Origin of the sequence: Leucobacter chromiireducens (assembly GCF_003917135.1) — a bacterium.
GTDB classification, from domain to species: Bacteria; Actinomycetota; Actinomycetes; order Actinomycetales; family Microbacteriaceae; genus Leucobacter; species Leucobacter chromiireducens_A.
Genome location: NZ_RPDI01000009.1, coordinates 57,672 through 107,860, shown reverse-complemented (window position 1 = coordinate 107,860; position 50,189 = coordinate 57,672). Strand labels below are relative to the sequence as shown.

General features: G+C 72.1%; 51 protein-coding genes and 1 pseudogene (1 of these 52 only partly in view). 34 read left to right on the top strand and 18 right to left on the bottom strand.

The features are described from left to right. The 5 genes and pseudogenes from EGM46_RS06500 to paaZ form a co-directional block, all read left to right on the top strand. A partial coding sequence (locus EGM46_RS06500) for a dihydrolipoamide acetyltransferase family protein (protein WP_164512825.1) occupies positions 1-830 on the top strand: 830 nt, incomplete at its 5' end. Positions 831-1,007: 177 nt separating this feature from the next. Continuing rightward, positions 1,008-2,298 (top strand): annotated as a pseudogene (locus tag EGM46_RS06495) (thiolase family protein). Next, positions 2,295-3,062, top strand: a complete 768-nt coding sequence (locus EGM46_RS06490) for an enoyl-CoA hydratase/isomerase family protein (protein ID WP_206427518.1) — start codon at positions 2,295-2,297, stop codon at positions 3,060-3,062. Before EGM46_RS06495 ends, EGM46_RS06490 begins: the two are co-directional and overlap by 4 nt. A 2-nt stretch (positions 3,063-3,064) precedes the next feature. Further along, a complete protein-coding gene (locus tag EGM46_RS06485; RefSeq protein ID WP_125099344.1) occupies positions 3,065-3,961 on the top strand; it encodes a 3-hydroxyacyl-CoA dehydrogenase family protein in 897 nt (298 codons plus the stop codon). Between the two features lie 38 nt (positions 3,962-3,999). After that, positions 4,000-6,063 (top strand): phenylacetic acid degradation bifunctional protein PaaZ, encoded by a 2,064-nt coding sequence (gene paaZ / locus EGM46_RS06480; RefSeq protein ID WP_125099343.1) that lies wholly within the window; start codon positions 4,000-4,002, stop codon positions 6,061-6,063. Positions 6,064-6,085: 22 nt separating this feature from the next. On the opposite strand, the gene EGM46_RS06475 is transcribed toward paaZ, so the two are convergent. After that, entirely contained in the window at positions 6,086-6,973 is an 888-nt protein-coding gene (locus EGM46_RS06475; RefSeq protein WP_125099342.1) for a serine hydrolase domain-containing protein, read from the bottom strand. A gap of 58 nt (positions 6,974-7,031) precedes the next feature. Between EGM46_RS06475 and EGM46_RS06470 the strand changes: the two genes are divergently transcribed. The 4 genes from EGM46_RS06470 to EGM46_RS06455 all read left to right on the top strand — a co-directional run bounded on the left by EGM46_RS06470 (position 7,032) and on the right by EGM46_RS06455 (position 12,201). Next, on the top strand, positions 7,032-7,865 hold the full coding sequence (locus tag EGM46_RS06470) for a helix-turn-helix transcriptional regulator (protein ID WP_125099341.1): 834 nt from the start codon (positions 7,032-7,034) through the stop codon (positions 7,863-7,865). A gap of 231 nt (positions 7,866-8,096) precedes the next feature. Further along, entirely contained in the window at positions 8,097-8,939 is an 843-nt protein-coding gene (locus EGM46_RS06465) for an ABC transporter ATP-binding protein (RefSeq protein WP_125099340.1), read from the top strand. 83 nt (positions 8,940-9,022) lie between these two features. Beyond that, on the top strand, positions 9,023-10,081 hold the full coding sequence (locus EGM46_RS06460) for an iron-siderophore ABC transporter substrate-binding protein (RefSeq protein ID WP_125099339.1): 1,059 nt from the start codon (positions 9,023-9,025) through the stop codon (positions 10,079-10,081). Beyond that, positions 10,078-12,201 carry an iron ABC transporter permease gene (locus EGM46_RS06455; RefSeq protein WP_241156216.1) on the top strand — a complete coding sequence of 708 codons (2,124 nt, stop codon included), beginning with the start codon at positions 10,078-10,080 and terminating at the stop codon, positions 12,199-12,201. Before EGM46_RS06460 ends, EGM46_RS06455 begins: the two co-directional genes overlap by 4 nt. Before the next feature lie 6 nt (positions 12,202-12,207). Here EGM46_RS06455 and EGM46_RS06450 read toward each other — a convergent pair whose 3' ends face one another. After that, positions 12,208-13,452: a ferrochelatase gene (locus EGM46_RS06450; protein ID WP_125099338.1), complete on the bottom strand. Its 1,245-nt coding sequence runs from the start codon at positions 13,450-13,452 to the stop codon at positions 12,208-12,210. 152 nt (positions 13,453-13,604) lie between these two features. Here EGM46_RS06450 and EGM46_RS06445 point away from each other — a divergent pair, with 152 nt between their 5' ends. After that, the gene (locus EGM46_RS06445; protein ID WP_125099337.1) at positions 13,605-14,156 is read left to right on the top strand and encodes a MarR family winged helix-turn-helix transcriptional regulator; all 552 of its coding nucleotides are present in this window, start codon (positions 13,605-13,607) and stop codon (positions 14,154-14,156) included. Here the strand turns inward: EGM46_RS06445 and EGM46_RS06440 are convergent. From EGM46_RS06440 to paaI, 3 genes are all read right to left on the bottom strand, one after another. Continuing rightward, on the bottom strand, positions 14,153-14,779 hold the full coding sequence (locus tag EGM46_RS06440) for a TetR/AcrR family transcriptional regulator (protein WP_125099336.1): 627 nt from the start codon (positions 14,777-14,779) through the stop codon (positions 14,153-14,155). The genes EGM46_RS06445 and EGM46_RS06440 overlap by 4 nt on opposite strands. 78 nt (positions 14,780-14,857) lie before the next feature. Beyond that, a complete protein-coding gene (gene paaK, locus EGM46_RS06435; RefSeq protein WP_125099335.1) occupies positions 14,858-16,162 on the bottom strand; it encodes a phenylacetate--CoA ligase PaaK in 1,305 nt (434 codons plus the stop codon). 96 nt (positions 16,163-16,258) lie between these two features. Beyond that, the gene (paaI, locus tag EGM46_RS06430) at positions 16,259-16,756 is read right to left on the bottom strand and encodes a hydroxyphenylacetyl-CoA thioesterase PaaI (protein ID WP_125099334.1); all 498 of its coding nucleotides are present in this window, start codon (positions 16,754-16,756) and stop codon (positions 16,259-16,261) included. 202 nt (positions 16,757-16,958) lie between these two features. Between paaI and paaA the strand changes: the two genes are divergently transcribed. From paaA to EGM46_RS14695, 14 genes are all read left to right on the top strand, one after another. Further along, a complete protein-coding gene (gene paaA / locus EGM46_RS06425; protein ID WP_125099333.1) occupies positions 16,959-17,936 on the top strand; it encodes a 1,2-phenylacetyl-CoA epoxidase subunit PaaA in 978 nt (325 codons plus the stop codon). A gap of 64 nt (positions 17,937-18,000) precedes the next feature. Continuing rightward, positions 18,001-18,306: a 1,2-phenylacetyl-CoA epoxidase subunit PaaB gene (paaB, locus tag EGM46_RS06420; protein WP_025134813.1), complete on the top strand. Its 306-nt coding sequence runs from the start codon at positions 18,001-18,003 to the stop codon at positions 18,304-18,306. Beyond that, positions 18,303-19,130: a 1,2-phenylacetyl-CoA epoxidase subunit PaaC gene (paaC, locus tag EGM46_RS06415; protein ID WP_125099332.1), complete on the top strand. Its 828-nt coding sequence runs from the start codon at positions 18,303-18,305 to the stop codon at positions 19,128-19,130. Before paaB ends, paaC begins: the two co-directional genes overlap by 4 nt. Further along, complete coding sequence (paaD, locus tag EGM46_RS06410; protein ID WP_125099331.1) at positions 19,124-19,633, top strand: 1,2-phenylacetyl-CoA epoxidase subunit PaaD; 510 nt, start codon at positions 19,124-19,126, stop codon at positions 19,631-19,633. The genes paaC and paaD overlap by 7 nt, the downstream gene beginning before the upstream one ends. 57 nt (positions 19,634-19,690) lie before the next feature. Continuing rightward, complete coding sequence (gene paaE / locus EGM46_RS06405; RefSeq protein ID WP_125099330.1) at positions 19,691-20,800, top strand: 1,2-phenylacetyl-CoA epoxidase subunit PaaE; 1,110 nt, start codon at positions 19,691-19,693, stop codon at positions 20,798-20,800. 30 nt (positions 20,801-20,830) lie between these two features. Then, complete coding sequence (locus EGM46_RS06400) at positions 20,831-21,652, top strand: enoyl-CoA hydratase/isomerase family protein (RefSeq protein WP_125099329.1); 822 nt, start codon at positions 20,831-20,833, stop codon at positions 21,650-21,652. A 77-nt stretch (positions 21,653-21,729) separates the two neighbouring features. Further along, positions 21,730-22,083, top strand: a complete 354-nt coding sequence (locus EGM46_RS06395; RefSeq protein ID WP_125099349.1) for a hotdog fold thioesterase — start codon at positions 21,730-21,732, stop codon at positions 22,081-22,083. Positions 22,084-22,377: 294 nt separating this feature from the next. Further along, positions 22,378-22,896 carry an Asp23/Gls24 family envelope stress response protein gene (locus tag EGM46_RS06390; RefSeq protein ID WP_125099328.1) on the top strand — a complete coding sequence of 173 codons (519 nt, stop codon included), beginning with the start codon at positions 22,378-22,380 and terminating at the stop codon, positions 22,894-22,896. Then, complete coding sequence (locus EGM46_RS06385; RefSeq protein WP_125099327.1) at positions 22,893-23,084, top strand: DUF2273 domain-containing protein; 192 nt, start codon at positions 22,893-22,895, stop codon at positions 23,082-23,084. Before EGM46_RS06390 ends, EGM46_RS06385 begins: the two co-directional genes overlap by 4 nt. Continuing rightward, the gene (locus EGM46_RS06380) at positions 23,081-23,467 is read left to right on the top strand and encodes a hypothetical protein (RefSeq protein ID WP_125099326.1); all 387 of its coding nucleotides are present in this window, start codon (positions 23,081-23,083) and stop codon (positions 23,465-23,467) included. The genes EGM46_RS06385 and EGM46_RS06380 overlap by 4 nt, the downstream gene beginning before the upstream one ends. Then, positions 23,464-24,108: a hypothetical protein gene (locus EGM46_RS06375; protein WP_125099325.1), complete on the top strand. Its 645-nt coding sequence runs from the start codon at positions 23,464-23,466 to the stop codon at positions 24,106-24,108. Before EGM46_RS06380 ends, EGM46_RS06375 begins: the two co-directional genes overlap by 4 nt. Next, positions 24,105-24,725 (top strand): hypothetical protein, encoded by a 621-nt coding sequence (locus tag EGM46_RS06370; protein WP_125099324.1) that lies wholly within the window; start codon positions 24,105-24,107, stop codon positions 24,723-24,725. Before EGM46_RS06375 ends, EGM46_RS06370 begins: the two co-directional genes overlap by 4 nt. A 43-nt stretch (positions 24,726-24,768) precedes the next feature. Continuing rightward, a complete protein-coding gene (locus EGM46_RS06365; protein ID WP_125099323.1) occupies positions 24,769-25,311 on the top strand; it encodes an RNA polymerase sigma factor in 543 nt (180 codons plus the stop codon). Beyond that, positions 25,311-25,982, top strand: a complete 672-nt coding sequence (locus EGM46_RS14695) for an Asp23/Gls24 family envelope stress response protein (protein ID WP_206427517.1) — start codon at positions 25,311-25,313, stop codon at positions 25,980-25,982. The genes EGM46_RS06365 and EGM46_RS14695 overlap by 1 nt, the downstream gene beginning before the upstream one ends. Here the strand turns inward: EGM46_RS14695 and EGM46_RS06355 are convergent. Further along, positions 25,979-26,731, bottom strand: a complete 753-nt coding sequence (locus EGM46_RS06355; RefSeq protein WP_206427516.1) for a TetR/AcrR family transcriptional regulator — start codon at positions 26,729-26,731, stop codon at positions 25,979-25,981. The genes EGM46_RS14695 and EGM46_RS06355 overlap by 4 nt on opposite strands. A gap of 93 nt (positions 26,732-26,824) precedes the next feature. On the opposite strand from EGM46_RS06355, the gene EGM46_RS06350 reads away from it, so the two are divergent. The 8 genes from EGM46_RS06350 to EGM46_RS06315 all read left to right on the top strand — a co-directional run bounded on the left by EGM46_RS06350 (position 26,825) and on the right by EGM46_RS06315 (position 36,554). Continuing rightward, entirely contained in the window at positions 26,825-28,264 is a 1,440-nt protein-coding gene (locus tag EGM46_RS06350; protein WP_125099320.1) for an MFS transporter, read from the top strand. Positions 28,265-28,546: 282 nt separating this feature from the next. Continuing rightward, positions 28,547-30,172 (top strand): ABC-F family ATP-binding cassette domain-containing protein, encoded by a 1,626-nt coding sequence (locus EGM46_RS06345; RefSeq protein ID WP_125099319.1) that lies wholly within the window; start codon positions 28,547-28,549, stop codon positions 30,170-30,172. Positions 30,173-30,280: 108 nt separating this feature from the next. After that, entirely contained in the window at positions 30,281-30,613 is a 333-nt protein-coding gene (locus EGM46_RS06340) for a hypothetical protein (RefSeq protein ID WP_125099318.1), read from the top strand. Continuing rightward, positions 30,585-32,186, top strand: coding sequence for a sensor histidine kinase (locus EGM46_RS06335; RefSeq protein WP_206427515.1), 1,602 nt, complete (start codon positions 30,585-30,587; stop codon positions 32,184-32,186). The genes EGM46_RS06340 and EGM46_RS06335 overlap by 29 nt, the downstream gene beginning before the upstream one ends. Next, positions 32,164-32,823 (top strand): response regulator transcription factor, encoded by a 660-nt coding sequence (locus tag EGM46_RS06330; protein ID WP_125099316.1) that lies wholly within the window; start codon positions 32,164-32,166, stop codon positions 32,821-32,823. Before EGM46_RS06335 ends, EGM46_RS06330 begins: the two co-directional genes overlap by 23 nt. 146 nt (positions 32,824-32,969) lie before the next feature. After that, on the top strand, positions 32,970-34,358 hold the full coding sequence (locus EGM46_RS06325) for an SLC13 family permease (RefSeq protein WP_241156215.1): 1,389 nt from the start codon (positions 32,970-32,972) through the stop codon (positions 34,356-34,358). A gap of 89 nt (positions 34,359-34,447) precedes the next feature. Next, on the top strand, positions 34,448-35,665 hold the full coding sequence (locus EGM46_RS06320; protein WP_125099314.1) for a glycerate kinase family protein: 1,218 nt from the start codon (positions 34,448-34,450) through the stop codon (positions 35,663-35,665). A 76-nt stretch (positions 35,666-35,741) separates the two neighbouring features. Further along, positions 35,742-36,554 carry a TerC family protein gene (locus tag EGM46_RS06315; RefSeq protein ID WP_125099313.1) on the top strand — a complete coding sequence of 271 codons (813 nt, stop codon included), beginning with the start codon at positions 35,742-35,744 and terminating at the stop codon, positions 36,552-36,554. A gap of 19 nt (positions 36,555-36,573) precedes the next feature. Here the strand turns inward: EGM46_RS06315 and EGM46_RS06310 are convergent, their stop codons facing one another. Beyond that, a complete protein-coding gene (locus EGM46_RS06310; protein ID WP_125099312.1) occupies positions 36,574-37,407 on the bottom strand; it encodes an oxidoreductase in 834 nt (277 codons plus the stop codon). A 112-nt stretch (positions 37,408-37,519) separates the two neighbouring features. On the opposite strand from EGM46_RS06310, the gene EGM46_RS06305 reads away from it, so the two are divergent. Beyond that, complete coding sequence (locus EGM46_RS06305) at positions 37,520-38,083, top strand: TetR/AcrR family transcriptional regulator (RefSeq protein WP_125099311.1); 564 nt, start codon at positions 37,520-37,522, stop codon at positions 38,081-38,083. Between the two features lie 165 nt (positions 38,084-38,248). Here EGM46_RS06305 and EGM46_RS06300 read toward each other — a convergent pair whose 3' ends face one another. The 10 genes from EGM46_RS06300 to EGM46_RS06255 form a co-directional block, all read right to left on the bottom strand. After that, positions 38,249-39,142, bottom strand: a complete 894-nt coding sequence (locus EGM46_RS06300; RefSeq protein ID WP_125099310.1) for a siderophore-interacting protein — start codon at positions 39,140-39,142, stop codon at positions 38,249-38,251. Next, positions 39,139-40,923 carry an ABC transporter ATP-binding protein gene (locus tag EGM46_RS06295; RefSeq protein WP_125099309.1) on the bottom strand — a complete coding sequence of 595 codons (1,785 nt, stop codon included), beginning with the start codon at positions 40,921-40,923 and terminating at the stop codon, positions 39,139-39,141. The genes EGM46_RS06300 and EGM46_RS06295 overlap by 4 nt, the downstream gene beginning before the upstream one ends. After that, positions 40,920-42,551: an ABC transporter transmembrane domain-containing protein gene (locus tag EGM46_RS06290; RefSeq protein WP_125099308.1), complete on the bottom strand. Its 1,632-nt coding sequence runs from the start codon at positions 42,549-42,551 to the stop codon at positions 40,920-40,922. The genes EGM46_RS06295 and EGM46_RS06290 overlap by 4 nt, the downstream gene beginning before the upstream one ends. Continuing rightward, a complete protein-coding gene (locus EGM46_RS06285; protein WP_125099307.1) occupies positions 42,548-43,336 on the bottom strand; it encodes an ABC transporter ATP-binding protein in 789 nt (262 codons plus the stop codon). Before EGM46_RS06285 ends, EGM46_RS06290 begins: the two co-directional genes overlap by 4 nt. An 11-nt stretch (positions 43,337-43,347) precedes the next feature. Then, complete coding sequence (locus EGM46_RS06280) at positions 43,348-44,406, bottom strand: FecCD family ABC transporter permease (protein ID WP_241156214.1); 1,059 nt, start codon at positions 44,404-44,406, stop codon at positions 43,348-43,350. Further along, positions 44,403-45,398, bottom strand: coding sequence for a FecCD family ABC transporter permease (locus EGM46_RS06275; protein WP_125099306.1), 996 nt, complete (start codon positions 45,396-45,398; stop codon positions 44,403-44,405). The genes EGM46_RS06280 and EGM46_RS06275 overlap by 4 nt, the downstream gene beginning before the upstream one ends. Then, positions 45,395-46,462 carry an ABC transporter substrate-binding protein gene (locus tag EGM46_RS06270; RefSeq protein ID WP_125099305.1) on the bottom strand — a complete coding sequence of 356 codons (1,068 nt, stop codon included), beginning with the start codon at positions 46,460-46,462 and terminating at the stop codon, positions 45,395-45,397. Before EGM46_RS06270 ends, EGM46_RS06275 begins: the two co-directional genes overlap by 4 nt. A gap of 163 nt (positions 46,463-46,625) precedes the next feature. Further along, positions 46,626-47,471, bottom strand: a complete 846-nt coding sequence (locus tag EGM46_RS06265; protein ID WP_125099304.1) for a helix-turn-helix transcriptional regulator — start codon at positions 47,469-47,471, stop codon at positions 46,626-46,628. Between the two features lie 23 nt (positions 47,472-47,494). Next, the gene (locus tag EGM46_RS06260; RefSeq protein ID WP_125099303.1) at positions 47,495-48,142 is read right to left on the bottom strand and encodes a response regulator transcription factor; all 648 of its coding nucleotides are present in this window, start codon (positions 48,140-48,142) and stop codon (positions 47,495-47,497) included. Further along, entirely contained in the window at positions 48,139-49,383 is a 1,245-nt protein-coding gene (locus tag EGM46_RS06255) for a sensor histidine kinase (protein ID WP_125099302.1), read from the bottom strand. The genes EGM46_RS06260 and EGM46_RS06255 overlap by 4 nt, the downstream gene beginning before the upstream one ends. Positions 49,384-49,554: 171 nt before the next feature. Between EGM46_RS06255 and EGM46_RS06250 the strand changes: the two genes are divergently transcribed. Continuing rightward, complete coding sequence (locus EGM46_RS06250) at positions 49,555-50,028, top strand: small multi-drug export protein (protein ID WP_125099301.1); 474 nt, start codon at positions 49,555-49,557, stop codon at positions 50,026-50,028. 21 nt (positions 50,029-50,049) lie between these two features. Here the strand turns inward: EGM46_RS06250 and EGM46_RS06245 are convergent, their stop codons facing one another. Beyond that, positions 50,050-50,189, bottom strand: partial view of an Ig-like domain-containing protein gene (locus EGM46_RS06245; RefSeq protein WP_125099300.1) — the 3' portion only. It continues 1,519 nt past the right edge of the window; only the last 140 of its 1,659 coding nucleotides appear in the window; the start codon falls outside the window, past its right edge — the gene reads right to left on this strand; it ends in the stop codon at positions 50,050-50,052.

The following is a 50,189-nucleotide window of genomic DNA, read 5'->3' as shown; positions in this document are numbered from 1 at the left end:
CCCCGACGGGCGCCGACGGCGCCGTGACGCGGCGCGACGTGCTGCGGGCGGCCGAACGCGCCACCGCCGGCGCGGCCCAGCCCCAGGCCGACGCCCCGAACCCGAGCGACGCCGCGGTCGCCCAGCCCGGCCAGCTGCGCGTCGTGCGGACCGAGCAGTTCAGCCAGCTCAGGAAGGCCGTGAGCGCGACGCTCAGCCGCAGCCGCAGCGAGATCCCCGAGGCCACCGTGTGGGTCGACGTCGATGTGACCGAGCTGTGGCGACTCCGCCCGGGGATGGCGAGCGCAGACGCGAAGGCTCCATCGTTCACCGCCCTCTTCGCGCGCTACGTGCTGCTGGTGCTCGAGCGCTTCCCGCTGCTCGCCGGCCGGCTCACCGAGGGAGGCGACGCGCTCGAACTGTTCGACGGCGTCAACCTCGGCGTCGCGGTGAACACCGAACGCGGACTCATGGTGCCCGTGATCCCGCGCGCCGACGCGCTCGACCTCGGCCGCCTCGACGGGGCGCTGCGCGAGCTCGCGCAGACCGCGCGCGATGGGCGCACGCCGCCGGAGCAGATGCGCGATTCCACGTTCACGGTGAACAACTACGGCGCGTTCGGCGTCGACGGCTCGGCCGCGATCATCAACACGCCGAACGTCGCGATCCTCGGCATCGGCCGCGTGATCGAGCGGCCGTGGGTGGTGGCCGGCGAGATCGTGCCGCGGCGCATCGCGCAGCTGTCGCTCGTGTTCGATCACCGCGTGTGCGACGGCGGCTACGCCGCGGGCTTCCTGCGGGCGGTGGTCGATCTGCTGGAGCAGCCGCTCGCGGCGTACCCGCGCGTGTAGCGCCGCGGAGGCCGGTGGCCGGGGGGCCGCACGGACCAGTGCGTGCACGGTTCCCTGTGTGCACGGACCAGTGTTTGCACGGAACCGCGCGGCCCCCTATTGTTGAATTCATTACCGACCGATCAGTCACTAATTCAGGGGACGGACGCTCGGGGCAAGACGAGGAGGTCATCGCCCATGCCAGAGGCATATCTCGTAGGAGGGGTCCGCACCCCGGTCGGTCGCTACGGCGGCGCGCTCGCAGGGGTTCGCCCGGACGACCTCGCGGCCACCGTGCTGCGCGCGGCGGTGGAGCGCTCCGGGCTGAGCGCCGAGGCCATTACCGGCGGCGCGATCGACGAGGTGATCTTCGGCGCGGCCAACCAGGCCGGTGAGGACAACCGCAACGTCGCGCGCATGGCGGTGCTCCTCGCCGGGCTCCCCGACGAGCTGCCCGGCTACACGGTGAACCGGCTCTGCGCCTCAGGCATGACCGCCGTGGCGAACGCCTCGCAGGCGATCCGCGCCGGCGACGCCGAGCTCATCATCGCCGGCGGCGTCGAGTCGATGACGCGGGCCCCCTGGGTGCAGGAGAAGCCGGGCCGCGCCTGGGCGAAGCCCGGGGCCCAGTTCGACACATCGATCGGCTGGCGCTTCACGAACCCCGAGCTCGCCGCGCGCGAGAAGGCCACCTTCACGATGCCGGAGACCGCAGAAGAGGTGGCGCGCGTCGACGGCATCAGCCGCGCCGACGCCGACGCGTTCGCGGTGGAGAGCCACCGCAGGGCCGTCGCGGCCATCGCTGCCGGCCACTTCCGCGACGAGATCGTGCCGGTCGAGGCCCCGCACGGCCGCGCGACGCGCCTCGTCGATACCGACGAGGGCCCCCGCCCCGACACGACCGCCGAGGTGCTCGCTGGGCTCCGCCCCGTNGCGCCTCGTCGATACCGACGAGGGCCCCCGCCCCGACACGACCGCCGAGGTGCTCGCTGGGCTCCGCCCCGTGGTGCGCGGCGGCGAGGTGGTGACCGCTGGCAACGCGTCCTCGCTCAACGACGGCGCCTCGGCGCTGCTCGTCGCGAGCGGCGAGGCCGTTGAGCGCTACGGGCTCACCCCGCGCGCACGCATCGTGACGAGCGTGTCGGCAGCCCTCGCGCCCGAGGTCATGGGCCTCGGCCCCGTCCCGGCGACCGAGAAGGCGCTCGCGCGCGCCGGCCTCACCGCAGCGGACCTCGGCTCCGTCGAGCTGAACGAGGCGTTCGCGTCGCAGTCGCTCGCCTGCATCCGGCGGCTCGGCCTCGATCCCGAACGCGTCAACGCCGACGGCGGCGCGATCGCGCTCGGCCACCCGCTCGGCTCCTCCGGCTCGCGCCTCCTCGTCACGCTGCTCGGGCGCATGGAGCGCGAGGGCTCGCGCTACGGCCTCGCCACCATGTGCGTCGGCGTCGGCCAGGGCACCGCGACCATCATCGAACGGATCGACGCGTGAGCGCGGCGGGGGCCCCGAGCGGCGCGGCCGGCGCGCTGCGCATCGAGGATCGCGGCAGCCACGTGCTCGCCACCCTCGACCGCCCGGAGAAGCGGAACGCCATCGATCAGGATCTCATCGACGCGCTGCACGCGCTCTGCGCCGAGCTCGAGCAGGATCCGCGCACCCTCGTGCTGCACGGCGCAGGCGGCAGCTTCGCCGCAGGCGCGGACATCGCGCAGCTGCGTGAGCGCCGGGCGGCTGACGCGCGCGCCGGCATCAACACCCGCGCGTTCATGCGCATCGCCGCGCTCCCCATGCCCGTCATCGCCGCACTCGACGGCTACACCCTCGGCGGCGGGGCCGAGCTCGCATACGCGGCGGACATCCGCCTCGGCACCCCGGCGCTCCGCATCGGCAACCCGGAGACCGGGCTCGGGATCCTCGCGGCGGCCGGCGCCAGCTGGCGGCTGCGCGAGCTCGTCGGCGAGCCGCTCGCGGCCGAGATCCTGCTCGCGGGGCGCGTGCTCACGGGCGCCGAGGCGCTCACGGCCGGCCTCGTCACGCACCTCCACGACACCGGGGAGGAGGCGCTCGCCGCAGCCGAGCAGATCGCAGCACGCATCGCGAAGCTCGACCCCGAGGCCACCCGCGCCACGAAGCGCGTGCTCCGCGCACCGCGCGAAGCGCACCCGGCCATCGATCTCGCCGAGCAGGCCACCCTGTTCGAGAGCCCAGAGAAGATGCGCCGCATGACCGAGTTCCTCGAGCGGAAGAAGAAGTGACGATGACCGCGCAGCACGATTTGCAGGCCGCCGACGCCAGCACAGACACCGTCCCGGCGCGCGTCGGCGTGCTCGGCGGCGGACGCATGGGCGGCGGCATCGCACACGCCTTCCTCCTCGCCGGCGCAGCGGTGACGGTCGTTGAGCGCGACGCGCAGGCGGCCGACGCCGCGCGCGAGCGCATCGAGCGCAGCATCGACGCCTCCATCGCGCGCGGCTTCGCCGGCGATGCTGAGCAACTCCGCGCGGCGCTCACCGTCGCGAGCTCGGCTGCGGCGTTCGACGGCGCGGAGCTCGTCGTCGAGGCTGTGCCCGAGACCCTCGAGCTGAAGCTCTCGGCGCTCAGCGGCATCGAAGCGCAGCTCGACACCGACGCGGTGATCGCGTCGAACACGTCCTCGATCCCGCTCGCGCAGCTCGCCGGGGCGCTCACGCACCCCGGCCGCTTCATCGGCATGCACTTCTTCAACCCGGTGCCGGCCTCCTCGCTCATCGAGATCGTGGTCTGCGACACCACCGACGACGCGCTGCCCGAGCGCGCGCGCTCCTGGGTGCGCGCCCTCGGGAAGACCCCAATCACCGTCGCGGACGCGCCCGGCTTCGCGTCGAGCAGGCTCGGCGTCGCCCTCGCGCTCGAAGCGATCCGAATGGTGGAGCAGGGCGTCGCCTCCGCCGCCGACATCGACCTCGCCATGGAGCTCGGCTACCGCCACCCCACCGGGCCGCTGCGCACCACCGACATCGTCGGCCTCGACGTGCGGCTCGGCATCGCCGAGCAGCTCGAGCGGGATCTCGGCCCGAACTTCACCCCGCCGCAGCTGCTCCGCGACATGGTCGCGGCCGGCAAGCTCGGCCGCAAGAGCGGCAGCGGCTTCTACGACTGGCCCGACACGAACTGATCGCCAAGGCCCACCCACACACACGAACGGAGCACCCCATGACCCGCACGCTTGAGAGCTACGTCCAGGGCGCCTGGTGGCAGCCCACCGCCGCCGACCTCGACACCACCCCCGCCGCCGAGGTGCGCGACGCGGTCACCGGCGACACCGTCGCGCTCGTGTCGAGCGCGGGGCTCGACCTCGCCGGCGCCATGCACTACGCGCGCACCACCGGACAGGAGCACCTCGGCGCGCTCACCTTCCACCAGCGCGCCGTGATCCTCAAGCAGCTCGCGCTCGTGCTCACCGAGCGCAAGGCCGAGCTGTACGAGCTCTCGACGCGCACGGGCGCGACGAAGACCGACTCGTGGGTGGACATCGACGGCGGCATCGGCGTGCTGTTCACCTACTCGGGCAAGGGCCGCCGCGAACTGCCGAACGCCCGCGTGCAGCTTGACGGGCCCGTTGAGCAGCTCTCGAAGGACGGCTCGTTCATCGGCCGCCACATCCGCACCACGCTGCCCGGGGTCGCCGTGCAGATCAACGCGTTCAACTTCCCGGTGTGGGGCGCGCTCGAGAAGCTCGCGCCAGCGTTCCTCGCCGGCATGCCCACCATCATCAAGCCGGCAACGCCCGGCGCGTACCTGACCGAGCAGATGGTGCGCATCATGGTGGAGTCCGGCCTCCTCCCCGAGGGCGCGGTGCAGCTCGTCACCGGCTCGATCCGCGACGTGTTCGAGCACGCGCAGCTCGGCGACGTGGTGTCGTTCACCGGCTCGGCCTCGACCGCGGAGAGCCTGCGGCTGCACCCGGCCGTGCAGACGGGCGGCGTCATCTTCGGCGCGGAGACCGACTCCATCAACGCCTCGGTGCTCGGGCCAGACGCGGGGGCAGGCACCCCGGAGTTCGACGGTTACGTGCGCCAGCTCGTCGCCGAGATGACCACGAAGGCCGGGCAGAAGTGCACCGCGATCCGCCGCGCCATCGTGCCGGCCGAGCTCGCCGACGCGGTTCAGACCGCGGTTGCCGAGCGCATCGCAGCGAAGGTCGTCGTCGGCGACCCGCGCAGCGAGGGCGTGACGATGGGCGCGCTCGCGTCCGCCGAGCAGCGCGCCGAGGTGCTCCGCCAGGTGGGCGCGCTCGTCGACGGCGGCGGCCGCATTGTGCTGGGCGCCGGCCAGGAGGACGCCGACGGCGGCGCGGGCGGCGCGTTCCTCGACCCGATCCTGCTCCGCTTCGACGACGCGAGCGCCGCGCGCGTGCACGACACCGAGGCGTTCGGCCCGGTGTCCTCGATCATCACGTACGGCACGCCCGCCGAGGCGGCCGAGCTGGTGGCACGCGGCGGGGGCTCGCTCGTGACGAGCGTCGCGTCGGCGGATCCCGCGTTCGTCGCGCAGCTGACGCGCCGCATCGCCTCGGGCAACGGCCGCGTGCTCACGCTCGACCGCACGAGCGCGCGCGCCTCGACCGGTCACGGCTCCCCGCTCCCCGCGCTCGTGCACGGCGGGCCAGGCCGAGCCGGTGGCGGCGAGGAGCTCGGCGGCGTCCGCTCCGTGTTCCACTACATGCAGCGCACCGCGATCCAGGGCAGCCCGGAGATGCTCACCGCGATCACCGGGGTGTGGCACGCCGGTGCCGCGACGCGCGATGACCAGCACCCGTTCCGCAAGTCGCTGCAGGAGCTGCGCATCGGCGATCAGGTGGTCTCGGAGCCGCGCGAGGTCACGCTTGACGACATCTCGCACTTCGCAGAGTTCACCGGCGACACGTTCTACGCGCACACCGACGAGGAGGCCGCGGCCGCCAACCCGTTCTTCCCCGGCCGCGTGGCGCACGGCTACCTGCTGCTGTCGTTCGCCGCAGGGCTGTTCGTCTCCCCGGAGCCCGGCCCTGTGCTCGCGAACTACGGGCTCGAGAGCCTGCGCTTCATCACGCCGGTGTCGCCAGGCGACCGCGTCCGGGTGGCGCTCACCGCGAAGCAGATCGTGCCGCGCGAGACCGACGAGTACGGCGAGGTGCACTGGGACGCGGTGCTCACCAACCAGAACGACGAGATCGTCGCCACCTACGACGTGCTCACGCTCGTCTCGAAGACGCCGGAGCCCGCGGCGGCCGCGTAGCGCCGTGCGGATCCCGCGGTGGTCAGCCCGCCGCGGGGTCCGCGAGCCGCGCCAGGGTCGCGACGATCGCCACGGCTGCGGCGTCCGCCCCGGCGTGGTCGTGCGCGCTGACCGTCACGACCGCGTCGCCGCGGAAGATCACGAGCTGGCCGTACGCGCCGTGCAGCCGCCAGGCGTCGCCAGGCCCGTCCCAGCCCGACATCGCGTAACGCTCGTAGGCCGGGAAGTCGCCCGCGGCGCGCCAGTCGGCGTGCATGGCGTCGATCGCGGCGGCCGGCACGAGCTGCGCGCCGGCCCACGCCCCGCGATCCCGGATCAGCTGGCCGAGCCGCGCCATCTCCTCGGTGCGGAGCGCGAGCCCCTCGCCGGCGCGCACGCGCCCGTTCGGGCAGCGCGCCCAGCGCACGTCAGCGATCCCGAGCGGATCGAACAGCCGGGGCTGCACGTACTCCATGATGTCCCCGACGCGGCGCTCCAGCACCCACATCGCCGCGTAGCTGCTCGCGTTGGAGTACTGGAAGGTGCGTCCCGCCGCATCGCGGCCGAGGAACTCGCGCGCGAGGTCGGGCCAATCGCTCAGCATCGTTTCGGACCACGGCAGATCGATGCCGCTCGACATGGTGAGCAGGTGGCGCATGGTGCGGTCGGCGACCCCGGCGCCGAACGCGACCCCGGTGACGAAGCTGCCGAGCGGGGCGTCCAGATCGATGACTCCCTCCGCCTCGGCGAGCGCGGCGGCCAGCACGCAGACCGCCTTCGAGACCGAGTGGATCTCCGCGCGCTCATCGGCACTCCAGCGATGCTCGGCGACGGCGTCGCCGACACGCACGTGCAGGCCATCCGCGCCGAAGCCGGAGCGATCGATCTCTCGCACGATCTGCTCGCACACGAGCTGCGCTGAATTCTTCACCCGCCTATTGTGCACGCGCTCCCTGCGTGCACCCGAGAACGATACCTATGCTGGGGGCATGCAGGATTCAGCCGCCGCCGCTCGCGGGGCCTGGCGGCGGGAGCGCAGCACGCTCGTGCGCCGGGTCGCGAACTCACCGCAGGCGGTGCCCGAGCCGTTCGCGATCATCGTTCAGAGTCAGCACACCACCACACCGCTGGAGCTCGAGCCGCACACGCATCCGCAGCACGAGCTCGTGTGGGTACGCGGCGGTACGATGACCGTGCAGTTCGACGACCGGGTGGTGACGGTGCCCGACGGCTACGGGGTGTGGATCCCGGCCGGCACCGTGCACTCGGGGCGCACCACGACCCGCACGCGGCTCTGCGACGCGCACTTCGAGCCCAGCCGGTCTGCCGCCGGCTTCGACGCCGCGACCGTCGTCGAGGTGACGCCCGTGCTCGCCGCACTGCTCACGCACCTGGAGGGCGGGGAACTCCCCCAGCCGGCGCGGCTGCGCGCCGAGGCGGTCGTGTTCGACGTGCTCGCCGCCGCCGAGCAGCAGTTCGCGCTGCAGACGCCGCGGGTCGAGCGGGTGGATCCCATCGTCGCCGCGCTGCTCGCTGATCCGACGGACGCCCGCTCGCTCGGCGAATGGGCCGGGCTGCTCGGGATCAGCGAGCGCACGATCACGCGGGCCTTCCGCGCGCACACCGGGCTGTCGTTTCTCCAGTGGCGGCAGGTGCTGCGCGTGCACCACTCGCTCTCGCTCATCGCCGACGGTCACCCGGTGCACGAGGTGTCGCAGCTGCTCGGCTACGCGCAGCCGAGCACATTCATCGCGTCGTTCAAGCGCGTGCTGGGGGTCACTCCGGGGAGCTATCAGGCCCGCCAGCGCGAGCCAGCTCAGTAGCGGCGCGTGCGTCGCGCCCCGCGGAGCACGCAAGAGTCGCTGCCCCCGCTGCGGTGACTGTCCGAAACGCCGTATTCCCTGACCGGTTTCCTTGATTGCGGACCTCCGCGCTTCTCCCTAGGCTGGACAAGCAAGGTAACCCTAAGCATCATCAGCTCTTTGCCCGGTCGGGCAGCGGCTGGCCCGCGGCGCCCTGCATCTCCGCCCACCGAACGCAGGACACCTCACCGCATGGCAGCCCTCCTCCACCCCTCCCGCACCGCGCCGCGGCGCGCGACCCAGCTGCGCGGCACGGACCTCGTGCTGGGCTTCGGGCAGCGCACGGTGGTGGACGGGGTGTCGGTCGAGCTCCGGCCCGGCCAGGTCACCGCGCTCGTCGGCCCCAACGGATCGGGGAAGTCCACGCTGCTGCGCGCGCTCGCCCGCCTCCACCGGGTCGACGGCGGCGAGGTGTCGATCGGCACCGAGGCGCGCAGCGTCGCCGCGCTCAGCGCACGCGAGTTCGCCCAGCAGGTCACGCTATTCACGCAGTCGCACGCCGCACCGCAGGGGCTCAGCGTGCGCGAGGTCGTCGCCTGCGGACGGCACCCGTACCGGCGCCGCTTCGCGGGGCTGAGCGCCGAGGATCAGGCGCGCATCGACGCCGCGCTCGAGGCAACCGGCATCACCGACATGAGCGAGCGAGCCGCAGGCGAACTCTCCGGCGGCGAACTGCAGCGGGTCTGGCTCGCCGCGTGCTTCGCGCAGGACACCGGCGTCGTGCTGCTCGACGAGCCGACCAACCACCTCGACCTGCGCTACCAGCTCGACACGCTCGACCTCATTCAGGATCTCGCCGTGCAGCACGGGGCAGCCGTTGGCGTCGTGCTGCACGATCTCGGCCACGCCGCCAGCGTTGCCGACACGCTCCTCCTCATGCGCTCGGGTCGGGTCCTCGCAGCCGGCCCCCCGGACACGGTGCTCACGGCGGCGCACATCGCCGAGGCGTACGAGGTCGCCGTCGAGGTGCACCGAGATCCGCGAAGCGGGCGACTCCGCATCGATCCGATCCCGCGCAGCAGGCAGCGGTCCTGACGCGCCACCCGATTCCCGCCGCGCGGCCCACCGGACTGCCCGCGGCGTCTCCCATCCACCCAGGTTCCCGAAAGGACACCACCATGCCACGCGCTCTCACCACTGTCCCCCTCGCGGCCGCCGCCCTCGCGGTGCTCGCCCTCACCGGCTGCGGCACCACGAGTGTCCCGGCCGCCGAGCCGAGCGCCGACGCCGCAGCGATCTCCGAGAGCTGCGCCGCGGACACCACCGCGACCGCGACCGGCCCCGTCTCCGTGACCGACAGCCTGGGGCGCACCGTTGAGCTCGATGCGCCGGCGAAGCGCGTCGTCGTGCTCGAGTGGCAGCAGACCGAGGATCTCCTCTCGCTCTGCGTCACCCCGGTGGGGGCCGCGTCGATCGACGGCTACGAGACCTACGTCAGCGCCGAGACGCTCCCCGAGGGCGTGGCGAACGTCGGCGAGCGCGGCGAGCCCGACCTCGACGCACTCTTCGCGACGAACCCCGACCTCATCGTGATGGAGGCGAACAGCGCCGACAACGAGCTCCTGCAGAAGCTCGAGGAGCAGGATGTCCCCGTGCTCGCGACGATCGGCGCGGACAGCAGCGGTCAGATCGACAACATGAAGCAGGTGTTCACGCAGATCGCGGAGGCCACGGGCCGGAGCGAGCGGGCGACCCAGGTGCTCGCCGAGTTCGACGCGCACCTCGCCGAGGCGCAGGAGCTCGTGGCGGACGCCGAGCTGCAGACCACCGACTTCGTGTTCTTCGACGGCTGGATGGAGAGCGGCAACGTGGTCGTTCGCCCCTACGGTGAGGGCGCGCTCTTCACCGAGCTCGGCGAGGAGCTCGGGCTCACGGGCGCCTGGAGCACGGAGATCAACGAGGCGCACGGCAGCGGCGGCGTCGACCCGGCGTACGGGCTCGCGCAGACCGACATCGAGGGCCTGATCGCGGTCGGCCACGCGAACCTCATCTACGCGAACGACGGCACCGCCGACAACTACGTGACGAAGCTCGAGCAGAGCCCCATCTGGACGGCGCTGCCCGCGGTGAAGGAGGGGCGCGCGTTCGAGTTCCCGCCCGGAGTGTGGGGCGCAGGCGGCCCGCGCTCGGGCGAGCAGGCCATCGACGCGTTCGTCTCGGTCATCACCGGGAAGTGACCGGGGTCCACACGGCCACGATCCCGCGCGGCACCGCGACCGGGGACTCCGGGCCCGGGAGCAGCGGGCCCGGAGGCACCGCGACCGGCGGGATCGTGGCCATCGCCGCGCTCGCCGTCGCGGTGCTCGCGGTCGGGCTCTGGCACCTCACGCAGGGCAGCTCCGGCCTCACGCCAACGGATCTGATCCGCGGGCTCTTCGGGGCGGAGCTGCACGTCGGCGGCGTGTCGGTGCAGGATGTGTTCATCGGATCGCGCCTCCCCCGACTGTTCGCCGGAATCGCCGTCGGGTGCGCGCTGGGAGCCGCCGGCGCGCTGCTGCAGTCCGTGACGCGCAACCCGCTCGCCTCCCCCGACACCCTCGCGGTGTCCGCCGGGGCGTACTTCGCGCTCGCCGCCGTTGCGGCGTTCGGCCTCAGCGTGCCCTTCTGGGCGTCGAGCGGCGTCGCGTTCGTCGGCGGCCTCCTCGCCGCGGCCGTGGTGCTCGGCGTCACCGGCCGCGCGGCCGGCACCATGACCACCCGGCTGATCCTCGCAGGATCGGCCGTCGCGATGGCGCTCGACGCCGGCACGGCGATGCTCCTCATCCTGTTCAAGGAGAACACCACGGGACTGTTCGCGTGGGGAAGCGGCTCGCTCGCGCAGCTGAACCTCGACGCGTCCCTCCGCGCGGCGCCGGTGATCGTCGCCGCGCTGCTGCTCGCCCTGCTGCTCGCGCGCAGGCTCGACGTGCTCCGGCTCGGCGAGGACGCGGCGTCCGCCGTCGGCGTGCCCGTCCGCTCCACCCGCACGGTCGCCGTGCTCTGCGCGGTGCTCCTCACGAGCGTGTCCGTAACCGTTGCCGGCCCCATCGCCTTCGTCGGCCTCGGCGCCCCCGTGCTCGTGCGCCTGCTCGCGCACCGCATCCCCGCGCTGCACCGCCACGCCCTCCTCATTCCGGCCGCCGCGCTCGCCGGCGCACTCCTGATCCTGCTCGCCGATGTCGCGCTGCGCGCGCTGCTCGGCGCGGAGGGCGCGACCGCGATCCCGACCGGGATCCCCACCGCGCTGCTCGGCGGGATCGTGATCATCCTGCTCGCGCTCCGCATGCGCGACGCTGGCACGGCGCGGATCGCCGAGGCCGTGCGCTCGACGCTTCGCACGCGCCGTCACTTCGTGCTGGCCGTGTGCGCCGCCGGCGCGCTCCTCCTGATCCTGCTCCTCATCGGGATGCTCGCCGGCAGCATGTGGCTGCAGACCGGCGATCTGCTGCTGTGGCTCAGCCAGAGCGCCCCCGATCTTGTGGCTCGCGCCTTCGACGAGCGCGCCCCACGCGTCGCGGCCGCCGTGCTCGCCGGCGCCGCGCTCGCGCTCTCGGGCGTGGTGGTGCAGGGCACCGTGCGCAACCCGCTCGCCGAGCCGAGCCTGCTCGGGATCACCGCGGGCGCTGGGCTCGGCGCCGTGATCGTCGTGACGACCGGGATCGGCGGCGGCGGCAGGCCCATGATCATCGCGTTCGCGATCGTGGCCGGGCTCGCGACGTTCGCCGCGATCACGCTCCTCGCGATGCGCGGCGGGCTACTCCCGGACCGCTTCGTGCTCGTCGGCATTGGCGCGAGCTACGCGCTCACCGCGGTCACCGCGTTCATGCTGCTGCGCTCGGAGCCGTGGGAGACGCCGCGGATTCTCACGTGGCTCTCAGGCACCACGTACGGTCGGACGCTCGGCGACGTGCTGCCGGTCGCGCTCGTGCTCGTGGTGATCGCCCCGATCCTGTTCGCGCTCCGCCGGCAGCTCGACCTGCTCGCCATCGACGAGGACACCCCGCGCATTCTCGGACTGCAGCCGCAGCGCACGCGCGTCGGCCTCCTCGCGCTCGCCGCGCTGCTCGCGGCCGTTGCCGTCGTCGCGGTGGGCACCGTCGGCTTCGTCGGCCTCGTCGCACCGCACCTCGCGCGCACGCTCGTCGGAGCGCGGCACGCACGCATCATGCCGACCGCGATGCTCATCGGCGCGGTGCTCGTGCTCAGCGCCGACACGCTCGGGCGCACGCTGATCGCGCCCTCGCAGCTCCCAGCTGGGCTCATGATCGCGCTCATCGGCGCGCCCTACTTCGTGTGGGTGATTCGCCGCGCGGCGTAGCTCTGGCTACTCGCCCGGGATCAGCTCCGCGATCGCCTGGCGAGGCGCAGCGCCACCCTTCGCGCAGCAGCCGGGCCGGCACACGTCGAACCACGGGCCCAGGCGCGTCGTGTTGGCGCGCTGCCCCACCGGTCGCCCGATGACGCGCTCGCGCACGAGGTCGACGAGAGCCGCGACGAATGCGGGATCCACTCCGGGGGTCGGGGTGCGCCACATCCAGAGGCCCGCCTCGGCCGCGGTCTCTGCCGCCTCGCGGTCGAGGTCCCACAGCACCTCAAGGTGGTCGCTCACGAAGCCGACCGGCACGATGATCACCGCGGTGCGGCCGGTGAGTGCCTCGATCGCATCATTGATGTCCGGCTCCAGCCACGGGGTCGACGGCGCGCCGGAGCGCGACTGGTAGACGAGCTGCCACGCGAGATCCGGGGCGGCCTCCGCCATCACCTGCTCCGCGACGGCGAGGTGCTGTGCCGCGTATCCGCCGCCCTCGACGTCGTCGAACAGCCGCGCGCCCGAGTGCTGCGCGTCGGCGGTCGGGATGCTGTGCGTGGAGAAGAGGACCTCGATCGCGGATCGCGCGTGCCCGGCCGCCTCGGCCTCAGCGACCGCCTCGGTCAGACCGGCGACGAAGGGCGCGACGAAGCCGGGGTGCGAGAAGAACTGACGCACCTTGTCGATCTGCAGCGTCTCGGTGAGCCCAGCCGCCTCGAGCGCGTCGGCCCAGTCCTCCCGGTACTGCCGGCACGACGAGTACGAGGAGTACGCGCTCGTGGGTATCGCGAGCATGCGCCGCACCCCGTCCGCCGCAGCCTGCGTCAGCGCCTCGTCGAGGTACGGCGCCCAGTTGCGATTCCCCCAGTAGACGGGCAGATCGATCCCAGCCGCGGCGAGCGCGTCGGTGAGCGCGGCGCGCAGCGCGCGGTTCTGATCGTTGATGGGGCTCACCCCGCCGAATGCACGGTAGTGGTGCGCGACCTCTTCGAGCCGCTCGTCGGGGATCCCGCGCCCGCGAGTGACGTTGCGGAGGAACGGGAGCACGTCCTCCTGCGCCTCGGGGCCGCCGAACCCGGACAGGAGCACGGCGTCGTACGAACCCGGGCGCTCGATGTGCGCTTCCCCCGCCTGCGCGACCGGGGTGGCCGATGCGACCTTGGCTCCCGGGGCGATGTGCACGCGAGTGGCCGCTTGCGGCTTCTCCTCCCGCCGCGTCGCCGGTGCGTTCTGGCTCTCCTGCGCGGGTGCGGTGTGCATACTCTTCTCCAACTCAGCCGGGATTCAGGTGCGGGTGACGTGGCGCCGCGTGCCCGGAGAAGTTCTGACGGAACGCCCTGCCTGGGCACCGCGACGCCACTTTCGTTAGCTTAGCGAAAGATTAGCTTGGTGAGAAATTGTATACTGGCGTCATGGCCAACAGCAGCGACGAGCGCGCGGCGCTCCGACAGCGCTCGGTGTCGCCACATACCCTCGACACGCAGCAGCTCAGCGAGGAGGACACCGCGCAGGCCTTCGCGGTGATGCAGGCGTTCGGGGCCTGGCAGGACGCCGGACGCGCGCTCGCCAAACTCTCCGCCGACTACATGCAGCTCAACGAGACCGACATGCGGGCCATCCGGATGATCATGGGCGCGCAGCAGCGCGGCGAGGTGGTCACCCCGAAGGACATCGCGCGGGCGGTCGACATCTCCAGCGCCTCGACCACCAAGCTGGTCGACCGGCTCATCGCGGCCGGCCACCTTGTCAGGTCGCCGCACCCGAGCGATCGCCGCACGGTCTCCATCACGGTCACCGACGACACGAGACTGACCGCAAGCAACACGATCGGGCGGCAGCACGCACGCCGCTTCGCCGTGGCGGCTGGGCTCTCCCCCGTGGAACGCACCGCAGTGATCAAGTTCCTCACCGGCATGCGCGAGGCGGACCAGCCCCAACAGGACCTGCTGCACGGAGCGCCCTAGCGGAAGTCGCGCTCCTCGCTCACGCGGAGCCCGGTGCGCACGTACTTGAGCACCGTGTCCGCGAGCTGCTCCGGGGTCTCCGGCCCATCGGGCCGGTACCACTCGACGAGCGAGTTCACAAGACCGAAGGTGAGCCTGGCCGCGATGGGCGGCGTCACGTCGTCGCGCACACTGCCCTCGGCACGCGCCTGCTCGAACACGCGACTCAACCGCGCGGTGAGCTCGCGCCGCCGGCTCAGCGCCCGCAGCTCCACCTCCGAGTTGCCATGGAGGCGCAGCAGCAGAGTGAGGTACTGGCGTCGATCGCAGGCGACGGTGACGGCACCGCGAATGATGCGGCGAATCTTCAGCACGGCGTCGGCCTCCTCGGCCTCCGCCTCGTCAAACACGCGCTCCAGCTCGCCGAGCACGCGATCCAACGCGATCTCCAGCATCTCCGCCTTGGACGAGAAGTGGTGATAGACGGCGGACTTCGACAGGCCCAGCCGCTTCGCGATCATGTCCAGCGAGGAGGCGTCGTAGCCACGGTCCATGAAGAGCTCGACGATGATCTCGAGCATGCTGTTCTGATCGTAGCCTGGCCTCCCGCGCCGGCTCGCTGTCGCAACCTCAGAAGCCCCCATCGGCCACTCCTTCCCGGCCCCGCGCCTCCGCAGGCGCCCAGCGCTTGGGTGCGGACGAGTAGTCCGCACCCACCCAAGCTACCTCAGGTCGTACAAGCGCTTCAGCTTTCCTTCGGAACGCGGGAGGCTCCCGCAGGCGACGAGCTCGGTTCCGAGCGTGGTGCCCACCCGATCCTTGATGCGCTTCTGCAGGAGCCGAAGCGCCGCTTCGGCGGCGGCCGGGCCGGCGTCGACAGTCGGCTCGATCTTCACCACGAGGTGATCCATCGTGCCGCGGCGCGAGAGTTCGAGGATGAAGTGCGGGGTGAGCTCGGGGATTTCGCACGCGATCTCCTCGATCTGCGTGGGGAACAGGTTCACGCCGCGCAGGATGATCATGTCGTCATTGCGTCCCGTGATCTTCGCCACGCGGCGGTGCGCGGGCCGCGCCGTGCCCGGGCTGAGCGACGTCAGGTCCCGGGTGCGGTACCGAATCATCGGGAACGCTTCCTTCGTGAGGGTCGTGAACACCAGCTCACCCTGCTGCCCATCGCCGACCTGGCGCAGATCCTCATCGATGATTTCGGGCAGGAAATGGTCCTCCCAGATGTGCGGCCCGTCCTGCGTTTCGACGCACTCGTTACCGACGCCGGGCCCCATCACCTCGGAGAGCCCGTAGATGTCGACGGCCTTGATGTCGAGCCGCGCCTCGAGCTCCTGCCGCATCGAGTCGGTCCACGGTTCAGCCCCCAGGATCGCGACTTTCAGGCTCGACTTCCGCGGGTCGAGCCCAGCACGTTCGAACGCGTCCGCGATGGTCAGCAGGTAGCTCGGGGTGCACATGATGGCGTCGGGCTCGAAGTCGTGAATCAGCTGCACCTGTTTCTCAGTCTGGCCTCCGGACATGGGGATCACGGTGCAGCCGAGGCGCTCGATGCCGGCGTGCGCGCCGAGGCCGCCGGTGAAGAGGCCGTAGCCGTATGCGTTGTGCACCTTCCAACCCGGGCGCACCCCTGAGGCGTAGAGCGAACGGGCGATGAGATCCGCCCAGTTGTCGAGATCCCCGTCCGTGTAGCCGACAACGGTGAGCTTGCCGGTGGTTCCCGAGGAGGCGTGCACGCGGCGCACCTGATCCATCGGCACCGCGAACAGCCCGAACGGGTAGTTGTCCCGAAGGTCGCTCTTGGTAGTGAAGGGGAGGCGCTCGACGTCGCGCAGCTCGCGAATATCGTCTGGGCGCACCCCCATCTCGTCGAATCGGCGCGTGTAGAACGGGACGTTCTCGTACGCGTGACGCACCGTCCACTGCAGGCGCTGCAGCTGGAGTCGCTCCAGCTCGGGGCGGGTGAGGCGCTCCTCGGGGTGCAGTCCGATCTCGGCGAGGGTGGGGGATGTGGTGGACATGGGTCCTCTTTTCAGGTGTGCGGCGGTGGACACGTGGGGCGAGCGGGAACGCTCAGAGTGCGGGGGAACTGGGCGCACGGGGGCACCCAGCATCCGTCACTCGGCGGTGGGGATCTGGCGGTTCGTCGCGAACGAGCGGCCGCGGAACTCGGCGACCGTGTTGCCGTGCTGGTCGGTGACCGTGATGTCGTACAGCCCGTTCCGGCCGGCAAGCCAGCGGCGCTCGGCGGTGGCGGTCAGCACGTCGCCAGCATGGGTTGCGCGGGTGAAGCCGATGTCGGCACCAGAGGCCACCACGGCGTTCTCCCCCTCGTTGCACGCGTACGCGAAGGCGGTGTCGGCGAGCGTGAACACCATGCCGCCGTGCGCGATCCCGAATCCGTTGGTCATATCGTCGCGGATGCGCATGTCGAGCACCGCGCGGCCGCGCTCGAGCTCGAGCACACGGATCCCGAACGCCCCTTTTGCGGTGTCGGTGCGCAGCATAGCGGTTGCCGACCAGCTGGGATCGAGCGGGATCTCGGCTGTGGTCAGCTCCGCGCGCTGCGGCGCCAGCGTTGCCGTTGCGGTGGACTCGTTCTGCGGTGAACTCATGTGCGCTCCGTTGCGATGTGGGGTGGTGACCGCGTGGAGTCCGGGGTGGCGCTCCGTTGCGATCGTACTCAAGGAAGACTATACTCACTGAATGTTCGGTAAGTAATTCAACTGGCCGCAACTCTACCACCTTGCGCTGGGCCGGGAAACCCCGGCACGAGCGCAAGCACACCGGCAGAGCCCTGACGCAAGGAGGCAGCAGATGGCACCCACGGCAACACCCGATACCCAGGCCCCCGCGGCGCACGAAGCGCAGGAGCGCTTCGACGCGATCATCGAGGCGGACCAGCGCATCGAGCCGCGCGATTGGATGCCGGACAAGTACCGCGCGACGCTCGTGCGCCAGATCTCGCAGCACGCGCACTCCGAGATCATCGGCATGCAGCCCGAGGCGAACTGGATCAGCCGCGCGCCCAGCCTGAAGCGCAAGGCGATCCTCATCGCGAAGGTGCAGGACGAAGCAGGTCACGGCCTGTACCTCTACTCCGCGGCGCAGACGCTCGGAGTCACCCGCGAGGAGATGACGCAGAAGCTCATCGACGGCAAGGCGCGCTACTCCTCGATCTTCAACTACCACACCCCCACCTGGGCGGACATGGGCGCGATCGGCTGGCTCGTCGACGGGGCGGCGATCTGCAACCAGGTGCCGCTCTGCCGCGCGTCCTACGGCCCGTACGGCCGCGCGATGGTGCGCATCTGCAAGGAGGAGTCGTTCCACCAGCGCCAGGGCTTCGAGATCCTCTACGAGCTCTCGCACGGCACCCCCGAGCAGAAGCAGATGGCGCAGGACGCCGTGAACCGCTGGTACTGGCCAGCCCTCATGATGTTCGGCCCGAGCGACGATGCGTCCCCCAACTCGGCGCAGTCGATGGCGTGGAAGATCAAGCGCTTCTCCAACGACGAGCTGCGCCAGCGCTTCGTCGGTATGTGCGTGCCGCAGTTCGAGGCCCTCGGCCTCGAGTGCCCGGACAAGGATCTCCGCTTCGACGAGGAGACCGGCCAGTGGATCTCCGGCCCCATCGACTGGGACGAGTTCATGGCCGTGCTCGACGGCCGCGGGCCCGCCAACGCTGAGCGCCTCGACCACCGCCGCACCGCCCACGAGGAGGGCGAGTGGGTGCGCGAGGCCGCCGTCGAGTACGCACGCAAGCAGCGCGAGCGCGCACGCTTCGCCGCATAGTTTTTCACCGCATGACCGCGGTGCGCCGACTGACCGTCGCGCACCGCACGAGAAGGAGACGAAGATGTCGACACCCGGAGAAATGGGAACCGAGGCCTGGCCGCTCTGGGAGGTGTTCATCCGCGCGAACCGCGGGCTGAGCCACGTCCACGCCGGCTCGTTGCACGCGCCGGACGAGGCGATGGCGCTGCGCAACGCGCGCGACCTCTACACGCGCCGGAACGAGGGCGTGTCGATCTGGGTGGTGCCCGCCGCCGCGATCACCACGAGCGATCCCGACTCGAAGGGTGTGTACTTCGAGTCGCCCGCAGGCAAGAACTACCGCCACGCCATCTACTACACGGTGGCCGAGGGGGTGAAGCACCTGTGAGCCAGGATCTTGACACCCAGCACGGCACGGTGAGCGTCGACGAGCTGCGGCTCGCCGACGAGCTCCCCGGTGACGGTTCGACCGCCTCAGCCGACGTCGCGGAGTACGCGCTCTGGCTCGGCGACGACGCGCTCATTCACTCGCAGCAGATCTCGTGGTGGATCAGCCGCGCGCCCGAGCTCGAGGAGGACATGGCGCTCGCGAACGTTGCGCTCGACCTGCTCGGCCACGCCCGCGCGCTGCTGCACTACGCCGGCACGGCGAGCGGCCGATCCGAGGACGACCTCGCCTACTGGCGCGACGAGCCCGAGTTCCGCGCAAGCTGGCTCGTGCAGCAGCCCAACGGCGGCTTCGGCGATACGATCGCACGCCTGTTCGTGTTCTCCGCGTACCAGATCCAGGTCTACCGCGCCCTGCTCGACAGCCCGGACGCAACGCTGCGCGCGATCGCAGGCAAGGCCGAGCGAGAGGTCGCCTACCACCTCGACCACGCGGCGCAGTGGGTGCTGCGTCTCGCCGGCGGCACCGAGCTGTCGCGCGAGCGCATGGTGCTCGGGATCCAGCGGATGTGGCCGCACGTTGACGAGCTGTTCACCGACGAGCCGCTGAACGATCGCCTCGAGGGCATCGCACCGCGGCCGTCCGCGCTGCGCGCCGGCTTCGACCGCGCGATCGCGACCGTGTTCGATGAGGCTGGGCTCGCGATCCCGGACGTGAAGCCCGCGCGTGCGCGCGGCCGCTCCGGCGTGCACAGCACCCAGATGGGCTACATCATCGCGGAGATGCAGTGGCTCGCCCGACGTCACCCCGGCGCATCATGGTAACCGAGCTGCGCCCCAGCGACCCGGCCGCGGCCCGCGTGTGGGACATCGCCGCGCAGGTGCCGGATCCCGAGGTGCCGGTGCTCACGATCGAGGATCTCGGCGTGCTGCGCGAGGCGCGCATCACCGACGCCGGCGCCGAGGTGGTGCTCACTCCCACCTACTCGGGGTGCCCGGCGATCGACCAGATGCGCGACGACGTCGTGGCGCGGCTGCAGGAGGCCGGCTACGCAAACGTCGAGGTGTCGACCACGCTCTCGCCGGCGTGGACCACCGACTGGATGAGCGAGGCCGGCAAGCACAAGCTCGAGGAGTACGGGATCGCTCCCCCGCACGTGCGCTCCGCGCTCGGCGACGGCCCCGTGCGGCTCCAGCTCGCCGTGAAGTGCCCACGCTGCCACTCACCACGCACCCGCGAGGTGGCTCGGTTCGGCTCGACCGCGTGCAAAGCGCTGTACGAGTGCCAGGCCTGCCTCGAACCATTCGACTACTTCAAAGCTCACTAGGCACACCAGACTCACCGGCCACGGTGCCAGCGCACCGCAGCCAACGAAGGGACCATCATGGCCGCCATCAACCTCGGCGCAAAGAAACGCGCGACGTTCCACGACCTCCGGGTGTCCGAGGTTCGTCCCCTCACTGAGAACAGCGTGGAGGTGACGTTCGAGGTGCCGCAGGAGCTCGCGGAGGACTACCGCTACCTGGCCGGGCAGCACCTCGCACTCCGCACGACGATCGACGGCGAGGATCTGCGCCGCTCGTACTCGATCTGCCGGCCGCCGGCGGACGGCAAGATCTCGGTCGCCGTGAAGCGCGACTTCGGCGGCGTCTTCTCCACCTGGGTGAACGACGAGCTGCGCGCGGGCGACACGATGCAGGTGATGACCCCGCAGGGCGCGTTCACCTCGAACCTCGACGAGCTCGCCGGCCGACACGTCGTCGGGATCGCTGCCGGATCGGGCATCACCCCGATCATCACGATGGCGCACCGCGTGCTCGAACAGAGCGACACCTCGCGCTTCGACCTGCTGTTCACCAACCGATCCACCGTCGACGTGATGTTCGTCGAGGAGCTCGCCGACCTGAAGGATCGCTACCCCCAGCGGTTCGCGCTGCACCACGTGCTCTCGCGCGAGCAGCGCTCTGCCCCGATCCTCTCCGGCCGCCTCGACGAGGAGCGCCTGCGCACCATCCTGCGCGAGGTCATCCCCGTCGGCCGCGCAGACGAGTGGGTGCTGTGCGGACCGTTCGACCTCGTGCAGCTGTGCCGCGACCTGCTCGCCGAGCACGAGGTGCCGAGCTCGCACGTGCGCTTCGAGCTCTTCACCACCGGCGAGCCTGGCGCGCAGGTGCCGCGGGCGCGGCCGGTCGAGGTGCGCAGCGGCGAGAAGACCGTGGTGATCGACTTCACGCTCGACGGCACCTCGGCGTCCGTTGAGAGCCCCGTCGCCGCGAACGAGACCGTGCTGAACGCCGCGCTGCGCGTGCGCCCCGATGTGCCGTTCGCCTGCGCAGGCGGCGTCTGCGGCACCTGCCGCGCGCGGGTCATCGAGGGCTCGGTGTCCATGACCGAGAACTACGCGCTCGAGGCCGACGAGATCGAGCGCGGCTACGTGCTCACCTGCCAATCACACCCCCAGTCCGAGCGCCTCGTCGTCGACTACGACGCGTAATCGCGAGCGCAGCAGAGCATCGAGGATCCCATGAGCGCAGACACCGCTTCCACTGAAGTTCTCCTCGCGATCGCCGACGGCGTCGCCGAGATCACCCTGAACGCGCCGGAGCGCCTGAACGCGCTCAGCCCGGCCATGCTCGACGAGCTCTCCGACGCGTACCGGCGCGCCGAGGAGGCCGGCGTGCGCGCGCTCGTGCTGCGCGGCGAGGGCCGCGCGTTCAGCGCCGGCCGCGACATCTCGGACGTCGACCCGCGCCACGACGACGTGATCGGCTACCTCGCGGGCCGCGTGCAGCCGCTCCTCGAGCAGATGAGCGCGTTCCCCGCCCCGACGTTCGCGGTGGCGCACGGCGCCTGCCTCGGCGTCGGGCTCGGGCTGCTCATCGCGAGCGACGTCGTGTACGTGTCCGAGCGCGCGAAGATCGGCAGCCCGTTCGCGAACCTCGGGGCCACGCTCGACTCGGGCGGACACGCCCTGTTCGTCGAGCGCCTCGGGGCGCACCGCACGCTCGACCTGATCATCACCGGCCGGCTGATGAGCGGGGCGGAGGCTGTCGCCGCCGGGCTGTTCTCGCAGGCCTTCCCCGACGACGAGGTGGTCGAGCGCACCCGCGCGGCCGCGGCGGCTGCGGCGCGCGGCGCAACGGCGGCCTTCCGTGCGTCGAAGGAGCTCGTGCGCCAGCTGCGCGACGAGCGCGTTGGCCTCTGGGAGTCGATGGCGGCGGAGAATCGCGCGCAGGCCGCGCTCTGCGACACCGACGACTACCGCGAGGGCTTCGCCGCGTTCCAGGAGAAGCGGCAGCCGGTCTTCACCGGCGCGGCCTCCACGACGGCGGGGGCAGAGGCGTGAGCGCCCCCGTCGGCACCGCGCTGCCCGGAGCGCAGAATCGGGTGGCCGCGCTCGGCGCTGGCGAGCTCGCCGACGCGATGGGGATCGAGTTCACGGAGTTCACGATAGAGCGCACGGTGGGACGCATGCCGGTGCAGGGCAACCGGCAGTCCGTCGGCTTTGTGCACGGCGGCGCGTACGTGGTGCTCGGCGAATCGCTCGGCTCGATGGCGGCAAACCTCTTCGCGGGTCCCGGCCGCCTCGCCGTCGGCGTCGACATCAACGCGACGCACACCCGCTCGGCGACGGAGGGCTTCGTGACCGGGGTGTGCACGCCGCTGCACCTCGGCCGCACGCTCGCCGTGCACGAGATCGTGGTGCGCGACGACGAGGGGCGACGGTGCTGCACGATGCGCATCACGAACCTCATCAAGGACGCCCCCGATCATTAAGTGAGAGTTTGGGTCACTACCGCGGCGCTGGTGCGGCGCTGTTGCGGCGCTGCCTCTCCCCCTTCCCCAGCGATTCGGCCAAACCAAGCCCCAATCTGAAATTTGGGCTTGGTTTGGCCGAATCGCTGGGGTTGGGTGGGGCGGCGCGCGGGGGCGCGGGGTGGCGCGGGGTGGCGCGCGGCGGGGGCGGGCGCGCGAGTTTGTGACGTTTCCGTGCGTCATCGCGTCACATGAGTGAAGCCGCACTCCGCGGCGCCTGCCTGACGGCAGCACTCGCATGCGAAGGAGGGCACGATGCCCAGCACCGACACTGCACCGAAGACCCGCACCGCCACCACGCCAGCCCGAGCAGCAGGACCCAGCACGGCTGGGGTACCTGCACCGGAGTCACTGAGCGGCACGACGACCGTGCACGACTCCGTCGTCGCGAAGATCGCCGGGATCGCCGCGCGAGATGTTCCTGGCGTCACGGGCCTCGGCGGGGGCGCTGCGCGCGTCGTCGGCGCCATCCGCGACGCGCTCAACACGACCGATCTGACGCAGGGCGTCAGCGTCGAGGTCGGCGAGACGCAGGTGGCCGTCGACGTCACGATCGTTGTCGAGTATCCGCGCGCGCTCCAGGAGGTGGCCGGCGCCGTGCGCGCGGCGGTCTACCGGGCGATGGAGGAGCTCGTCGGCATGGAGGTCGTCGAGGTGAACATCGCGATCAACGACGTGCACATCCCCGGCGACCTCGCGACCGGGAGCGACGGCGACGCGCAAGTCACTACTGACGAGGCGGCGAGCGGCACGAGCTCGACACGGGTGCGATGAGCACCGCAGTCACCGGCGCGGCGACCGGCGCCCTCATCGCGATCATCTGGCTGTGCTTCGGGTTCTGGGCGTGCCTCGCCGTCGCCGCCGCCATGGCCATCGGCGCCCTCATCGGCTCGGCGCTCAGCGGGCGGTTCAACATCCGGGCCGCCCTCGACGCGCTCCAGAACGGCAGGCAGCGGCAGTGAATCAGACGGGGTCCGCTGATGCTGTCGTCCCGTCCGGCACCGAAACCAGCACTGCGCGGCTGAGCGGCCGCACCACCGTGTCGGAGCGCGCCCTGCGACGGCTCGCCGACGCGATTCTCACCGACGCCCTGCGCGCCGACGCGCCATACCGCGCGTTCCCAACCACAAGCGTCACCCTCGCTGACGACGCTGGCGCGCTGCGCTGCACGGTGTCCGTGACGCTCACCCCGGGCGGTGCCGGCGGGCGGCACCTGATCGCGCTCGGCGACGAGATTCGGCGTGCACTCACGACCGGCATGCCCCAGCTCGCGGCGCGCCGCGTCAGCTCCGTCGACGTGAGGTTCCTCGGTGCCGCCGCGCCCGCCGAACGGGTGCTGCGATGAGCGCCGAGGAGCCGACCGCGCGGGAGCGCCCGGCCGTCCCCGCTGCGCCGCTTCGCCGCGTGACGCGAAGCCTCACCCACTTTCCGCGCACCGCCCCCGCAGCCGTGGTCGCGACGATCGCTCTCGTGCTCGCCTGCGCGGTGTTCGGCGCCGCGAGCGGTGCGATCGGCGCGGCGGGCCAGCCGACCTCGGTGTTCTCCGCCCGCGCCCTCGCCGATGCCTGGCTCGCCGCGGCGCGCGACGCGCTGGACGCAGTGCCTGGCACCCTGATCTCCGCCGCCGCGGTGGCCGCGGTCGCGGCGCTCGTCCTCGCGGCGGCTGGCCTCGCCTGCGTCGCGCTCGCGGTCGGCGCCGGGCGCCGGCGGCGCTTGCGCATCTCCTGCGCGAGCGTTCCGCTGGTGATCGACCGGAGCGCGCTCGCCGACGCGGTGGCCGAACGGGTCTCGCGTGCGCTTGCGCAGCCGCGGGGGCGCACGCGAGTGCGCGTCGGCCGCTCCCTGACCCGCGTCACGATCACCCCGACGAGCGGCGTCGCCGTCGACCGGGCACGCGCCACCGACGCTGCCGCAAGCGCGCTCGCCGCGCTCGGCCTCCCCGCGCGGGTACGCGTGAGCGTTGCCGACCGAGGGGCGGTGTCGTGATGCGGCCGGTGCAGCTCGCGAACCGGGCGATGCTCTTCGTCTCCGGCCTGGTAGCGCTCGGCGGGGCCGCTTCGCTCGCGCATGCCGCAGCGGTGGCGTCCGATCCCCCGGGGCTCACGGCGGGGTGGGAGGCGGTGCGCGGCGCGGCGCTCGACACGACGCTCGGGCGCGCGATCATCGGCACGATCGACCGCGCGCTCGGGGCGGCGACGCTCGGCCAGCTCAGCGTCGCCGCGGTGTGCGTCGCACTCCTGCTCGCGGTATTTCTGGCGACACGCGGCGAGCTGAGCCGCGGGCGCACCCTCGTCGCCGCGCGGAGCCCGGGCGGCACCACGTCGCTCGACCGCAGCCTCGCGAGCGTGACGCTCGGCGACGCGCTGCGCAGAGCCCCCGACGCGCGGTCGGTCCGCGTGCGTGCGCGCCGTGTCCGCCGCGGCACGGCGGTGGTGCTCACAGTCGTTGCGCACCCGCGCGCGGATCTCGGCCGCCTGGCGGCGTCGATCGACTCGGCGGTGCGCGAGTGGGACGCACTCACCGGGACCCAGCTGCCGATCGTGGTCCACGTCGCACGCGCGCGCCGGCGCGTGCGCGGCGAGGTTTCGGCGGCGGTACGCTGATGAGTCACCGCGTGGGGGCCCCGTGACTCCGGAGAACCAGCCCATGCTCGAGACCGCAGACGACCGCACGCTGGCGGGGCGCGCGGCCGACGGCGATACCGCGGCGTTCACGGTGCTCATGCGCCGGTACGCACCGCTGCTGCGCGCGTACGTGCGCCGGCTCCTACCCGGCACCGCGGAGGTCGACGATGCGGTGCAGGACGCGTTCGTGACGGCCTGGCAACGTCTCCCCCAGCTCGCCGACCCCGGCAAGGTGAAGGCGTGGCTGATGCGGATCGCCGGGCGCGCAGCCCTCACCCGGACCCGCCGCCTCGGCGCGCTCGCGCTCGACGACTCCGCGCCGGTGACGGCACCGGCCAGGCTCGATCCCGCGCGGGTGGTCGAGGCGCGTGCCGGGATCGTCGAGCTCGGTCACGCGCTCGACGAGCTCCCCGCGGCGCAGCGCGCGTGCTGGGTGCTCCGCGAGCACGGCGGATACCCGTACGCCGATATCGCGGCGGAGCTCGACCTGCCGCTCGCGACCGTGCGCGGGCTCCTCGCTCGCGCGCGTGCCTACCTGCTCACCCGAATGGAGGCCTGGCGATGATGGACACGCCGCATGACCACGCCGAGCCGCACACCGAGTCGGGCGCCGACGCCCCGGCCGACACCGTCGCCGGGGTCCCGCTCACCGAACTCATCGAGTACTTCGACGCCGGCCGGTCCCCGCGCGTGGCAGCGTACGAGGACTCCCCCGAGTGCCGCGAGGTGCTCGCGGCACTCGACCGGCTCAGCGAGCGGTCGTCCGAGGTGCTGAGCGCCGAGGCGCGCGCGGCGGCGGGGCCGGCTCCGAGCTGGCTGGCTCAGCTCGCCGCGCGCCTCGGCGAGCTGCCGCGCGTCGGGGGGCTCGGCGGTCGCGCGATTGCGCTGCCGCCCGGCCCGGACGGCGTGGCGCGCACGCTGCCCGAGGCCCAGGTGCGCGCCATCGTCCGCCGCGCGGAGACCGAAGTGCCCGGGGCACTGATCGGGCGCTGCACACTCGACGGCGATGTGAGCACCCCCGGCGCACCGCTGCGCGTCGGTGCGGAGCTCAGCGTCGCGTACGGCGTGCAGCTGCGTCCCCTCATCGCGGCGCTGCGCGAGGAGATCGCCGCGCGGCTGGCCGCGGAGACGCCGCTCACGATCGCCGGCATCGACCTCGCCGTGCGGAGCGTCCACCAGCTCGCGGCGGACGGCCAGGATCCCGATCGGTTTCTTCCGCCTGCCCCGAACGACTAGCCGCGCGCGAGCCCGCGATCGTCGTCGTTGTTGAGGCGCAGCCACTCGGCCCAGCTCGTCGCCGCCCCCAACTCGCCTGGAGCGGCCTCGCCAGGCACCGCCCCGCCGGCGGCGCGCACCCGCAACCCTGCGAGCACGAGGTCGAGGTGCCTGAGGTGGAGCTCGTTGGCGCGCGCACGCGGCACCGCGTACACGGGGCGCAGGTGCGTGATCGTGAGCATCACGTCCGCCGGACCAAAATCGGCTGGGATCACGCCGCGCTCCCGATCGATCCGCACGAGCTCGGCGAGCGCGGCGTGCAGGCGGTCGGAGAGCCGGTCGATCTCGGGCGTGCTGCCGACGTGCTGCCCGAACGTCGGCATGCGCGATCCCGGCGCCTCCAAGACATGCCGGCGCAGGAACGCGCCCACCACGGACTGCGGCTGCGCGCGCTCGCCCGCTGGAGCGCCGGCATCGGCGCCCTCTCGCAGGGCGGTGGTTTCCGCGAGCGCGCAGATTTCCTCGAGCGAGAGCACGCGGATGGCGTTCACGAGCTCCACCTTGCTCGGGTAGCGGCGGTAGATGCTCGCCACCCCAGCGCCTGCGCGCGCGGCGATCTCCGACATGGGTGCGCCCCAGCCCCACTCGCTGAACACCTCGCGCGCCGCGCGGAGGATCGCCTCGTCGTTGGACTGCGCCTCGCGCGCGCGGCCGCGCAGCGGGGCGGCGTCGGTCAGGCCTGCGGCGGCGTCGGGCGCGGAGGATTTCACCCTTCCCACGGTACCCGCATCTCCCATACACTTCTATCGGAACGAATCATTCCGTTCCGATTTGACCTGTTCCGTCGCACAGATTCGAGCCGCATGTCCTCCTCCGCTCCCCAGCCGAGCACCTCACCGGTCCCCCTCACCCCAGCCGCCGCGGCGAGTGCGCGGGAGGGCGGCGGCTCCTCCGGCCGGCTCGTGTTCGCGCTCACCCTCGCGGTGCTCACCTTCTCGATGATGCAGACCCTGCTCGTCCCAGCGCTCCCCACGTTCAGCCGCGCGTTCGGCATCGATCCAACGGTGGCCGGCTGGATCCTCACGAGCTACCTGCTGTGCGGCGCGGTCGCCGCCCCGATCCTCGGATCCCTCGGCGACCGCCACGGCCACCGCAAGATCCTGCTCCTCTCGTTCGCGCTCTTCGTGGCCGGCGCGCTCCTGGCCGCCGCCGCCCCATCGCTGCCGGTCCTGCTCGTCGGCCGCGTGCTCCAGGGCGCGAGCATGGCCGCGTTCCCCCTCGCACTCGCGATCGTGCGACGCCACACCGCAGGCAGCGCCCAGCGCAGCGCGATCGGCCTGCTGAGCGGCACCATGGGCCTCGGTGCCGGCGCTGCGCTCGTGATCGGCGGCGTGATCGTTGAGGGCCTGTCCTGGCCGTGGCTGTTCCTCACCGGCGCGCTCATGGGCATGCTGTCGATCGCGCTCATCATGGCCTGGGTGCCGGCGTCCCGGCGCGGCGCAGCGACGCCGACGGACTGGCCAGGCACGACCCTGCTCACCGCCGCGCTGCTCGCACTCCTGCTCGGCATCTCGCAGGGCGGCGCCTGGGGCTGGGGTTCCCCCGCCACCCTCGGCGCATTCGCCGTTGCGCTCGCCGCCCTGACCGCGCTCACCCTCGTTGAGCTGCGCACCGGGACGCCGCTCATCGACGTGCGCACGCTCGCGCGGCCGGCGCTCGCGATCACGAACGGGCTGACGCTGTTCCTCGGCTTTGTGCCCTACCTGTTCTACGTCGGGCTGCCCATGCTGCTGCAGGCCCCGAGCGGCGACGGAATCGGCCAGGGCTTCTCCGTCACGCAGACCGGCATCGCGCTGCTGCCCGGCGCGATCCTCGTCTTCCTCGGCGGCCGCTTCGCACCGTGGCTCATCACTCGCGCGGGATCCCGGCTGACCGCGCTCATCGCGCTCGCGGTGATGGGACTCGGCAGCGCGGGAGTGGCGCTCGCACCGGGCAGCCTTGCCGTCATCGTGGTGTTCTTCTCGCTGATCGGGCTGGGCAATGGCATCGGATTCGCGGTGGTCGCTGATCTCGTTGCGAGCCTCGCCCCGCGCGACGAGGTCGCGGCCGCACTCGGGGTCAACGGTGTGCTGCGCACGGTCGGTTCGGCGCTCGGCACCCCGGTGTCGACCGCGGTGCTGGCCGGCGCTGCGGGCGGCGGCGCGGCTGCGGCCGGCCCGTTCACCGCACTGTTCGCGATCGCCGCGGCGGTCAGCGTGCTCGGGGCCGCATGCGCGCTCACCCTGCGGCAGCCCCGATCCTGATCCCGCACCACCGCTGGTAGACTGGCCGCATGGATCTGATCGAAGTGGACGGCAACTAGCCACCGCATCCCCGGTGGCACTCGCGCGCACGCGCCGAGCCTGAGCCCTGATCCTCCGAGCGAGTCCGCCAACACCGGGCGTTGACCGCGGACAGGGACGCCGCCTTCCCACTCACCGCAGCACCGCTCCGTTCGGCGTGCGTGCGCGGCAGCGCGATCAACCGCCCGGTTCGGGGCGCCACGCGCGTCGCCGCACGCCAGGGCACTTCGAAAGGCGACAGCCATGTCATTGACCCCAGCACTCTCCCTCCACGATCTCTCGTTCGCGTGGCCCGACGGCACCGCGGCGCTGGATCGCGTCTCCGGCGCATTCGCCCCCGGCCGCACCGGCCTCGTCGGCCGCAACGGGGCAGGCAAGTCCACGCTGCTCCGGCTCATCGCGGGCGAGCTCACCCCGGCGTCCGGCCGCATCGTCGCGAGCGGCGAGGTGGGCTTCCTCCGCCAGACGCTCACGCTGCGCGCCGACGCCCCGCTCGCCGAGCTGCTCGGCATCCACGGCACCCTCGCCGCGCTTCGCGCCATCGAGGCCGGCGACGTCGCGCAGGAGCACTTCGATGCGGTCGGCGACGACTGGGATATCGAGGCGCGCGCTGGCGAGGCCCTGCAGCAGCTCGGCTTCACCCCTGCCGACATTGACCGCCGCGTCGGCGAGGTGTCGGGTGGCGAGGCCATGCTCATCGCGATCATGGGGCTCCGGATCCGGCGCACCCCGATCACGCTGCTCGACGAGCCGACGAACAACCTCGACCGCGCCACGCGCGCGCGGCTCGGCGCGCTCGTCGACGCGTGGCCGGGAACCCTCGTCGTGGTGAGCCACGATCGCGAACTGCTCGAGCGCATGGACCACACCGCGGAACTGTTCGACGGGCGGCTCGAGACGTTCGGCGGCCCGTACAGCGCGTGGGCGGCGCACCAGGAGCAGCAGCAGGCGGCGGCCGAGCAGGCCGCGCGCAGCGCGCAGCAGGCGCTGAAGGTCGAGAAGCGGCAGCGGGTCGAGGCGGAGACGAAGCTCGCGCGCCGAGAGCGCACCGCGAAGAAGACGCAGCAGAGCGGCGGGATCCCGAAGATCCTCGCGGGGAATCGCGCGAGCAAGGCGCAGGCCTCGGCCGGGGCGATGCGCGGCACGCTCGACGACAAGGTGCAGGCCGCGCAGGCCGCGGTCGATGCCGCCGACGCGCGCGTGCGCAGCGAGGATCGGATCAGCCTCGCGCTCCCCGACCCAGGGGTGCCGCGCGGGCGGCGCATCGCCGAGTTCAGCGATGGCGGCCGCACGGTGCTGGTGCAGGGCCCCGAGCGCGTCGCGCTCGTCGGCGCGAACGGCTCCGGTAAGTCGACGCTGCTCGCGCAGCTGGTGGACGGCACGGCGCCCGGAGCCGGCCGCCCGGCCGGCCGGCTCCTCACGGAGCGCGTCGGCTTCCTCGCCCAGCGGCTCGACGGGCTCGACGATCAGGCCAGCGCGATCGCGAATGTGCAGGCGGTGGCGCCCGCGGTCCCGACGGGCACGATCCAGAACCAGCTCGCGCGCCTGCTCCTGCGCGGCGACGCGGCGCACCGCCCGGTGGCCACGCTCTCCGGCGGCGAGCGATTCCGCGTCGCGCTTGCGCGGCTGCTGCTCGCGGACCCGCCCGCGCAGCTGCTCGTGCTCGACGAGCCGACCAACAACCTGGATCTCGCGAGCGTCGAGCAGCTCGCCCAGGCGCTCGACGCGTACCGCGGCGCGCTCATCGTCGTGAGCCACGACTTCGCGTTCCTTGAGCGGATCGGGATCGACACCGTGCTCGGGCTCGACGCCGCCGCCGGGCTGCGCGAGCTGCGCACGCTGGCGGAGGCGGCCGCCAGTTCCGGGTGAGCTGCGCGGGATCGCGGCGGCGGCCCGCCTGCGGCCCCGGGAGCGAAGATGAAGAGACTTTCATCGCGGCCTCATCTTCTCCTCACATGAAGCGGCCACGATAGACCCATGACACTCGCACGGCGGTTCCTCCTCCCGGGCGCCCTCATCGCGGTTCCTGCCGCGCTGGCGCTCGGGAGCCTCGCCCTTATCCAAAGCCCGGCCCCGCCGGCGATGCCGAAAGCCCCGCTCGTGGCGCCGGTCGCCCCGCTGGCTGAGCCGGATCCGGTGGAACCAGAGCCGGATCCGGCGCCGGCCCCCAGCCCGCCGCCTGCACCGGCACCGGCACCCGCGCCGGCACCCGCGCCAGCTCCGGCCCCGCAGCCGCTGCCGGCGCCGGCGCCGGGCGGCGAGACCGACTGGGATGACGATCATGACGACGACGGGGGCGACGATGACTGACACCCGTCAGCTGCTCACGAGCGACGCCGCGCAGCCGGGCGCACCGGGCGCACCGGCACCCCTGCGCACCCTGCGCGCGCGCTCACTTCCGGCGCGCTGGCGTATCACTGCCTGGATCCTGCTGAGCACCCTATTCACGCTCGTCGCGGTCGGCTTCATCGGGCGTAGCCTGTCGCTCGCGGCGGTCGAGGTCGAGGCGAACGCCGCGGTCGAGCAGGAGGCTGCGGAGTTCGCGCGCTTCGTCTCAGCCGGTGTCGATCCCGAGACCGCCGCACCGTTCGCGTCGGCCGAGCGGCTGCTCGAGGTCTACCTCGCAAGGCAGTCGGTCAGTCCCGGCGAGGTGCTCATCGGTGTCACCGGATCGGGGGCCGGCGCGCAGGCCGTCGGTGCGAGCTTCGGGTCGCGCACCACACAGGAGGGCACAGCGGATCCCGTCGAGGCGTACGATCCGGATCTGTTTGCGGTCATGACGTCCCCCGCTGCGAACTCGGGGACGGCCGCGCACCCCGAGGACGGGCCCGTGCGCTGGGGCCGGGTGGAGTTCACGCTCGGCAGCGACGCCGGGGCAATTCTGATCGCGCAGCACACAGCCGACGCCCGCGCCGCGGTCGACCGGGCGCTCGGCACCCTCGGCTGGGTGGCCGCGCTGGGCTTGCTGCTCTGCTCCGGGGTGGCGTGGCTCGTTGCCGGGCAGATCCTTGCTCCCGTGCGCGAGGTGTACCGGGTCGCGCGCGACATCGGCGAGCACGACCTCACGGCGCGCGTGCCGGTGAGCGGAAGCGACGACGTCGCCGCGGTCGCCGTCACGTTCAACGACATGCTCGATCGTCTTGAGGCGGTGCACCGCACCCAGCAGCAGTTTGTCGACGATGCCGGCCACGAGCTCCGCACCCCCATCACTGTGGTGCGCGGGCATCTCGAGCTCCTGAGCGAGGATCCAGCTGAGCGGCAAGCGACGCTGCGCCTCGTGACCGACGAGCTCGGCCGGATGAGCAGGATCGTCGCCGACCTGCTCGTGCTCGCCCGGGCACCGCAGCCCGACTTCGTGACCCCGAGCCCGTGCGACACCGCCGCGCTCACCCTCGACATCGAGGCGAAAGCCCAGGCGCTCGGCGCGCGCCGGTGGCAGCTCATGGAAGTCGCCGAGGATGAGGTGGAGCTCGACGGCCAGCGCGTCACGCAGGCGATGCTCCAGCTCGCGGCGAACGCGGTGCAGGTGACCGCTGACGGGGACCGGATTCGGGTGGGCTCGCGCTTCGTCGGGCACGGTGACACGCGCCAGTTGCGGCTCTGGGTCAGTGATGAGGGCCCGGGCGTCGCGGCGGCCGATGCCGAGCGCATCTTCGAACGGTTCGTGCACGGGGGCAGTTCTCTCGGGCAGCGCGGCGACACTGCGGGGCCAGCGCCACGCCACGGCTCCGGCCTGGGTCTCGCCATCGTTCGCGCCATCGCCGATGGTCACGCCGGTTCGGCCTGGCTGGAGAGCACCCCAGGGGCCGGCGCCACGTTCGGCCTCGACCTGCCAGCACCACACACGACGGAGGACCCCCATGCGGCACATCCTGATCGCTGAGGACGATCCACACATCACCTCGTTTTTGAGTCGCGGGCTGCGTGCCGCCGGCTACGAGACCACGGAGGCCGCCGACGGGGAGACCGCCCTTCTGCTGTCGCGGAGCGGCTCGTTCGACCTGGTCATCCTCGACATCGGACTCCCCGGGATCGACGGTTTCGCGGTGCTCAGTCATCTCCGCGGCGAGGGCGTCACCGTCCCCGTCATCGTGCTGACGGCACGTGACTCGGTGATCGACACCGTGCGTGGGCTCGAGGGCGGCGCGAACGACTACATGTCGAAGCCATTCCAGTTTGCGGAGCTGCTCGCGCGCGTTCGGCTGCGCATCGGCGACGGTGAGCAGCGCGCCACGGGGCCCGTGCTCAGCCACGAGGGCCTCACCGTCGATATCCGCGCGCGACGCGTCACCGTCGCGGACGTCGCCGCCGACCTGACCTCACGCGAGTTCGCGCTCCTCGAGGTGTTCATGGAGCATCCCGGGCAGGTGCTGTCCCGGGATCAGCTGATCGGGCACGTGTGGGGCCTCGACTTCGATCCGGCCTCCAATGTGGTCGACGTCTACGTGCGCGCCCTCCGCGGCAAGATCGGCGCGGAGCGCATTGAGACCGTGCGCGGAGCGGGGTACCGGCTGCGATGAGTACCGTGCGATTCGCCACCGTTCCCCCGGTCAGGCGCGGCGCGCCAGCCGCCTCTCGTCCGCGAGCTCCGCGCCGGCACCGAGCGCTGTCCCGCGTTGCGCTGTGCGCGGCCGGCGTCGCGGTGCTCGCAGCAGCGTGTCTCGTCGTGCCGGCGCAGCTGCGCGAGCTCGGCGGCACCGCCACGCCTGCGACGCTCTCGCTCGCCGGCGCGCTCACCATTGCCGTGTTCCTCTTCGCGCTCTGGGCGTGGGTGTGTTCACCGCTCGACGACGCCCTGGTGGCCTTCCTCGCCGCCGCCGCGCTGATCGTGTGCGGCGCGCTTCCGGCCGATGAGTTCTTCAGCGCGCTCGGAGACCCCACGATCTGGCTGCTGATCTGCGCGTGCGTGCTCGCCGCTGGGGTCGCAGGCTCGGGTCTCTCCCTGCGCGCCGCGGCGCGGGCGGCCACACTCGCTCGCTCACCACGCGCGCTCATGCACCTCCTGACCGGCGTGATGGTACTCACCGCGTTCGCGATCCCCTCGACGAGTGGCCGCGCAGCGCTCGCGCTCCCGGTGTACACAGCGCTCGTCGCCGCGCTTCCCGCTCGCCCGCAGCTGCACCGCGCGCTGGGGCTCTTGTTCCCGACCGTGATCCTGCTCTCGGCGGTGGCCTCGCTGCTCGGCGCGGGCGCCCACCTCATCACGAGCCAGCTGCTCGTCGAGGCGACGGGCAGCGGGGTGAGCTTCCTGAGCTGGCTGCTGTGGGGCGTCCCTCTCGCGCTGGTCTCCGCCCACCTCGCATGCGAGGTGATTCTCCTGCGCTTCGTCGACCGGGCCGAGCGACGCACTCCGATCCGGGTCGCGAGCGAGGCATTCGCGCACTCCCCAACGCCCGTGTCTGGCCCGCTGACGCGCGCCGAGCGGCGAGCGCTCGGCATCCTCGCTGGCGTGATCGTGCTCTGGTGCACCGAGCCCCTGCACGGGCTCGCCCCGGAGGTTGTCGCACTGTTCGGTGCGATCGTCGCGGCGCTGCCGCGCGTCGGAATCACCGGCTTCGCGAGCGCGGTGCAGCAGGTGCCCTGGCACCTCCTGCTCTTCCTCACGGCGACGCTCGCACTCGGATCCGCGCTCACCGGCACGGGCGCTGCGACGTGGCTCGGCTCGGCGGCACTCGCGCCTGTGGCCGGCCTCGGCTCGGCGGCAGGCCCGGTCTTCCTGCTCGCGGTCATCGCGGTCTCGCTCGCCGCGCACCTGATCATCCAGTCGCGATCCGCGCGATCCGCCGCGCTCATCCCGATCGTGATCGCGCTCGCGCCCACCGTCGGCGTCGACCCGGCTGCCGCAGCGTTCGCGTCGACCGCGGCCGCGGGCTTCTGCCAAACGCTGCCGAGCTCCGCGAAGCCGGTCGCGCTTTTCACGTCAGCTGCGCACGCCGCAATACAACCGGATGACCTGCTGCGGCTCTCCCGCTGGCTCGCGCCCCTCCTGTTCATTCTCATCACCGGGTGCACCTTCTGGTTGTGGCCAGCGCTCGGGCTCCCCGCGTTTCTGTAACTTCACCGCGCATTCGACCGGCACCCCGCCGGTGTCTCGTGCACCCCTCATCTCTCGGACACCGTCCCCTGCACCCCTCGGAGGTCACCATGTCGATCCACATTCCCCAGCGAATCCTCGTCGCACCCAGCGGCTTCAAGGAGAGCCTCGGCGCCGAGACCGTCGCCGAGGCGATCGCGGCCGGCATCCGGCGCGTGATCCCCGGCGTGCAGGTCGACGAGTACCCGGTGCCGGACGGGGGCGAGGGCACCGCGCGCGTCCTCGCAGCGACGACCGGGGGCACGCTGGAGCCCGCGCGGGTCACCGGGCCGGTTGGCGCTCCTGTTACCGCGCACTGGGCCGCGCTCGGCGGCGCCGCGCGCGGCACGGCGGTGGTGGAGATGGCCGCGGCGGCTGGGCTGAGCCTCGTGCCACGCGATCAGCGGGATCCCGGCCGCACCACGACGTTTGGGGTGGGCGAGCTGATCGCCGCGGCGCTGGACAGTGGTGCGACGCGCATCATCGTCGGCTGCGGCGACTCGGGGACGAGCGACGGCGGCGCCGGAGCGCTTCAGGCGCTCGGCGTGCGCATCCTCGATGCCCAGGGAGAGGAGCTGCCCCGCGGCGGGGCGGAGCTGACGCGCGCCGATCGGCTCGATTTCTCGGGCATGCACCCCGCGCTCGCCACGACCGAGATCGTGCTCGCGTGCAATGTGCACAACATTCTCTGCGGTCCCCGCGGCGTTGCGCGGGTGTTCGGCCCGCAGAAGGGGGCCTCGCCCGAGGACGTCCATCGGCTGTCCCGCTCACTTGAACACTGGGCCGCGCTGCTCGAACGCGACGCGCCGTTCGGCGCAGGCATTGACGTTCGCGGCGGTGCGGGGACCGGGGCCTCCGGCGGCCTGGGCGCCGGCCTTGCCGCCGGGGTCGGGGCCCGGCTCGCGCCCCGCTTCGAGGTGTTGCTCGACCCGCAGTTCACGCGCGGAGATCTGTCAGCGCTCGTGCGCGCGGCGGATCTGGTGATCACCGCCGAGGGTGCCATTGACGGACAGACGCCGCGCGGCAAGGTGCCGGCGGAGATCGCCCAGCGCGCTCGCGAAGCCGGAGTGCCCGTGCTCGGGATCGCGGGTTCGCTCGGCGCGGGGGCGCCCGACGTGCACGACATCGGCATCGGCGCGATCGCCTCGATCCTCACCGTACCGATGCCGCTTGAGCAGGCCGTTGCGCAGGGCGAGGCCCTGCTCCGCGACGCGGCGGAGCGGAGCATGCGCCTGATCCTGCTCGGATCTGCCCTGTCGGCGCGGGGCGCGCTGCCGCTCGCGGCGTAGCGTTCTCGCCGCGAAGTCGCCGCGAGAACGCTGAGTGAAAGCTGGGAGGGGCGGCAGCGTGCTCTAGCGTTGTGCCATGGAGTTCGATTTATCCCTCTCCCCTGACCTCGTCGCGGTGTTCCTCGCGCTCTTCCTGCTGGAGGTGGTGCTCGGCGTCGACAACGTGATCTTCATCTCGATCCTCGCGGGCAAACTCCCGAAGCATCAGCAGGCGAAGGCGCGCAAGCTCGGCCTCAGCCTCGCGATGCTCATGCGCATCGTGCTGATCTTCTTCGCGGGCTGGATCATCACGCTCACCGACGATTTCATCGAGATCGGCGAGTTCGGCTTCTCGGTGAAGGACCTGATCCTGATCGCGGGTGGCCTCTTCCTGCTCTACAAGGCGATCCAGGAGATTCACCACAAGTTCGAGGGGCACGACGAGGAGCAGCCGAAGGCCGGCGCCGTCGCAACCACCTTCGGCGCGGTCATCGCGCAGATCCTCGCGCTCGACCTCGTGTTCTCGCTCGACTCCGTGATCACCGCCGTCGGCATGACGTCGAACATGATCGTGATCATCACCGCCGTGCTACTCTCCTTCGGCATCATGCTGTTCGCCTCGGGCACCATCTTCGCGTTCGTCAACCGCCACCCCACCGTGAAGATGCTGGCGCTGTCGTTCCTGCTGCTCATCGCGGTCTTCCTGATCGCCGAGGGCTTCGGTGTGAAGATCGACAAGGCGCTCATCTACGGCCCCATGGCGTTCGCCGTGCTCGTCGAGACGCTGAACCTCGTTGCGCTCGGCCGCGCGGCGAAGCGGCGTGAGCGCGCCGCGGCGCTCGCATCGGCCGCGGGCGGCACCGAGCCCGCGGGCGACACCGTCGACGCGGAGACTCAGAGCCCCAACTGAGCGAGGCGTGCCTCGGTGTTCAGTCGCGTGGGACACCGGTGGCTCGGGTGATGAGTCCGTCGAACTGGCGATCGGAAAGCACATTTCCCGCGGCGATCAGCGGTTTCGCTCCGAACCCGACCGCGTAGCGGGTCTTGGGTCGGCGCGCGGTGACGGCCTTCCCGATCGCGTTTGAGATCACTGACGGCGGGCTATTGCGCTTCGCGTTCGCCTCGGAGCGCAGCGACTGCGCGACCGCGTCAGCCTGCCGCTTGTACGCGGAGCCGGTCGAGGCTTCGTCGAGGTGGTCCGCCGCGATTCCGCCCCACTCGGTGGCGATCCCGCCCGGCTCGATCACGACAACGTCGATCCCGAACGGTGCGAGCTCGAGGCGGAGGCAGTCCGACAGTGCTTCGAGCGCGAACTTTGTGCCGTGATACCAGCCGCCCAACGGGGTATAGATCTTCCCGCCCATCGACGTAATGTTCACGATCGTCCCGCTCCGCTGCGCACGCATGTGCGGGAGAACGAGTTGAACGAGAGCCATCGCACCGAAGACGTTGACCTCGAACTGCCGGCGGCCCTCGTCGATCGGCACGTCCTCGATGGCGCCGTAGGACCCGTATCCCGCGTTGTTGACGAGCACGTCGATGCGCCCGGTCTCAGCGATGATCTTCGCCACTCCGTCCCGCATCGAGTGCTCGTCGGTCACGTCCATCCCGAGCGGGCGGATGCCCTCGGCGGCGAGCTTCTGCAGACGGTCCGTGCGGCGTGCCGCACCGTACACAGTGAAGCCGAGCGCCTGAAGCTTGCGGGCGGTGGACTCGCCGATGCCAGATGAGGCCCCGGTGACGAGTGCGGTCTTGGTGGTCATTTCGCGTCTCCCGATGTAAAGTGAATACTGATTCACTTACATCATGAACCCACATTCACTTTCGCGCAAGTGCGAGTAGGTCTCTCATTTCCGCAGGCACCCCGGAGGATGCATGTCCATTGATCGCCCCATGCGGGCCGACGCTGTCCGCAACCGCCGCAGTATCCTCGACGCCGCACAGGCGCAGATCAGCGCACACGGACCGGATGTCGGGATGGAAGAGATCGCGAAGGCCTCCGGCGTGGCCGTCGGCACCCTCTACCGGCATTTCCCCACCAAGACCGATCTCCTGGCCGCGGTCATCGCCGGATACGTCGGAGCGGTAGCGGACGACGTGGAGGCGTCACTGGCTCGCGCCCGCGACGGGGCGTCAGCGGGCGATGAGATCGTGGGATTCCTGGAACGCGTGGTGGAGTCCTCCGCGCACACGCACGCGGTCAAGGCCGCGGCGCGAAGCCTCGGCGTCGAGGGGCACGGCGATCAGTCCGACGAGGCTCGCGCGGGTGCCGCGCTGGCAGAACTCATCACCCTGGGCCAGCGAGCGGGTGACATCCGCCCAGAGGTCACCGTCGACGATTTCTACCTCCTCATGGCCACGACTCCCACCGACCAGACCGCGGAGGTCCGTCGCCGCTGGCTCGAGCTCGTGCTCCCCGGCATCACCACCCGAGCATGACCGCGACAGGAGCGGCACCGGCATATCGCTGAGCGCTTCCCGCGGAGGAGGCTCGTGCTCCGCCCCCAGACGGAAGTGACTCCCGCGGGACGGTCACGAGGAGGCCCCCGCGGTGTCGGGGTCGGGCAACGGAGAGCCAGTGGGCGACACCGTCGACGCGGAGGCTCAGAGCCCCAACTGAGCGAGGCGTTCCTCGTAGCGCAGCTGCGTGTCCTCGGCCTCTGTCTCAGCGGGGGCGTCCCAGATCGCGGCGAGCTCGCGCTGCACGTCCTCCGGGAGGGCGTCGTAGCGCGAGCTCCAGTCGGCCACCGGGTTCCAGTAGCCCACCACCTTGAAGTGGGTGGCGGGAAGGCCCAGCTCCCTGCGGAGCAGCTTCCGCGCATCGCGGAGCGCGGCGGTCTCCCCCGCCACCCACACGTACCCCTCGTCGAGCGCGCGCTGGCCGTGCAGCGCACGCCGCACGATCTCGCCGAGCGCGCTCGGGCCGCGCCCGTTGCCGCCCTCGACCCAGGTCACGTCGACCCCGGTGACCCCGTAGTGCGCAAGGTCGATCGGGGCTGATCCCGCGGGGATCTCAAGCACCAGGCGTGTGCGGATTTCCCCGCGCCGCGCAGCGATCCGGGCCGCGGCGGGGAGGCCGGTCAGGTCGGCGGCGAGCAGCTGCCAGCGCGTGCCGGCTGGCGGCTCGTACAGCCCGGTCGGCGCGTTCAGCCCGAGCACATGGCCGGGACGCGCCGCGAGCGCCCAGGGCCCAGCAACCCCGGCTGCGTGCGTCACGAAGTCGATGTCGATCTCACCGACAGGCTCGCGCACCGCGCTGATCGTGTAGGTGCGCATCGGCGCCTCCGGCGCGCCGGGTGGGGTCGCCCACCAGTCGCCGTCGGGTACCGGAAGCGAGACGTCTAGCGGGTCGTCACCGTGCGGGAAGAATACGCGCACGTACTCATCCGGCACCCCGGTGCTGAGATAGCCGGCAACGCCTGGGCCTCCGAGTGTGATGCGCACGAGGTCTCGGCTGAGCTGGGCGGTGGCGGTGACAATTCCGCGGAAGATGGTCATGGTGCGGCACTTTCTGTGTCGGGGTCGGGGTCGGGGTCGGCGCCGGGATCGGGGTCGGTCTGGGCCGCCCACAGCTCGCGATACGGTCCCGGCGCTGCGAGCAGATCGGCGTGCGCGCCGCGCTGCACGAGGCGCCCATCGGCGAACACCCCGATCTGCTCGGCCGCGGCTGCCGGCTGCAGCTGGTGGGCGATGTACACCGCGGTGCGGCCCTGGCGCAGCAGCGCAATGGCGCGGTCCACGGCCGCCCGCTGCTGCAGCCCCACCTCGGCGGTCGGCTCGTCGAGCAGCACGATCGCAGGGTCGGCGAGCAGCGCCCGGGCGATGGCGAGCTGCTGGATGCTGCCCTCGTCCCAGCGCTCAGGCTGGCTCGGGGCGAGCGCCCAGTCGGCACCCACCGCTGCGAGTGCCGCCGCGATCTCGGCGTCGCTGGCCAGCGGGGCGGCGAGCCGGAGGTTCTCGGCGACCGTCCCGCGGAACTGATGGAGTTCCTGCGTGATCGTGTAGGGCTGGGAGGCGGTGTGGAGCGCCCCGGCGTCGGGCGCGTACTGGCCGGCGATGAGGCGGGCCACCGTGCTCTTGCCCGAGCCGGACGCCCCGACGAACGCCGCGGTCGTGCCAGCCGGGACCGTGAGGGTGACGTGCGCAACGCCGCGACCGGTGCGCGGATACCGGAACGACACATCGCGGAGCGTGATCGCCTGGGGCACCGCGGCTGGCGCGGCGGGCACGGCCGGCGCGGCCAGCGCGGCCGACGCGGATTCTTCGCCTCGCGCCACCGCACCGCCGCCCGGCGCCGCCTCGATCACGCCGACGAGCCGCGCCAGGCCGATGGTGGCGCGCTGAATGTCGTCGAGGCCGAAGATGAGCTGCCCGATCGGGCCGAAGAGGCGGTGAAAGACCAGCGCGGCCGCGGTGACCATCCCCACGCTCACCGCGCCGGCGCCACTCAACCAGAAGCCGGTGCCGAGGAGCGCCACCATGCCCACCGCCTCGCCGCCGTTGATGGCGAAGAACAGCCGATTGCGCAGCCGCGCGCCCGCGAGCTGCGTGCGGATCGAGGCACGCGCGCGCACGGCGACCCGCTCGAGCGCGTGCGCCTCCTCGCCGAGCGCGGTGAGCGTGTCGCGGCCCTCCACCGCCTCAAGCACCGCCTGGCTGCGCGCGGCCTCCCGCTCACGCACCTCACGGAACACGACGCGCGAGCGCCGCAGGAAGCGCCGCGTCCCGAGCACGTAGCAGGGCACGCAGGCGAGGCCGGCGAGCGCCAGCCTGGGATCGATCGCTGCGAGCGACGCGAGCGACACCGCGATCGCGAAGAGCGCCGAGAGGAGCGTCGGCATCACGTCACCGCCGGCCTCCCCGACCGCTTCGACGTCGCCCGTGACCCGCGACACGAGGTCGGCGCTCTCGCCGTCGTCGATCGTGGCGACCGGCAACCGCATGGCCGAGGCGAACACCTCCTCGCGCAGGCTCGCGAGCGTCTGCTGCACGAGCGCGACGAGCACGCGGCTCCCCCAGAGCCCGAGCAGCGCGGCGCCGACCGCACCGGCCGCCGCCCCGAGCACCCAGGCCGCCAGAACCGACGGCCCCGCGCCGCGCGCCACGGCGTCGACGATGCGGCCGAGGCAGAGCGGCAGCACGAGCCCGAGCACGCTCGCGAGCAGCAGGAGCGCCGCGGCCGCCAGGGTGCGTCCGCGGTGCCCGCGCAGGAGGCGCACGATCACCGCGCGGACCGCGCGGCCGCTCGCGACCGGCAGGGTGGGCGTCGCGGCGATCATGCTGCACCCCACTCGACCACGCGATCGCACGCTGCGAGCAGCGTCGGCGAGGAGGAGATGAGCACGATCGTCTCGGGCCGAGCGGACAAGCCGGCGGCGATCGCGGCCTCCGTCACAGCGTCGACCGCCGAGGTGGGCTCGTCGAGCACGAGCACCTCAGCGCCGGCGTGCAGGGCGCGCGCGATGCCGATGCGCTGCCGCTGGCCGCCGGACACCCGGCGCCCGGCCTCGCCGAGCGCGGTGTCCCAGCCGCCGAGCTCCGCAACGACGTCGGTGAGCGCCGCAGCGGACACCGCTGCCGGCCGCGGCGTCGCGCTCGTGGCCGCGGCAGCCGGCCCGAGCACCGCGGCGCGCAGGCTCTCGCTCGCAACGGCCTGCCGGTGGGGCAGGGACACCACGCGGCTGCGGTAGGCGGTGAGGTCAACGTCGCGCGCGTCCCGGTGCAGGCTGGGATCCCCCGGCCCGCTGAGCGTCAGCTCGCCACGTGCCACCGGCGCGCGCAACCCCAGCGTGCGCGAGGCTGCGCGTGCCGCGGCCGTATCGACGGGCCGAATCCCGAGCGTCTCGCCGCGCCGCACGTCGATCCGCGCGGTGTGCGCGCTCGACCGGACGCTCAGCACCACGTCGGCGGCGCGGCGCACCGGCTCGCCGCGCTCCGGCTGCGGCAGCAGGTCCGGCGTGTTGATGAGGGACGCGAGGCGCCTGGCCGAGGCGAGCTTGTGCGCCCAGTTCGCCGGGAACGTGCCGGCGTGCGCGAGAAATCCGCTGACGAACTGAGCGAGACCGAGCACGGTGACGAGCTCGCCGATGGAGATGCTCCCCGCGCTCGCGAACCACGCCGACAGGCCGGCGAGCCCTGCCGTGGTGAGGGCCGCGAGCGTGGCGCTCACCGCCTCGGCCCCCGCGAGGGCCCGGCCCGCCGCCGTCGCGGCACCGCGTGAGCGCTCGCTCGCGGCGGCGTAGCGGCGCACGGCCTCACCGCGCGCCCCCATCCCGACGAGCACGCGGAAGCCGGTCATGAAGTCGGCGGCCACCGCCCCCGCCTCCGTCGCGGCGGTCTGCTCGGCGTGCCCGCGCTGCTCCAGCGGGCGCGACACGAGCCGCATCACGAACATCATGCTGCCGGTCGAGAGGAACACGACGAGCGTCGCGGCCGGCGAGATGACCAGCATCGCGCCGGCCGCCGCGACGATCGCGGCCACCGTTGCGCTCTGCTGCGCGACCGACCAGGCGACGCCGGCCACCCGGTAGGTGTCGGAGGTGACGTAGCCGAGCGCCTCTCCGGGACCGAGGCTGCGAGCCGGCAGCTCCCGACGGAGGAGCCGCGTGAGCGCGAGGTGGCGCAGCGCCTGCTCCCCCGTGCCGTACACGGTGACCATGAGGCGCGATGCCCCCTGGTAGCTCAGCGTGAGCACGAGGAACACCGCGAGGAGCGCGCCGAGCCAGGCGGCGAGCGCGACAGCGTCGGCGCGAAGTACCGCACGATCGACCACCACTCCGATGAGCACGGGGATCGCGGTCTCGGCAAGCGCGTGCAGCACGAGCAGCGCGGTTGCGCAGGCGAGCGCGCGGCCGCGCCCCTCCCCGGCGAGCGCGATCCGGAAGAGCTGAGCCGGGGTGACGGTCACTTCCCGCTCCGGCCGAGCGGGAGCACGAGCGGGGCACCCGAGACCGGATCCTCGATCACGCGGCACTGCAGCCCGTAGACGCGCTCCACCAGCTCCGCCGTGATCACCTCGCGCGGCCGCCCCTGCGCCACGATCTCGCCGTCCCGCATCGCGACGAGGTGCGTGGCGTAGCGCGCGGCGTGGTTGAGGTCGTGCAGCACGGCGACCACCGTGGTGCCGCCGCGGTGCAGCTCGGCGAAGAGTTCGAGGAGCTCGATCTGGTGCGCGATGTCGAGGTAGGTGGTGGGTTCGTCGAGCAGCAGGTGGCCGGTCTGTTGCGCGAGCGCCATCGCCACCCACACGCGCTGGCGCTGACCGCCGGACAGCTCGTCGACGAGCCGGTGCGAGAGCTCGGTCGTCGACGTTGCGGCGAGGGCTGCGGCCACCGCTTCCTCGTCCGCGCGACTCCACGTGCGGAGCGCGCTCTGGTGGGGGAAGCGACCGCGGCCGACGAGGTCGGCGACCGTGATCCCGTCGGGCGCGATCGCCGTCTGCGGCAGCAGGCCGAGCCGGCGCGCCACCTCTTTCGGCGGCCGCGAGTGGAGTTCGGCCCCGTCGAGCAGCACCGATCCGGTGCTCGGGCGCAGGAGGCGGGAGAAGCCGCGCAGGAGCGTGGACTTCCCGCAGGCGTTTGGCCCGATGATCACGGTGAACGAACCGTCAGGAATGGCGAGCGTGAGATCGCGAACGATCGGGGTGTCCCCGTAGCCGAGGGTGATGTCGCGTGCGCGGAGAGCAGCGGTCATGATTGGTCCTTTCACCGGGAGGAGCGATACTGCACGGCGAGCAGCCACGCGAGGTAGAGGCCGCCGAGGGAGACGGTGACGACGCCAACAGGCACCCCGACGAGTTGCGCGATCGCGTCGGACACCACGACGAGCGCGGCCCCCGTGAGCATGAGCGGCAGGGTGCCCATCGGGCTGCTCGCGCGGAGGAGGCGCTGGCAGATTTGGGGTGCGGCGAGGGCGATGAACGAGATCGGGCCGGCGGCGGCCGTGACGAGCGCCATCAGGGCGACGCCGGCGCACATGGCCCAGAAGCGCAGCCGCCCCGGCCGGACGCCGAGCGCTGCGGCCGCGTCGTCCCCGAGTTCGAGGAGCGGCAGCGTGCGCGCGAGCGGCAGCGACGCGCAGGCCACGACGACGAACACGAGCGCCGCGGGCGCGAACTGCTCGTGGCCGAGCGAGGCGAGCGAGCCGGCACCCCAGGTGGCCACCATCATGGCCTGCTCGACGCTCACGGAGATGAGGATCCACGAGCTCAGCGAGCCCAGCCCGGCCGAGACGCCGATTCCCACGACGATCAGCCGGAAGGAGCTCGTGGTGCGCTTCGCGGCGAGCGCGTACACGAGCAGCGCGGTGAGCATGCCGCCGACGAGGGCGCCCGCCGCTTTGAACAGGTAGGTGTTGAGCCCGAGCACGAGCAGCGTGATCGTCACCCCGAACTGCGCGCCCATCCCGAAGCCGATGATGTCGGGCGAGCCGAGCGGGTTGCGCGTGAGCGACTGGAAGATGCCGCCGGAGAGCGCGAGGGCTGCCCCGCACAGGATCGCGAACAGCAGCCGCGGCAGCCGCCACTCGAACACCACCTGGCGCGCATCGGGATCCGCTGCCGGGTCGACGAGCGCGTGCAGCACCGTCGCGACGTCGAGCGAGTACGAGCCGATCATGGTCGACGCGAGCCCGGCCGCGAGCACGATGAGCGCGAGCACCGCGCTGACCCACAGCGCGCGAACGGGAACGCGGCCGGAGGCGCGCGGCCCCGCGATCCACACCTCGCGGCGGCCGCGGTCGATGTGCACGTTCGGCCGGCTCACAGCTCCACCACCCGCCTGCGGCGCACGAGCGCGACGAGCACCGGCGCGCCGATGATGCCGGTGACGATCCCGACCCGCAGCTCCCCGTTCGGCAGCGCGATGCGGCCGAGAATGTCGGCGATGAGGAGGAACACGGGCCCGACGATCACGGAGTACGCGAGCACCCACCGCTGATCGGGCCCCGTGAACCAGCGCACGGCGTGCGGCACCATGATCCCGACGAAGGCGATCGGGCCCGCCGCGGCGACGCTCGTGCCGGCGAGGAGGGTGACCGCGAGCACCACGAGCACGCGGGTCGCGGCGATGCGCGTCCCGAGCGCTCCGGCGAGCTCATCGCCGAGCGCCAGCGCGTTGAGCGAGCGTGCGCAGGCGAAGCCGAGCGCGAGCCCCGCGAGGATCAGCGGGCCGGCCCACGCGAGCTGGTCGAGCGTGCGGCCGCCAACCGAGCCGACGCCCCAGAACCGCATCACCTGCAGCGTGCTGTGGTGCTGGAGCACGATCGCCGTGGTGAGGCCGGTGCACGCGGCGCCGAGCGCCACACCGGCGAGCGTGAGCTTCGCCGGCGTTCCCCCGGAGGGGCCGAGCGAACCGAGCAGTGTCACGAGCACGGTGAGCGCGAGCGCGCCGAACAGCGCGAAGGGCACGTATGCACCCGGCGCGGTGAGCCCGAGCACCCCGACCGCGAACGTCACCGCGAGCGAGGCCCCGGCGTTCACGCCGAGGATGCCAGGGTCGGCGAGCGGGTTGCGTGTGAACGCCTGGATGAGCGCACCGCAGACGGCAAGCGCCGCCCCAACGAGCACGGCGAACACCGTGCGCGGGAACCGGAGCTCCAGCACGGTGAGGTGGAGCGGGTTCTCGGCGTCGAAGGACGCGAGCGCCGCAAGCACCGTCGCCGGGTCGATCGCCTTCGCCCCCACCGCCAGCGAGGCGATCACCGCGGCGGTGAGGAGCACCGCCGCGGTGATGAGCCCCGTTGCCCGAGCGATCACTTCCCGGTGATGGTGGGGGTGCCCTGCAGCGCGTTCGCGAGGTCCTCGACGTACTGCGGCAGGATGTACTGCAGCGAGAGCACCGTCGGGGCGCTGATCGCCGAGGCGGCGGCCTGATCGGTGTAGATCACGTACGACTGCTCGGCGATGGGCTCCCACTGCGAGACCACCGCGTGCTCGACCGTGTACTTCGCCTCCGCGGCGCTGCCGCCCCACGCGCCGAAGAGGTCAGCGTCAACGTCGCCGAGCTGCTCGAGGCTCACGCCCGTGTACCAGTTGTCGCCCTCCGCGGTGCTCAGGAAGGTGTCCATCGCGGAGGTGGAGGTGAAGCCCAGCTCCTCCGTGATGCGCACGCGTGGATCGTAGTTGAGGTACACGCCGAGGTCGGTGCCGCCCTCGGTGAGGGTGAGGCCCCACACGAACGACTTGTCCGCGAACTCGGGGTGCGCGTCGGCGAGGGAGGTCACGAGCTCCTCGGTCTCGGCGACGAGTTCCTCGGCCCGCTCGTCCTCGGACATCGCGGTGCCGAGCGTGCGCGTCATGTCCTCCCACGTGCTCGGATCCCACGGCCGCGTGAGGTAGGGCAGGGTCGGAGCGATGTCGCTCAGTCGCTCGTACTCCACGTCGCTGACGCCCGAGTACAGGCTCACAATCAGATCGGGATCGAGCGCCTTGATCGCCTCGTAGTTCGGGCCCTCCTCCGCGTACGGGATGATCTCGGGTGTCTCGCCGTACTCGGCCATCACGTAGTCCTCGAACCACGGCTGGAAGCCGCTCTCGTCCGCGCCCCACACCTCCTCGATCCCCACCGGGTTCGTGCCGAGCGCCGCAACGATGTCGGGGCTCATCCACCCGAGCGCGACGATCCGCTTCGGCTTTGCGGGGATCGTGGTGCTGCCGTGCGCGTGCTCGATCACGACGGCGTCACCGACGGGGGCCGGCTCGGCCGCGTCGGCTCCCGGTGCGCTCGGCGCGCACCCGGTGAGTGCGAGCGCGGCTGCGGCGAGCAGCGCGGTGAGGCCAGCGGCCCGTCGGATCTGGGGGCGCGCGAACGCGTGCGGCATGGTTCTCCTTCGGCAGAGTGAGCGGGTGGGGCGAGCCGGTACACGCCGGAGTACCGACGTCTGATGTAGGGAAGGCTCACCTAACTCATCAAGCGTACGATCGCCGCGCGCGCCCGTGTGTTGCCGAGTGGACGAGTTCTATTGCGAATCCGACACTCGCGCGCTACCGCCAGTAGCTGCGCTGCGCCGAGTCCGCCCTGGCGCGCGCGACGTACTGCCGCGGGCTCACGCCGAAGCGCGTCTTGAACGCGGCGGAGAACGCGCTCGTCGAGTCGTAGCCGCTCTGCTGGCCCGCGAGACCGATGGGCTCCCCCGCAACGATGCGCCGCGCTGCGGCGGTCATGCGGACGCCAGCGCGCCACTGCCCGAAGCTCATCCCGATGTCGCTCGTGAACACGCGCAGCACGGTGCGCTCGTGCAGGCCGTGCCGCGCGAAGAGCTCGCGCGCGGTGCACCGATCCCCCGGCTCGGCGAGCACCGCCTCGACGAGCCCGCGCACGCGCTCATCGGCGGGGACCGGAACCTCGCCCACCTCCTCGGCCACGTGGTGCGCCGGCAACTGCAGCAGCTCGATCAGCGTGCCCTGGATGCGGATGCGCAGCTCGGGATCCATGTCATTCGACGCGAGATGGAGCAGCATTTCCTGCACCGCGCGTGGCACGGCCACCCGGCTCACCTCGGTGACCGGCGCCCCCAGCGCGCCGTCCGGCAGGTAGGTGTAGCAGCCGGTCGCGTCGGCCTCGTGCCGCGCGGTGTGCGGAGTGTGCGGCGGGAGCCAGATCCCCTGCCCGGGGCCGAGCTGCCACATGGCGCCCTCGAGGTACACCCAGACGGTGCCGCGATAGCACCACGCCAGCATGGCCTCCGGGTGCGTGTGCGGCGGCGCGATGGGGCGATCGGTGGGCACGTCACCGTCGCGCACCACACCGGTCGTCAGAAGATATGGATCGCGAATCGCCGGCGGGCGTGCCCCACTGCTGGCCCAGTCGGGCTGGCGATACGCATTCATCAGATGATGATCGTAGCAGCGCGCTAGATCCACCCCTGCTGCCAGGCGTGCTCGGCCGCGTCGTGGCGGTTCGACACACCGAGCTTCGTGATCGCGGCCGACAGGTAGTTGCGCACCGTGCCCGGCGAGAGGAAGAGCTGCTCGGCGATGTCCTGCACGCTCGCGGTGCCGCGCGAGCCACGCGTGGCGCGCAGCACATCGAGCTCGCGCTCGGTGAGCGGGCAGCGCTCGGCGGTGAGGGCGGCCGCCGCGATCTCCGGGTCGATGTAGCGCTTCCCCGCGGCGACATCGCGGATCACATCGGCGAGCTCGCCAGCCGGGGTGGACTTCGGCACGAAGCCGGCGACCTGTGCGGCGAGCGCGCGGCGCAGCACACCAGGGCGCGCGTGCCGCGTGACGATGATCACGCGGGTCTCGGGCAGCGCCGCGATGATGCGCTCGGCGGCCTCGATCCCGTCGGCGCGCGGCATCTCAAGGTCGAGCAGGCAGATGCGGGGACCACACTCGAGCGCGCGCTCGACCGCCTGCTCGCCGTCGTCGGCGCCCGCGACCACCTCGATGTCTGGCTCGAGCCCGAGCAGGGCCTCCAGCGCGCCTCGGATCAGGTGCTCATCGTCGGCGATCAGCAACCGAATCGGATCGGCCGCCTCGCGCACCGTGGTGTCGGTCATCGCGCTCCTCCATTCGGCACCCAGGCCGTCAGTTCGAACCGGGCCGCTGGCGCGCCCGGCCCCGCTTCGGTTGCGGTGGCGCGCTCGGCGACCACCGCGCTCAGCGTCCCGCCGACCGCGGCGAGCCGCTCGCGCAACCCGGCAAGCCCGGACCCCGGCACGGCGCCGTCGCCGGATTCGCTCGGCTCGGATCCCACGCCGTTGTTGCTCACCAGCAGCAGGAAGCCGCCCCTCGCCCGCGTGAGCGTCAGCTCGGCCTCGCTCGCCTGCGCGTGGCGGAGGATGTTCGTCGTCGCTTCACGCACGGCGAACGCGAGCACGCGCTGCAGCTGCGGGTCCGTCGGCATCCCCGTGACCGTCAGCCGGCACTCCGCCCCGGCGAGCGTCAGCACATCGCTCGCGTTCTCGAGCTCCTCCGTGAGCCCCACCTCGCGCAGCCCGGCGACGAGCGACCGCGTCTCCTCCATCGCCTCTTTCGCGATAAGCCGGATCTCCCCCACCTGCGCGGCCGCCTGGGCCGGCGCGCTCGCGAGCGTGCGCTCAGCAAGCTCGGCCTTCAACGCGATCACCTGCAGGTGGTGGCCCTGGATGTCGTGCAGATCGGACGCGAAGCGCAGCCGCTCCTGCGTCACCGCGAGGTCGGCGGCGAGGTGACGGGCCTCGTCGAGGCGGCGCACCACCTGCCACACCCAGAGGCTCGTGAGCAGCATCAGCGGGAACAGGAGCCCGTACAGCACCACGAGCCAGTGCAGTGGGCCCTCGTGCGCGAGCAGCACCCCGGGCTCGCGCAGCTCGTGCGCGAGCAACGGCACGAGCGTGAGTAGCAGCAGGCCGAACAGCATGAGCCAGCGGCGCGGCCGGCGCACCCAGCACGCGAGGAGCGTGCCCGAGAACCACAGCTGTACCGCGGCGAACACCGCGATGCTGGGGTCGAGGAACGCGAGCGCCCAGGCGGCCCCAGCGGTGAGCATGAGGAGCAGGGACCAGGTGCGCGGCGGCGCAGCGGCGGTCTCAGCGTCTCGGAGGAACCAGGCAACCCGGAGTCGCACCCCGGCGCACACCACGGCCAGCACGACACAGACTCCGAGCAGCGGGTCGGGCCGATCAAGCACGCGCACGAGCGTATCGCCGACGATGCTCAGGTCAATGATGAGAAACAGGAACACGATCGAGCCGAGCGTGTAATTCCAGGTCGCGGTGACGCCGGCGCCAGGAGCTTGCGTTGGGGAGGCTTCAGTCACGCGTCCAGCCTAGGCGGCGGCGCGCGCTCGGCAGCGCACTCGGGCCACCGTGTGACAGATGTCACGGGTGGATCCTGCGGGACGCACCCCACGGGGTGACACGGCGGCACTGGGGCTCAGCGCGCAGGCCCGAAACGATAGAACCATCACCGCTCCAACCGAAAGGCTGTCATGATCACCACCCTGCAAGACTTCACCGCGTCGCTCCCCGAGGTACTCCAGTGGCTCGGCGTGCTGCTCGTGTCGGCGATCCCCTTCGTTGAGTCCTACTTCGGCTCGGCGATTGGCGTGCTGATCGGACTGAGCCCCGTCCTCGCGATCGGGGTCGCCGTGATCGGCAACATCATCTCCATGCTGATCTTCGTCCTCACCGCGCACGGCGTGCGCACCCAGGCGACCAAGGGGCGCGACGCGACGCCGCTGAGCCCGCGCCGCGCGAAACTGAAGCAGCGCTTCGACCAGTACGGGGTCCCCGGCGTGAGCCTGCTCGGCCAGCTCATCCTGCCGAGCCAGATCACCTCTGCGGCCATGGTGTCGTTCGGGGCCGCGAAGAACCAGGTGATCCTGTGGCAGATCATCTCGATCATCCTCTGGGGCACGGTGTTCGGCGTGCTCGCCGTGCTCGGTGTCGCGGTGCTGCGCTGAGGCAGCACCGCGATGCCCGCACTACGAGCTGCGTCGGCGGGCGCCTGCCGCGGCGAGCACCGCGCCGGCGCCGAGAAGCAGCGCGGCACCCCCCAGCAGGATCCAGGCCTGCTCGGCGCCGCCGGTCTGCGCAAGCGCACTGCCGGCCTTCGCGCCCTGGG

Bases quoted from the DNA above. Each gene is read 5' to 3' on its own strand.
- EGM46_RS06385 (WP_125099327.1), top strand. From the start codon at position 22,893: ATGAGCACCGCAGTCACCGGCGCGGCGACCGGCGCCCTCATCGCGATC.
- EGM46_RS06440 (WP_125099336.1), bottom strand. From the start codon at position 14,779: ATGGGGGCTTCTGAGGTTGCGACAGCGAGCCGGCGCGGGAGGCCAGGC.
- EGM46_RS06340 (WP_125099318.1), top strand. From the start codon at position 30,281: ATGACACTCGCACGGCGGTTCCTCCTCCCGGGCGCCCTCATCGCGGTT.
- EGM46_RS06445 (WP_125099337.1), top strand. From the start codon at position 13,605: ATGGCCAACAGCAGCGACGAGCGCGCGGCGCTCCGACAGCGCTCGGTG.
- EGM46_RS06400 (WP_125099329.1), top strand. From the start codon at position 20,831: ATGAGCGCAGACACCGCTTCCACTGAAGTTCTCCTCGCGATCGCCGAC.
- EGM46_RS06270 (WP_125099305.1), bottom strand. From the start codon at position 46,462: ATGCCGCACGCGTTCGCGCGCCCCCAGATCCGACGGGCCGCTGGCCTC.
- EGM46_RS06315 (WP_125099313.1), top strand. From the start codon at position 35,742: ATGGAGTTCGATTTATCCCTCTCCCCTGACCTCGTCGCGGTGTTCCTC.
- EGM46_RS06375 (WP_125099325.1), top strand. From the start codon at position 23,464: ATGAGCGCCGAGGAGCCGACCGCGCGGGAGCGCCCGGCCGTCCCCGCT.
- EGM46_RS06330 (WP_125099316.1), top strand. From the start codon at position 32,164: ATGCGGCACATCCTGATCGCTGAGGACGATCCACACATCACCTCGTTT.
- EGM46_RS06485 (WP_125099344.1), top strand. From the start codon at position 3,065: ATGACCGCGCAGCACGATTTGCAGGCCGCCGACGCCAGCACAGACACC.
- EGM46_RS06320 (WP_125099314.1), top strand. From the start codon at position 34,448: ATGTCGATCCACATTCCCCAGCGAATCCTCGTCGCACCCAGCGGCTTC.
- paaI (WP_125099334.1), bottom strand. From the start codon at position 16,756: ATGAGTTCACCGCAGAACGAGTCCACCGCAACGGCAACGCTGGCGCCG.
- EGM46_RS06345 (WP_125099319.1), top strand. From the start codon at position 28,547: ATGTCATTGACCCCAGCACTCTCCCTCCACGATCTCTCGTTCGCGTGG.
- EGM46_RS06390 (WP_125099328.1), top strand. From the start codon at position 22,378: ATGCCCAGCACCGACACTGCACCGAAGACCCGCACCGCCACCACGCCA.
- paaZ (WP_125099343.1), top strand. From the start codon at position 4,000: ATGACCCGCACGCTTGAGAGCTACGTCCAGGGCGCCTGGTGGCAGCCC.
- EGM46_RS06450 (WP_125099338.1), bottom strand. From the start codon at position 13,452: ATGCACACCGCACCCGCGCAGGAGAGCCAGAACGCACCGGCGACGCGG.
- paaB (WP_025134813.1), top strand. From the start codon at position 18,001: ATGTCGACACCCGGAGAAATGGGAACCGAGGCCTGGCCGCTCTGGGAG.
- EGM46_RS06460 (WP_125099339.1), top strand. From the start codon at position 9,023: ATGCCACGCGCTCTCACCACTGTCCCCCTCGCGGCCGCCGCCCTCGCG.
- EGM46_RS06250 (WP_125099301.1), top strand. From the start codon at position 49,555: ATGATCACCACCCTGCAAGACTTCACCGCGTCGCTCCCCGAGGTACTC.
- EGM46_RS06300 (WP_125099310.1), bottom strand. From the start codon at position 39,142: ATGACCATCTTCCGCGGAATTGTCACCGCCACCGCCCAGCTCAGCCGA.
- EGM46_RS14695 (WP_206427517.1), top strand. From the start codon at position 25,311: ATGGACACGCCGCATGACCACGCCGAGCCGCACACCGAGTCGGGCGCC.
- EGM46_RS06285 (WP_125099307.1), bottom strand. From the start codon at position 43,336: ATGACCGCTGCTCTCCGCGCACGCGACATCACCCTCGGCTACGGGGAC.
- EGM46_RS06295 (WP_125099309.1), bottom strand. From the start codon at position 40,923: ATGATCGCCGCGACGCCCACCCTGCCGGTCGCGAGCGGCCGCGCGGTC.
- EGM46_RS06310 (WP_125099312.1), bottom strand. From the start codon at position 37,407: ATGACCACCAAGACCGCACTCGTCACCGGGGCCTCATCTGGCATCGGC.
- EGM46_RS06305 (WP_125099311.1), top strand. From the start codon at position 37,520: ATGTCCATTGATCGCCCCATGCGGGCCGACGCTGTCCGCAACCGCCGC.
- EGM46_RS06260 (WP_125099303.1), bottom strand. From the start codon at position 48,142: ATGACCGACACCACGGTGCGCGAGGCGGCCGATCCGATTCGGTTGCTG.
- EGM46_RS06465 (WP_125099340.1), top strand. From the start codon at position 8,097: ATGGCAGCCCTCCTCCACCCCTCCCGCACCGCGCCGCGGCGCGCGACC.
- EGM46_RS06265 (WP_125099304.1), bottom strand. From the start codon at position 47,471: ATGAATGCGTATCGCCAGCCCGACTGGGCCAGCAGTGGGGCACGCCCG.
- paaA (WP_125099333.1), top strand. From the start codon at position 16,959: ATGGCACCCACGGCAACACCCGATACCCAGGCCCCCGCGGCGCACGAA.
- paaD (WP_125099331.1), top strand. From the start codon at position 19,124: ATGGTAACCGAGCTGCGCCCCAGCGACCCGGCCGCGGCCCGCGTGTGG.
- EGM46_RS06395 (WP_125099349.1), top strand. From the start codon at position 21,730: ATGGGGATCGAGTTCACGGAGTTCACGATAGAGCGCACGGTGGGACGC.
- EGM46_RS06365 (WP_125099323.1), top strand. From the start codon at position 24,769: ATGCTCGAGACCGCAGACGACCGCACGCTGGCGGGGCGCGCGGCCGAC.
- paaK (WP_125099335.1), bottom strand. From the start codon at position 16,162: ATGTCCACCACATCCCCCACCCTCGCCGAGATCGGACTGCACCCCGAG.
- paaE (WP_125099330.1), top strand. From the start codon at position 19,691: ATGGCCGCCATCAACCTCGGCGCAAAGAAACGCGCGACGTTCCACGAC.
- EGM46_RS06470 (WP_125099341.1), top strand. From the start codon at position 7,032: ATGCAGGATTCAGCCGCCGCCGCTCGCGGGGCCTGGCGGCGGGAGCGC.
- EGM46_RS06335 (WP_206427515.1), top strand. From the start codon at position 30,585: ATGACGACGACGGGGGCGACGATGACTGACACCCGTCAGCTGCTCACG.
- EGM46_RS06350 (WP_125099320.1), top strand. From the start codon at position 26,825: ATGTCCTCCTCCGCTCCCCAGCCGAGCACCTCACCGGTCCCCCTCACC.